The organism is Streptomyces phaeofaciens (assembly GCF_014648915.1).
Lineage (GTDB): Bacteria > Actinomycetota > Actinomycetes > Streptomycetales > Streptomycetaceae > Streptomyces > Streptomyces phaeofaciens.
This window is the reverse complement of sequence record NZ_BMSA01000031.1, coordinates 1-53718: the sequence shown is the minus strand read 5'-3', so window position 1 is coordinate 53718 and position 53718 is coordinate 1. Positions and strand designations below refer to the sequence as shown.

Below are 53718 nucleotides of genomic sequence, written 5' to 3'. Positions count from 1 at the left end.
GACTCCGAGGGCATCCGTGCGCCGGCCGCCGGCGAGACCCGGTCGCGCACCCCTTTCTTCTTGCACACCCCCGCCGCACCTGCCCCGGAGGAGAACGAGCATGAGCCGCAGCGACGTCCTGGTCGACGCCGACTGGCTTCAGGACCACCTGGACGACGACAACATCGCCATCGTCGAGGTGGACGAGGACACGTCCGCGTACGAGAAGAACCACATCAAGAACGCGATCCGGATCGACTGGACCAAGGACCTCCAGGACCCGGTCCGCCGTGACTTCGTCGACCAGGCGGGCTTCGAGAAGCTCCTGTCGTCGAAGGGCATCGGCAACGACACCCTGGTGATCCTCTACGGCGGCAACAACAACTGGTTCGCGTCCTACGCCTACTGGTACTTCAAGCTGTACGGCCACGAGAACGTCAAGCTTCTCGACGGCGGCCGTAAGAAGTGGGAGCTCGACGCCCGCGAGCTGGTCGACGGCACCGAGATCCCCGAGCGCGCCGCGACCGCCTACCAGGCCAAGGCGCAGAACACCGCGATCCGCGCCTTCCGCGACGACGTCGTGGCGGCCATCGGCTCGCAGAACCTGGTCGACGTGCGCTCGCCCGACGAGTTCAGCGGCAAGCTGCTCGCGCCGGCCCACCTTCCGCAGGAGCAGTCGCAGCGTCCGGGCCACGTCCCGTCCGCCCGCAACATCCCGTGGTCGAAGAACGCCAACGACGACGGCACCTTCAAGTCGGACGACCAGCTCAAGGAGCTGTACGCCGAGGAGCAGGTCGACCTGGCCAAGGACACCATCGCCTACTGCCGCATCGGCGAGCGCTCGGCCCTGACCTGGTTCGTGCTGCACGAGCTGCTCGGTGTCGAGAACGTCAAGAACTACGACGGCTCCTGGACCGAGTACGGCTCCCTCGTCGGCGTGCCGATCGAGCTCGGCGCCAACAAGTAACCCCAACCGACCCGACCTTCTGGTCAGACCCCCTCTGGAGAAAGACATGTGTGGAGCGAAGGCCGGCGGCCCGGACGCCTCGACGATCAAGCCCGGTGAGACCACGATCCAGGGTCAGGTGACCCGGGACGGCGAGCCGGTGGTGGGCTACGTCCGCCTCCTGGACTCGACCGGCGAGTTCACCGCGGAGGTTCCCACCTCCGCCACCGGACAGTTCCGCTTCTACGCGGCCGAGGGCACCTGGACCGTTCGCGCCCTCGTGCCCGGTGGCACGGCCGACCGCACGGTCGTCGCCCAGCACGGTGGTCTCGCCGAGGTCGCGATCGCGGTCTGAGTGGTTCGGGGCGGTCTGTGACGGACGCCTGACGGTCTGAGGGCCGTATCCCGAGGGTTCGGACACCCGGGGTACGGCCCTCGGTGTTTCCCTTTCCCGGGTGTCTCGCGTGTCCCGTGTTCCCACGCCGTCGCCGGACCCCGGCGGCGGACCTACGCTGGACGTATGTACGCGCGCCGGCGGCACCTCTACTTCGCCATGATGGGCAGCTGCATCGGCCTGTTCGTCCTGGCCTGGGGTGTCGTACGCCTCTGGTCGGTGCCGGTCGCCGTCGGGATGTGCGTGGTCGCGATGGTCATCCCGCCGGTCGCGGCGATGGTCGCCAACCGGCGGGGCCCGGAGGACCGCTGGTGGGACGACCCCTCGGGCGACCCCAAGTCCGACGAGTGGTGGGACGAGCTGGACGGGAAGAAGCGTCCTCAGTAGACGAGCGCCTGGGCGTCGTCCGCCATCGCCTCCTGCACGAACACCTGTGCCCCCGCGATCCGTACGCCCTCGATCACGTCCTTCTCCGTGATGTCCCGGCGGGCCGCGCACTGCGTGCACAGGGTGAGCCGGCCGCCCGCGAGCACCGAGTCGATCAGGTCCGGCAGCGGCGCCGCGTGCGGCAGCTCGAACTCGGCCGCCCGCCCCGGCAGCGCGAACCACGCCGACTCCCCGGTCAGCCACAGCGAGACCTCCACCCCGCTGGCCACGGCCACCGCCGCGACCGTGAACGCCTGCGAGCACCGCTCGGGGGCATCGGCCCCCGCGGTCACCTTGATCACGAGCTTCTTCGCCATGCCTGAATCGTAATCAACTCCCTTACAACTCCATGCGTAGACCATCGGTCTCCTGTGAAGCGCGATCCGGAAGGTGCGCTTCACGTTCTGAGGGGGATGGGGATGGAAGATCCCGTAAGAGGAGGGGAAGAGGCGGCGGCCGAGTCGCCTGGGTCGGCTGAGGCGGCCGGCGTGGCGGAGGTCGTCGAGGCCGCCGAGGTCGTCGATGCGGCCGATGCCGCCGAGGTGGTCGCGCCGCGTCCGCGTCGGCGTGGCCGTACGACGCTGATGATCGTCGGCGCCGCCGTGCTCGGTGTCGTCGCGGGCGTCTGCACCGGCTACCTGGTCCAGGCCGACCGCGAGCCCACCGCGCTGCCGCCGCTCTCCCAGCCCGTGGTCGAGCAGGCCACGGGTGAGGTCGAGCCGTTGTCGGCGGCGCAGGACCGCAAGGTCAAGATGAACGGTGACCTGCGCAAGCTGCTGGTGTCGCGGCCCAAGGGCGCGCGCGACACCGAGTACACGCTGGGCGCCGACGGCTGGATGGACCTGGCCGAGTACGCGGACCGGTACGAGAAGCCGGGCAACGCGTTCAACAACCTCACCGACGACGAGTTCCGGCGGGCGGCCGCGACCTCGTGGCGGGTGGGCGAGGCGTACAACGTCGAGATCTTCCTCGCTCAGTTCCGGCAGGAGAGCAAGGCCGCGGCGCTCGAGTGGGCCGAGAACGGCCACTACTGGGCCGAGGACGAGGACGACACCCGCAGCTGGCCGCTGCCCGGGACCGGAGAGGACAACGGGACGGTCTTCGTGCACGACACACCGGACCGGGAGCCCGGGTATCTCCCGCTCTACACGGCCGAGGCGCACGCCTGGCGGGGCGATGTGTACATGGAGATCGTGATCTACGACAGCAAGCCGATTCCCAAGGCGAAGATCATGGACCTGGCCGAGCGGCAGATGGGGAAGCTGTGAGCGAGAACCCCGAGATCATTGAGGGTGCCGTCCCCGAGACCGCCCCTGAGCCCGTCCCCGGGACCGCCCCCGAGCCCGTCGTTCCCGGGACCGCTCCCGAGACGGCCCCCGAGACCGCTCCCGAGGCCGCCGGTGAGGCCGTCGTCGGGAAGCCCGTCCGGAAGAAGGTCCGGCCCGGCCGGATCGCCGCCGTCGTCGGGGCGCTGGTGGCGGCCGGCGCGGTGGTCGGCGGCGTCGGCTTCACGGTCGTGACCGTGCAGGACGCCGACCGCGCTGCGGGCAAGCCGACCTGGAAGTTCCCGGCGGCGAAGAGCGACGACGACAAGGCCGACGACAAGGCCGACGACAAGGCCGGGGCGGACAAGAAGTCCGCCTCGGGGCTGAGCACGCTGTTCGTGCCGTTCGGCACGGACGGCTACGAGCGGGGACCCGACGTCGGCGAGTTCGGCGCGGATGCCGAGTTCAGCGGCGCGCAGGCCACGGCGCTGCGCAAGGAGTCGGTCAAGGACCTGCCCCGTTCCACGCGCCGGGAGCTGGAGAAGCTGATCGACAAGCAGCGGATCCAGGGCATGGCGATGCGCAGCTATTCCGTAGGCCGCATGGACTACAACACGACGGACGCGATCACGACCGCCGTCACGCTGACCCGGCTGGACAACCGCACCGCCGTGCGCGAGATGGCCACGTCCTTCAACGGGTTCCTCGCCGACACGGACTACTTCCGCAAGGGCCCGAAGATCAAGGGCCACCAGGACGCGCAGTGCTACCTGACGCCCAAGGGCAAGGCCAAGGACGACGAACTGGCCGCGGCGTTCTGCACCGCGTACGTCGGAGACGTCCTGGTCAGCGCCACGACCGACGGCCCCGATCCGCTCGACGCCAAGTTCGTCACCAAGTTCTTCACCGACCAACTCGACCGCATCGACAACCCGGGACAGGCCGTATGACCGACCAGCCGCAGACGATGCCTGCCCCCGAGCCGACTCCCGAGCCCACCGCGGAGCCCACTCCGGAGCCCACAGCGGCGCCCACCGCGGAGCCCACCGCGGAGTCCACAGTGGAGCCCACAGTGGAGCCCTCCCCGGAGCCGACCTCCGAGCCCACCCCGCCCAGGGACCGGCGGGTGCTGCGGGCCGTGGGGCGCTGGGTCGCCGTCGTCGGTGTGTTCGCGCTGCTCGGGGCCGGGACGGCATACGCGATCGTGGGGATGGAACGGACGGACGTACCGGGGCTGGCGACCGAGTCCGACGGGCGCTGGGCGTACCCGGAGATCACCCGGCCGCCGGTGCCCGCCCGGAGCCCCGGGCCGCTCGACCCGGCGAACTGGTCCGACAGCCACTACGCCGACCTGCGCGAACTGCTGCTCCCCGCCCCCGAGGGCGCGACGGACGACAAGGCGTTGCACGGCACGGACGGCTGGCTGGCCACCAAGGACTTCCTGGCGGTGTTCGGGTCGGCCGAGGACCGGGAGAAGGCCGGCCAGGTGCTCACCGACTACGGGCTGCGGCATGTGGCGGCCCGCGGCTGGACCACCGAGGACGGCACCCGCACCGGCATCTACCTGCTCCAGTTCGACACCGGCACGGTGGCCTCGGACGCCTTCCAGGAGTTCAGCGAGTACGACTCACCCGTGTTCAACGCCCGCGGCGCGGACGTGACGGTGTTCGACGACGGTTACCCGACGGCAGCCGACGTGTCGGGCGTCGAGCGCTACGCCTACGACGAGATCAAGCCGTACGGCGCCGAGCACCTGCGCCAGGCCTACCTGTGCGCCGGTGACGTCATGGCGGTGATCACGCAGTCCCGCAAGGGCACCGCGGCCGCCGTCCCGTTCCAGCAGACGGTCGTCCTCCAGAGCCAGCTGCTCGGCTGACCCCGAGGAGGTACCCAGGGAGGACGTACCCCAGGGAGGACGTACCTCATAAGGAGAGCCGGGCCCCGGCCGCGTAAGCTGGGGCCCGGCTCTGTTGTACGTACCCCGAAGCACGCTCATCCGAGGAGCACCCGTGGAGATCTTCTTCGAAGCCCTGCTGGCACTGGTCTGCGTGGGCGTCCTCGCCTTCGCCGGTCTGACCGTGAAGAAGCTGTACCAGGGCCAGCGCTGATCCCTACGTCCAGGAACTGCCACTCATGATCGAGATCCCGTCCGACCTCCACAAGGACCTCGTCCCCCTCGCCTTCCTGCTGGGCAGCTGGGCGGGCGCGGGCGTGCACGACTTCCCCGGTTCGGAGAAGTGCAACTTCGGCCAGGAGGTCACCTTCGCCCACGACGGCCGGGACTTCCTGGAGTACCGCTCCCACACCTGGGTGCTGGACGACGACGGCAACAAGGTGAAGCCCTTGGAGTCGGAGTCCGGCTTCTGGCGGATCGACGGCGCCCGCAAGGTCGAGGTCACGATGACCCGCGACGACGGCGTCATCGAGATCTGGTACGGCGAGCTCGCCGACCAGAAGCCGCAGATCGACCTGGTCACGGACGCCGTGGCCCGCACCGCCGCCTCCCGCCCCTACACCGGCGGGAAGCGGCTGTACGGCTACGTCAAGAGCGACCTCATGTGGGTCGGTGAGAAGCAGACCCCCGAGGTCGAGCTGCGCCCCTACATGTCGGCGCACCTGAAGAAGGTCGTCACCCCGGAGGACGTCCAGCGCTGGGCGAAGGCCCTGCCGGACGACATGCCGGACGACGGCATCGCCTTCTTCAAGTAGCCGCGCCCCCCTGGCCGTCGCCAAGTGGTTCTAGACTCGTCGGTGTGGTGAGCACCGACTGGAAGAGCGACCTCAGGCAGCGCGGCTACCGGCTGACGCCGCAGCGCCAGCTTGTCCTCGAAGCTGTGGACACCCTGGAGCACGCGACCCCCGACGACATCCTCGTGGAAGTGAGGAAAACGGCGTCGGGGGTCAACATTTCCACCGTGTACCGGACCCTGGAGCTCCTGGAGGAGCTGGACCTGGTCAGTCACGCGCATCTCGGGCACGGGGCGCCGACGTACCATCTCGCCGACCGGCACCACCACATCCACCTGGTCTGCCGTGACTGCGACAACGTCATCGAGGCCGATGTGGACGTGGCGGAGGCCTTCACCGCCAAGCTGCGGGACACCTTCGGCTTCGAGACGGACATGAAGCACTTCGCGATCTTCGGCCGGTGCAAGGACTGCTCCCGGAAGGCCCTGAAGGGTTCAACTACCGAGTCGTAGGCTTATGGCTATGAAGAGCCCTCTGCTGTCCCTGCCCGGCGCCGTCTCTGCCGAGGGTGTGGACGAAGGCGTCGCCGCCCACTACGGCGACCTGTTCCGCGAGCAGCGTGCCCTCGCCGACGGCACCGGTTTCGTCGACCTCTCGCACCGCGGGGTCATCACGGTCACCGGCGAGGACCGGCTGAGCTGGCTGCACCTGCTGCTCACCCAGCACGTCAGCGACCTGCCGACCGGCCAGGCCACCGAGGCGCTGGTGCTGTCCGCGAACGGCCACATCGAGCACGCGCTGTACCTCGTCGACGACGGCACGACGGTCTGGGCCCATGTCGAACCCGGCACCCAGGAGACGCTGCTGGCGTACCTGGAGTCGATGAAGTTCTTCTACCGGGTCGAGGTCGCCGACCGCACGGCCGACATCGCGGTCGTCCATCTGCCCGCCGGTTCGATCGCCGAGGTCCCGGAAGGCGTCGTCGTCCAGGAGACGGCGTACGGCCGTGAGCTGTTCCTGCCGCGCGCGGACCTGGAGTCGTACGCGGAGAAGGCGGGCCCGCCGGCCGGGATCCTCGCCCACGAGGCGCTGCGTGTCGAGCACCACCGGCCGCGCCTCGGCTTCGAGACCGACCATCGAACCATCCCGCACGAGCTGGGCTGGATCGGCACCGCCGTGCACCTCCAGAAGGGCTGCTACCGCGGTCAGGAGACCGTCGCCCGGGTGCAGAACCTCGGCAAGCCGCCGCGCCGCCTGGTCTTCCTGCACCTCGACGGCAGCGAGGTCCACCTCCCGGCACCCGGCACCGAGCTCCGCGTCGCCGACGAGGCTCCCGACGGCCGCAAGATCGGCTTCATCACCACGTCCGTCCGCCACCACGAACTCGGCCCCGTGGCCCTGGCCCTGGTGAAGCGGAACGTCCCGGTGGACGCGCCGCTGATGGCGGACACGACGGCGGCGGCCCAGGAAGTGGTCGTGGAACCCTGAGTCCGCAGAACCCCGGGCCCTACAGGTCGATGACCACGGTGAACGGGCCGTCGTTCGTCAGCGACACCCGCATCGCGGCGCCGAAGCGGCCCGTCGCCACCGTGGCGCCCAGCGCGCGCAACCGGGCGACGACCTCGTCGACGAGGGGTTCGGCGACCGGGCCGGGGGCGGCGGCGTTCCAGGTGGGCCGGCGGCCCTTGCGGGCGTCGCCGTAGAGCGTGAACTGGCTGATCACCAGCAGCGGGGCGTCGATGTCGCTGCACGACCGCTCGTCGTGCAGCATGCGGATCGACCACAGCTTGCGGGCCAGCTGTGCGGCCTTCTCCGCGGTGTCCTCGTGGGTCACCCCGACGAGGACGCACAGTCCCTCGCCGGTGATCTCCCCGACCGTCTCGCCGTCCACGACGACACTCGCGCCGTCCACCCTCTGCACCACCGCTCGCATGCGGACCATGATGCCGGGTGCGACGCACGGTCCCGCGGGGGGCCGGGAACAAGCTTCTTTTGATCCTTAACATCCCATCTAGGGCCGTTCGGGGGCACTCGGTCACATTGCGGCCACTTGGGGTGGCACGATGCTTCCACACGCCGGTCGAGGGGACGGTAGAGGCGTATGAGCACACCGAGTACCGGGCGGCTGGAGACACACCGGCCGCCCGCACAGCGCGACAGCCCGGCGCCGCCCGCGGAGCCGCCCGAGGACGACCTGGGCCTGCTGAGCCTGCCCGAACTGCGCACCGTGCGCCGGGACGCCCAGCGCGACGAGGCCGACCTCAGCTATGTCCGGCGGCTGCTCCAGGGCCGGATCGACATCCTGCGCGCCGAACTCTCCCGGCGGGGCCCGGCGACCGTGCCGCAGCCCACGGCCGAGGCGTCCGTGGTGGCACGCCTGTCGGAGATCCTCACCGACGGCCCGGCCCGCCAGCGCTCCTCGGCCCGCCATGTCACGCTCGGCACCCCGCACAACGAGGAGTACGGCCGGCTCGCCGCCGAGATGCTCGCCGAGGTCGAACTCTCCGACCTCGGCGCCCGCACCGACCGCGAACTCCACGACGCGATGGCCCGCCTGGTCCGCTACGAACAGCAGGCCTCCCGCCGCCGGCAGCGTCTTCAGCGCACCGCGGACGAGGCGGGCGGCGAGATCTCGCGCCGCTACCGGGAGGGCGAGGCCCAGGTGGACGACCTGCTGCTGTGACGCCGGGCGGGGCGCGCGGCGGCGGGGGCCCGGAAAGCCGGGGCCCGGAGACGGGGAGCCTGGAGAACGGGCGCCTGAGAAGGGGTGCCTGAGAACGGGCGCCTGGAAAAAGGGGCCGCGGTGAGAAGGTGCCGCTGCTTACCGTGGGGCCATGAGCCGTCGTCCCGCCGCCCTTGAGTGCCGTCAGATCGAAGACTCCGAGCTGTCCGACTGGATGCGTGCCCTGAAGACGGGGTTCCTGCGTCCGCCGGTCGTCACCGAGGAGCAGACAGCGGCCCGCCGCGCCGCCACTGCCGACTCCCGCACCTCGGGCGCCTTCGACGCCGGCCGATGCGTGGGCACCTTCCGCTCCTTCCCGCAGGAACTGACCGCGGTCGGCGGCGCACAGGTCCCCGCCGACGCCATCTCCAACGTCGCCGTCGTCGCCACCCACCGCCGCCGCGGCATCCTCAGCCGTCTGATGTCGGACGACCTGACCGCCGCGAAGGACCGCGGCGACGTCGTCGCCACCCTGATCGCCGCCGAGTACCGCATCTACGGCCGGTACGGCTTCGGCCCCGCCACCACGACGACCGAGTGGGCGATCGACATCCCCCGCGCCGGCCTCGACCCGCGCCGCCGGGTACCGGACCCGGACGACGGCGGCCGTATCGACCTGATCGACGGCGACGAGGTCCGCAAGCTCGGCCCCGCCCTCCACACCCGGCTGCGCGGCGCCCAGCCCGGCGCGGTCAGCCGCGACGCCACCTGGTGGGAGGCCAACACCGGTGTGCTGCGGCTGTACGGCGACGAATGGACCGAGCCGTTCTACGCCGTGTACCGCTCGGCGGACGGCGAGGTCGAGGGCCTGGTCTCGTACCGGTCGGACGACAAATGGACCGACGCCAAGCAGCCGCTGACCACCGCGTCCGTGGACTGGCTGATCTCGGTGACCCCGGCCGCCGAACGTGCCCTGTGGCACTACCTGTGCTCCATCGACTGGATCACCCGCGTGAAGTCCGGCGCGCGCTCCCCGGACGACCTGCTGCCGCGCCTGCTGCCGGACCCGCGCGCGGCGAGCATCACCACGCAGGCCGACTGGCTGTGGGTACGGCTCCTGGATGTCGTACGGGCTCTGGAGGCGCGGACGTACGACGCGTCGGGCGCGCTGGTGCTGGAGGTGGCCGACCGGGCCGGTCTGGCCGGCGGGCGGTATCTGCTGGACGCGGGGCCCGAGGGCGCGTCCTGCACGCCGACGAGCCGCGGCGCCGACCTCTCGCTGGACGTGGCGGACCTGGCGTCGCTCTGGCTGGGCGACGAGTCGGCGGTGCGGCTGGCGGCGCTGGGCCGGATCCGGGAAGAACGAGCGGGCGCCGCCCGGGGGGCCGACGCCCTGCTGCGTACATCCGTGCGCCCGTGGTGCCCGGACCTGTTCTGACCCTCCTCTCGGCCGACGACGGGTGCCGACTGGTTCCGTGTGCGGTTGTCGTGCATGCGTCTTCCGTTGTCCTCGGCCGTCCGTAGCGGGGTCGCCGAGGTGTCCGTACGCAGGTGTTCCGTATGAAGTTGGCGGTATGGAGTTGGAGGTATGAAGTTGTCGGTGTGAAGTTGTGGCTGTGCCGCGATGTGCAGTTGTGGCTGTACGTCCTTGCCGGCCGTTCGGGCTCCCGGCTCCCCTCCGGAAGGGAGCCCCACCGGCCAACCGTCTGAAGGTTTGACCATGTTGTTGAAGTTGGCTGCCAACTTCACTGTACTTATGTCCGCTTGGAAGCGTCCTATAACCATCTCTCTTTGAACTGCCCAAAGATGGCGGGAAGTTGTACTGTGCGGTCGTGGAGCCGGAACATGCCTCCGTCAATGGGCGGAGGAGGGCCGAGCGGTCACACCGAGAGGTGGCCGACGAGCTGCGCACCCGGATCAGGACCGGTGTGCTGCGGCCGGGCCAGCGCATGCCCACCCAGGCCAAGCTGGCGGACGAGTTCGGCGTGGAACGCGGTGCCGTACGCCAGGCGCTGCGCATTCTCCAGTCGGAGCACCTGCTCACCAACGTCTCCAAGGGGAGCCCGGCGACGGTGGCCGTGCGCCCCGGCGCCGCCGTTCCGTCCGCGTGGTCCGAGGCGGAGCCGCAACCCGCCATGGCGGGGCTCCCGCTGCGTATGACCGAGGCCTTCGCGGCCGACCATGTCGAGGTGGACGCCCTGTGCCTGACGGCGGTCTCGCTGACGGCGGCGATCGGTGAGCCGCTGCGCCAGATCCATGCGGGACGGCTGAAACCGGCCAAGATCGACGTCCGGGTCCTGCTGCCGTCCCGGAACATCGATCTGGCCTTCCCGGCCCCGGTGGACTCCTCCGCCACCGAGCGCCTGCAACGTCACTGGCTGGCCCACCGCAACGCCCAGGGCCAGGTGCTGCGGCACAACCTGCTGACCCTGCGCTCCACGCACGGCATCGAGGTCGACGTCACCTTCCGCGCGCTGCCGTTCACCCCGCCGGTCAAGCTGTACCTCCTCAACGGAACGGAGGCGCTGTTCGCGTACTACACGGTCCAGCGCCATCTTCAGACGGTCGGGCAGGAACACATGGACATGTACGACGCCGAGGGCTCGCGGTCGGTGCTGTTCGCCTTCGAACAGGGCGCCGGCCCGCGGGACACGGCGTTCGTGGCGCAGTCGCGTCTGTGGTTCGACGCGTTGTGGGAGACGATCAGTTCGGATCTTCAGCTCACGAGCTGAGCGCGGGACCGGAGGCCAGGAGGGCGAGAAGTACGGCACCGACGGAGCTGATGGCGGGGCTCTTGGCCTTGATGCCGACGCCGAGCAGAAGCAGGCCGACGGTGCCGGCGGTGCCGTACTTCCACTCGATGGTGCGCTCGACGCCGAAGACGAAGGCGGCGCAGAGGAGGGCGAGGACGGGCATGGTGGTTCCCCCCTTCGGAGGTCGGAGTGGGAGGCAAACCTTCCGCCAACTCACTCAAGTTGGCAACCAACTCTTACTATGTTGTCCCCGCTTGGTGACAACTGCTAAACAACTTTCAAACAACTGCCCATAGATGGGTGGAAGTTGTAGCGTTTGGTCGTGACCCAGGAGAACGTGGCAGTGAACGGCAGCAGAAGGCTCTCGCCCCAGGAGATCGCCGACGTCCTGCGGGAACGCATCCGCGCCGGCGAACTCAGGGCGGGAGACCGCCTGCCCACCCAGGCCGAGCTGGCCGACGAGTTCGGCGTGGAGCGCGGCGCCGTCCGCCAGGCCCTGCGGGCACTTCAGGATGACGGACTGCTCACCAACGTCAGCAAGGGCAGCCCGCCGAGGATCGCCGAACCGCCGGCCCCGGCCCACGACGAGCCCCAGCCCACCATGGTCGGCCTCTCGCCCCGCCTCACCGCGGCCTTCTCCGCCCGGCACGTCCGCATCGACGCGGCCTGCCTCACCGCCGAGAGCCTCATCCCGGCGCTCGGCGAACCGCTGCGGCTGATCCACGGCGGCGTGGTGCGCCCCGAGCGGATCGACGTCCGCATCCTGCTGCCGTCCCGGGACATCAACCTCGCCTTCCCGGTCCCGGTCGACGGCCGCGGCGACGACGACCCGGTGCACGCGCGCTGGCTGGCGATGCGGAACGCCCAGGGTCATGTTCTGCGTCACAACCTCCAGACGCTGCGCTCGCACGGGATCGACGTCGACATCACCTTCCGCGCGCTGCCGTTCACCCCGCCCGTGAAGCTGTACCTCCTCAACGGGACCGAGGCCCTGATGGCGTACTACATGGTCACGCGCCGCGAGGAGTCCACCGACACCGGAACGCTCGACATGTACGACGTCCTCGGTACCGAGTCCCTCCTCTTCTCCTTCGAGAAGTCGGCCGGTCAGCGGGACGCCGCGTTCGTGGAGGAATCCCAGAAGTGGTTCGACGCCCTCTGGGAAACCATCACGACGGACCTGACACTCTCCTAGTGACCTCTGATACGCAGCAGACTCAAAAGGCGACCTCCGACACCCGGACCGAGGCGGCGGACCTGCGGGAAGTGATCACGCGCGCGCGGGTCGTCCTCTGGGACTTCGACGGGCCGATCTGCCGGCTCTTCGCCGGCCACTCGGCGGAGAGGGTGGCCGAGGGCCTGGTCGAGTGGCTCGAAGGGCGGGGCCTGCACGGCCTGCTGACGGAGCCGGAACGGGATTCACTGGACCCGCATGTCGTCCTGCGCGCCGTCGACCGCAGGCACCCGGGCAGCGACCTCGTCGCGGAGCTGGAGGAACGTCTCACCCAGGAGGAACTGCGGGCCACCGAGTCGGCGCGGCCCACGGCCTGGGCCGATCCCCTGATCCGCACCTGGACCGCCGTGGGCGCGCGGCTGGCCGTCACCACGAACAACTCCCCGCGGGTCGTGAGCAAGTACCTGGAGGGCCGCGGGCTGACGGGCTGCTTCGCGCCCCATCTCTACGGCCGCACCCAGGACCTGCACCGCCTCAAGCCCGACCCGCACTGCCTGAAGCGGGCCCTGAACGCCATGGGGTCCGCCCCCGTGGCCGCGCTGATGATCGGCGACACCCCGTCCGACTTCCTGGCCGCCCGCGCCGCCGGCGTTCCCTTCCTCGGCTACGCGCGTAACGAGCGCAAGGAGAAGCTGTTGCGGGGCGTGGGTGCCACGACCGTGGTCAACTCACTGGAAGTCGTGCTGAACGTGATCAGGCGTCAGGCCTGAGTCATCAGGAGCATCAGCACGACGGCGGCCCCGACGGCCAGGCCGTTGTGCCGTGCCCTGATGCCCACCCCCAACCCGAACAGCAGGACGAGGCCCACCATGCCGAGCTTCGCCTGGGTGAGCAGTCCCGCGGCGATCTCCAGCAGTCCTTGTAGTACCGATAACAGAAGCATTCCCTTCACCCCCCGACCACTCTCAGTGAAGCGTGCAACTCCCGGTCCAATTGGACTGGTTGTCGTGAAGTGGATTTCCCCGGGTGAACAGATCCTTAAGCCGCAGGACGGTCGGCAACTCGGCTTGACTGAAACTGGTTTGTCATTGGACCGGGAGCGGTACGGTCGCTGTGTGGACGCACAGCGGAGTGGCGACAGTGGAGGCCGGGAGTTCCAGCGGGTCTCCGAGGAACTGCGCGCCCGGATCGCCGATGGGACGTATCCGCTGAACCTGTTGCTCCCGTCCCAGCGTGATCTCGCCGCGGAGTTCGACGTCTCCCGGGACACTGTCCAGAAGGTCCTGAAGGAGCTGGCCCAGCACGGGCTGATCGAGTCCCGGCAGGGGAGCGGGTCGCGGGTGTTGCGGGTGCCGCGAACCCAGCCCTCAGTGGTCGCGGACGGCCGCCTGCGGGGCGGGCGGACGCTCGGGTCGCTGCTGGGCGAGGCCTTCGAGCGGGCCGAAGTAACCCTGGACGTCTTCTCGTTGACGTCCGAGTCGCTGGCTGCCCACCTCATGGTGCAGGCGGAGCGGATCATCGGCGGTTTCATCGCTCCCGAGAGCATCGCCCTGCGTCTGATCCTGCCGAGCGTGGACCTGGTGCTGCCTTATCCGAGGTCCGAGGCGGATCCGGACGACCCGCGACTGAGGGATCGCTTCCGCCGGATCGCCGATCGGTCGACGGATACGGTGAGCGGTTTGTTCAGGGACCTGGAGGAGTACGTGCCCTCCGTCGGCATCGCCGTCCGCAGGGCTCCGCTCACTCCTACGTGCAAGCTCTACCTGCTCAACGGCGCGCACGCCCTGCTCGCGCCGTACGAGGTGATCGAACGGGACATCACGGTCGAGTCCGGGGAGTCGATCCGCGCCCTGGACGTCCTGGGATTCGGGGCTCCGCTCGCCCACCACGTCAGGAACGCCGACCCGGACTCACCTGACACACTCTTCGTCGACAGCTGGCAACGGTGGTTCGACTCGGTCTGGAATCGGCTTGCCCGGTGACGGACACGACCGTGCGCTAGCATGCCCCGCATCGCGCGAGCATTTGCCTCCGCCCGTACGTATGAGACGGCGAACAAACCCCGTCGAACGACCTGACGCAGAGTGACACACCACCCCTCGTGATCACTCCACCGGTCACTCTGGCCGTGCGGCGCACCACCCGGCACTCGACGATTGCCGTACCCATTCGACAGAGCGTCACCACCCGGAGCGGCCAGTGCTCGAGCCCCTTGTTCCCCGGCTTCTGCCCGGGGGCCGAGCCACCACGGACCGGTCCGAGGCCGCGGTCCTGCGGAGGTTCCTTGCCTACGCGCAGTCCTCGAAGGCATGCAGCGGCCACCACAACCACAACTACGTGGTCCCCCTGACGGAGGACGCGGCGCCGTTCGTCGGCCGCCCGGCCGGCACCGACGTGACGGTGCGGATTCCGCGCGCCGACGTGCTGCCGGTGGTAATCCGGACCTGGCGCGACGAGGCGGCGATTCTCGACGCCGTCCACAGCGTCCCTGTCCTGCCGCCCGTCCACGCGCCGGCGTGCCTGAAGCAGGGCAAGGGCTTCGCGATCCACAGCTATGTGGAGGGTGTTCCGCTCTCCACCGTCTGCGGAAACGGTAAGCCTGTCGACACGCTGCTCGTGCAGGCCCTCGCGGAGCTGCTGGCCCGGATGACCTGGGTGCGCCGGTCGGCGCTGCCGCCCCTGCCGGCCGGGTGGCCCGCCAACGACACCGACAGTCAGGGGTTTCTGCGGACGCTGGCTCGCTGTGCCGACGAGCAGATCCGCCGACCCAAGTGGAACGATTTCGGTGGGCTGTTCAAGGCCCTCGGTATTCCCGACCGAGCCCTCCTCGACTTCGCCGACCGGGTTCCCGCCATGGCGCGGCGGCCGTACAGCCTGCTCCACGCGGACCTGCACCGGGACAACCTGATCGTGTCGTTCGACGGCACACCGCCCCTGATCTGCGTCGACTGGGAGCTGGCCACCTACGGCGACCCCCTGCACGACCTCGCGACCCACCTGGTGCGGATGCGGTATCCCGAGTACCAGTGGGACGAGGTGATCGAGGCGTGGGCCGCGGCCATGCGGCGGATCCGTCCCGCGGCGGTCAACGGCCTGGGCAAGGACCTGCGGCACTATCTCGACTTCGAGCGGGCGCAGTCCGTGTACCCGGACGTCATGCGGGCCGCGCACTCGCTGGAGGGGGCGTTCAGCCCGAAGAACCTGGACGAGGCGACCGTGGAGGTGGAGCGGGCGTTGCTGGCGGCCGCGGAGCCGCTGCGCCTGCGGAACGTCCCGAAGGCCCCCGAAATCGAGGGCGCGCTCTTCCGGTGGCTGAAGTCACGCGGTGATCTCGGCGGGCGTCTTTCGTCCGTGGACGCGTTCGACTGGCGGCCCGACCCGCGCCTCGCCGAGCACCCGGACTTCCCGGACGCCGCCGTCCGCGCCGCGCTGCTGGCGGAGGGCGCGGCCCGCGCCGACCAGGTGTTCAAGGGGACCGCGCATCTGAACACGGTGGTCCGGGTGCCGGGCCACCCCGGACCCGTGGTGGTCCGGCGCAAGCTGCCGAACTTCTCCCGGCGCGAGCCCAGTTACCTGAGCGAACACGCGGTGCTGCGTGCGATTCAGGAGAGCGGGGTCGGGATCGAGGCACCTCGTGTTCTCGCGCTGGGCAGGGACGCGGCGAAGCATTCCTTCGCCGTTCACACATACGTCGGTCCGCGCGACGGCCAGCCGCCCCGCCACCCGGTCAACGGCCTGCGCCCGCACGAGGCGGACGGGCTCGTCGACCAGCTGTGCGCCCTGACGGACGTCGACTACCTGGGCATCGACCCGGCGGCGGGCGCGGGTCGGTTCTACGAATGGCTGACGAAGCAGCTCGTCCTGTTGGTGCGGGAGCTGCCGAAGGAGTCCCGGCAACTGGCCCGGTCGCTCGGCCTCCCCGACCACGCACGGCTCCGCCAGCTCCTCTCGCGCCACGAGGTCGGCCACCGGTCGCCCGTCCTCCTCCACGGCGACCTCAACCCCTGGAACCTGGTGTGCCGCGACGACCGGCTGGGCGTCACCATCATCGACTGGGAGATGGCCCTCGTCGGTGACCCGCTGTACGACCTGGTCCGGCACATGCACCTCACCCCGACCCGCCCGGAGATCAAGGAGCGCATGGTCCGGCGGTGGGAGCGGCAGCTGGGCGCCGTCCACACCAAGGACTGGCAGCGGGACTGGGGCGTCTACCGCCGTATCGAGATCGTCCGATCCGCCTATGTCGATCTCGACCGTCTGGTGACCCGGGCGAGCCTGGACGTCCCCAATGTCAGCCGCGCGGTGAACTCCTACGCCGACACCCTGGCGGCGGCGACGGCCGCCCTGGGCCTGCCCCTGCCGGCGACGGCCAATCCCTACCTCGCCCTGGCGCTGGCGTAGGGGTCACAGCTCCCCGGACACGTCGAGCACCACCTTCCCCACGGCTCCCCGCCCCTCCACGGCCCGGTGTGCCGCTTCCGTCTCGGTCAGCGGGAACACCGCCCCGATCACGGTCCGCAGCCGGCCTGCCGCGGCCTCGGCCAGGGCGTGGGCGGTGAGGCGGTGGACGTCCGTCCGGGGGAACTGGAGGTCGGCGATGCCGAAGACGGTGATGTCGCGGCGTTCGACCTCTTCGGGGTCGAGGGGTGCGAAGGCGCCGGAGGGTGCGCCGTGGGCGGAGAAGCGGCCCAGGTCCACGGTCAACGGCAGGGCGGCGGCCCCGAGTTCGCCGCCGACGCCGTCCAGGACGACCTCCGCGCCGCCGCCCAGCGCCTCCCGCGCCCGTTCCACCCAGCCCGGCGCGGACACGTCCACCGTGGCGTGGGCGCCCAGTTCCGTCACCAGGGCCAGCTTCTCCTCCCCCCGGGCCGCCGCGACCACCGTCGCGCCCCGGGCGCGGGCCAGCTGGACCAGCAGGGTGCCCATCCCGCCCGAGGCGCCCAGGACCAGGACGCGGTCGCCCGGGGAGACGGAGGTGCGTTCGAGGAGGCCCGACGCCGTCACCCCGTCGTGGACCAGGGCGGCGGCGGTCCGCAGGTCCAGCCCGTCGGGGACCGGGACCAGGGCGGTCACCGGCGCGGTCGCCCGCTCGGCGTAACTGCCGTCGACCCACGAGACCACCCGGCGCCCGGCCCAGCCGGCGTCCACGCCCGCCCCGACCGCGGCGACCGTGCCGGAGACGCCGCCGCCGGGGACGTACGGCGGTACGACGGGGAAGTGGTCGCGGAACAGGCCGGCGCGGACCTGGGTCTCCACGAAGATGGTGTCGGCGTGGGAGACCTCGATCAGGACCTCGCCCGGCCCCGGGACCGGGTCCGTGAGCTCCACCGTGGCCAGGACCTCCGGTCCGCCGAACGCCTTCACCTGTGCCGCTCGCATGGCATACCCCCTGTGGTGCGCGTCCTGAGTGGATGCGCGTGCAAGCAGTCTTCGGCCTCAAGCATGGTTGAGGTCAAGCGGCACCCGTAGGCTCGGCGGCATGAGTGAGACCGGGCTGCGCGAGCGCAAGAAGCAGCGGATGTACCAGGCCGTGTCGGACATCGCGATCGGGTTGTTCCTGGAGCGGGGCTTCGACGCGGTGTCCGTCGCCGAGGTGGCCGCCGCGGCCGAGATCTCCAAGCCCACCCTCTTCCGCTACTTCCCGGCGAAGGAGGACCTCGTGCTGCACCGGCTCGCGGACCACGAGCGGGAGTCGGCGGAGGTGGTCGTCGCGGCGCGCGCCTCGGGCACCGCGCCCCTGCCGGCCCTGCGCCGCCACTTCCTCGACGGACTGGCCGCCCACGACCCGGTCACCGGCCTCAACGACCACCCGCAGGTCCGTGCCTTCCACACCCTCCTCTACGGCACCCCGTCGCTGGCCGCCCGGCTCCACATCCATCTGGAGCGCTCCGAGACCGCCCTCGCCGAGGCGCTCGCGGACGATCTGCCCGACGCCCTCGACGCCCGGCTGGCCGCCGGTCAGATCGTCGCCGTCCGGCGGATCCTCGCCGAGGAGAACTGGCGGCGGATCGGGGCGGGGGAGCCGGTCGAGGACGTACGGGAGGCGGCGGTCGCGGCGGTGGAGCGGGCGTTCGCGGTGCTGGGGGCGGGGCTGCCGGGGCTGGCGTGAGCCGGGAGGCGGGTGGGGGCGGGCGGGGGTGTGCGCCTGCCCCAGGCTCAGGGGGCGACCGGGGTGTGAGCCCGCCCCGGGCCGACGGATCGAGTAGATGTAACCGGGTAAAAAATATGACTCGGTAACGATATTCGCTACCCTGGACCCATGACGACTGCCGACCCCGCCGACCCCGCCGCCCCGGAGGACCTCGCCGCCGTCCTGCACCAGGAACGCGCCCACCACGACAACTGCCGGACCGCCCTCGCCGCCATGATCGAGGGCGCCGACCTCCAGGTCGTCACCGGCGCGGACGTCTCCGCCTCCGGCGCCGACGCCGAGGTGCTCGGCTACGAGTTCCGCAGCCGGGCCAAGGCGCTGCACGAACTGCCCGAGGGCCCCCTGTTCTTCGGCCGCCTGGACTTCGTACGGGAAGGCCTCGCCCACCACATCGGCCGACTGCGCATCAGCGAGCACCCGGCCGCCCCGCCGCTCGTCGTCGACTGGCGCGCTCCCGTCTCCCGCGCCTTCTACCAGGCGAGCGCCCACGACCCGCAGGGCGTCGCCGTCCGCCGCCGCTTCGGCTGGGCCCCCGGCAGCCGGGGCGACTCCGCGGACCTCACCGGACTGGAGGACGAACACCTGGCACGCGGCGAGTCCACGGGCCCCGGCGGCATCCTCACGAGCGAGATCGAACGCCCCCGCGTCGGCCCCATGCGGGACATCGCGGCGACGATCCAGCCCGAGCAGGACGACCTCGTACGGGGCGACCTCTCCGTGTCCGTGTGCGTGCAGGGCGCCCCCGGCACCGGGAAGACCGCCGTGGGCCTGCACCGGGCCGCCTACCTCCTCTACACCCACCCGCGGCGCATCCGGCACAGCGGCATGCTGATCCTCGGCCCGAGCCGCACCTTCCTCGCGTACATCGCGGAGGTGCTGCCGGCCCTCGGCGAGACGGAGGTCCGCCAGTCGACCCTGCACGACGAGATCGCCCGCCATCCGGTGACCGGCACCGACCCCGACCGCACCGCCGCCGTCAAACACGACGTCCGGATGGCGGAGGTGCTGCGCCGGGCGCTGTACGGGAGGGTGGCGGCCGAGCGCGCCGAGGACCTCGTCCTGCCCGACGGCTCGTACCGCTGGCGGGTCTCCGGCGACGAACAGACCGCGATCGTGCGGGAGGTGCTCGCGGAGCGGCTGCCGTACGAGGTGGGGCGGGAGCGGGTCCGCGGGCGGATCGTCCGCCGGATCCAGGCGCGGGCGGAACGGCGGAGCGGGCCCCGGCCCGGTTCCTGGCTGCGCAGGATCGAACGGGCGCGGGCGGTGAGCGCGTGCGTGGACGCCGTCTGGCCGAAGGTGACCCCGCAGGAGGTGCTGGCCGGGCTGCTCGGCGACGGCCGGGCGCTGGCGCGGGCGGCGGACGGACTCCTCGACGCCGCCGAGCAGGAGGCGCTGCTCTGGGCCCGCCCGCCCCGTTCGCCCAGGTCGGCCCGCTGGTCGGCGGCCGACGCGGTCCTCCTCGACGAGATCGCCGGGCTCCTCGCACACCCCCAGGGGTACGGCCATGTCGTCGTCGACGAGGCCCAGGACCTCTCCCCGATGGAGTGCCGGGCCGTCGCCCGCCGGGTGCGCTTCGGCTCGCTCACGGTCCTCGGCGACCTGGCCCAGGGCACCACCGCCTGGGCTGCGCGCTCCTGGCGGGCCCAGATGGCCCACCTGGGCAAGCCCGACGCGGCGATCGTCCCGCTGACCACGGGCTACCGGGTCCCGGGCGCGATCCTGGCCCTCGCCAACCGTCTCCTGGACCGCCTCGGCACCGACGTGCCCCGCGCCCGTTCCCTGCGCCGCGACGGCGCCCTCACGCTCCGCCCCGCCGGCGGCGACCTCCCGGCCGCGGTCGTCAGCGCCGTACGCGAGGCCCTCACCCACGAGGGCTCGGTCGCCGTGGTGACCGCCGCCTGCCACACGACCCCGGTCCATGAGGCCCTCACCGGCGCCGGCCTCGCCCCGTCCCCCCGGGTCACGGTCGTCCCCGCCACCGCCGTCAAGGGCCTGGAGTACGACCATGTGATCGCGGTGGAACCGGCCGCCGTCACCGAGTCGGACCCCCGGGGCCTCCACCACCTGTACGTCGTCCTGACCCGCGCGGTCTCCCGCCTGGACGTGGTGCACGGACGGGAACTGCCGTGGTGACGGCGGCCGCACCGGCGCGGGCACGGGCGCGGGCACAGGGGGATCATGTACGGCGATGCTGATCTTCCTCGACGTCGACGGAACCCTGATCCCCTTCGGCGGCACGGACCCCCACCCGGTGTACGGAACGTCGCCGCACCCTCTGCTCCCCCGTCTCGACCCCGCCCTCGGACCCCGGCTGCGCGCCCTGGGCTGCGAGCTGGTGTGGGCCACCACCTGGCTGGACGACGCGAACGACCTCCTGTCCCCCTGGCTCGGCCTGCCTGCGCTGCCGGTGGTGGCGTGGCCGGAGGAGGACGACCCGGACGTTCCCGGCCTGCACTGGAAGACCCGGCCGCTGATCGACTGGGCCGCGGGGAGGCCGTTCGTCTGGGTCGACGACGAGACCACCGCCGCCGACCGCGCCTGGACGGCGGCGCACCATCCGGGGCCCGCCCTGCTCCACCGGGTCGACCACCGGCTCGGGCTCACGGACCGGGACTTCGGGGAGGTGGGGGAGTGGATCAGCCGGCACCGAGGGTCAGGACCTCGGTGACGCGCATGAAGCCGTCCGAGCCGTGGCCGCGGGCGATCACCCGGCGGGTCTGGTCCTCGATGGCACGCATGACGGTCGCGTCGATGCCGTGGGCCTCCGCGGTGTGGGCGATGTGGGTGTGGGAGGAGAGAGCGGAGGTGATCGGGTTGAGCTCGCCGGAGAAGGAGCCGCTGTCGACGTCCTCGGCGAACTCCGCGAAGAGCGGCGGCAGGATCGCGCCGATGCCCTGGGCGAAGGGAGCCAGCTCACGGGCGGAGATGCCCTCGGCCCGGGCGATCGCGACGGCGTGCGCGTAGCCCGCCATCGCCGTCCAGAAGACGTCCAGAAGGGCGATGTCGTAGGCCGCGGCCCGGCCGGCGTCCTCGCCGAGGTGCGTGTGGGTGCCACCGAGCGCGTCCAGTACGGGCCGGTGCTCGCGGTACAGGTCCTCGGGGCCGCTGTAGAGGAACACCGCGTCGGGGGTGCCGATGGTGGTCGTCGGGGTCATGATCGCGCCGTCCACGTAAGGAATCCCGTGCCGCTGCGCCCAGTCGGCGGTGTCCCGCGCGCGGGCCGGGGTGTCGGCGGAGAGGTTCACGACGGTACGGCCCTTCAGCGCGGCGGCGACCCGCTCCTCCCGGAGGACCGCGTCGGCGGCGTCGTAGTCCCGCACACACACCACGACAAGACCGCTCGCCTCGACGGCGTCCCGCGCCGTGCCCGCCACCACGGCGCCCCGCCGGGCCGGTTCGCCCTCCCGGCCCGGAGTCCGGTTCCAGACGGTGGTCCGCACACCGGCGTCCAGGAACGCCCCCGCGAGCGCCCGCCCCATGGGCCCCAGCCCGAGAACGGTGACGGCGGACGGCACGGCCGAAGGCGCCGCCGACGGCACGGCCGACGGCACGGTGAGCGGGCCGGAATTCGATGTGGACATGACTCAACTCCCTTAGAGTGATGCTGAATTGCTGACAAAAGGGGTACGAGTGACCAGGAAGCGCGCCAAGGATCCGAACGTCTGCGGAGTGACCGCCGCCATCGCCGTGATCGACGGCAAGTGGAAGACCAGCCTGCTGTGGCTGCTGGAGTCCGGCCCGCACCGGCCCGCCGCGCTGCGCCGCCTGCTGCCGGGGCTCAGTGAGAAGGTGCTGACCCAGGCGCTGCGCGAGATGGAGGAGGACGGTCTGGTGCACCGCGAGGTGCACGACGTGCTCCCGCCGAAGACCGTCTACTCCCTGACCCCGTTCGGCCTCGAACTCGCCGAGGCCCTGGCCCCCCTCTCCGACTGGGGCCACCGTCGCCTGGACCGCATGACCGCCTCCTGATCACCTGCGCCCAGCCTCTCCGGGGCGCGGCACGCTGCCAAGTACGCACAAAAAAGTGGGTGTTCCAGGGGGTCTGACGCCCGGTCCGCGCCCGGTCCGCACCCCCTGTGGGCGCCCGGTCCGCACCCTGTTTGCGCCCGGTTCCATTCGGACGCCCGTGGCGTGACACACTTTTGCAAGCAGGTGCTTGCAAAAGTTAGCAACGGTGGGGCAAGGTGGAGGCATGGCATCGCTCAACGTCGGCAATCTCGGTGACTACCTGCGCGAGCAGCGGCGCAACGCCAAGCTCTCGCTGCGGCAGCTCGCCGATGCCGCCGGGGTGTCCAATCCGTATCTGAGCCAGATCGAGCGCGGGCTGCGCAAGCCGAGCGCGGAGGTGCTCCAGCAGGTCGCCAAGGCCCTGCGCATCTCCGCCGAGACGCTGTACGTGCGGGCCGGCATCCTCGACGCGGAGCGGGACCGGGACGAGGTGGAGACCCGCGCGGTCATCCTCGCCGATCCCACCCTGACCGAGGGGCAGAAGCAGGCGCTCCTGCAGATCTACGAGTCCTTCCGCAAGGAGAACGGATTCGAGACCGTGCGGGAGAGCCGCACGGGCGAGGAACGGGCGGACGACGAAGGGGCGGACGCTCCGGACGCGGAGAGCGACGCCGGTCCGCAGCAGACGGCCAGTTGACCGGACCAGGGGACCGGCCGTCCCGCCGCGGACCTGTACGACCCTCGGCCGAACACGACGTACGCGACACGAACCACGAACCACGTAACCGACGCACACGACCAGCGCGCATCCGATCGCGCATCCGGGAGGACCTTCACCATGGCCATCACCGACGACCTGCGCAAGACCTTCAGCGACCCGACCCCGCTCTACTTCGCCGCCGGTACCGCCGACCTCGCCCTCCAGCAGGCGAAGAAGGTGCCGGGCCTGGTCGAGCAGCTGCGCACCGAGGCCCCGGCCCGGATCGACGCGGTGCGCAACACCGACCCCAAGGCCGTCCAGGAGAAGGCCGCCGCCCGCGCCAAGGAGGCCGGTGCCAAGGCCAAGGAGGCGCAGGAGACCCTCCAGGCCAAGGTCAACGGCTTCATCACCACGCTCGACGGCGACATCAAGAAGCTCGGCACCACGCTCGACGCCGACCTGAAGAAGCTCGGCGAGTCCGCCCAGGACCTCGCGCTGCGCGGGGTCGGCGTCGCCGCCGAGTACGCCGTCAAGGCCCGTGAGACCTACGAGAAGGTCGCCGAGCACGGCGAGCAGACCGTGCGGACCTGGCGCGGCGAGGCCGCCGACGGCATCGAGGAGATCGCCGTCGCGGTCGAGCCGAAGGCCGAGCCCGCCCAGACGCCGGTGGCCGCACCGCCCGCCGAGGCCAAGGCCGAGCCCACCCCGGCGACCGTGAAGAAGCCTGCCGCTCCCGCCAAGAAGGCCCCCGCCGCCCGCAAGGCCACCGTGAAGAAGACGACGCCGCCGGCCAAGTGAGACCGACGGCCGACATCGCAGCGGCGGACTGGGACATACGGTCACGGGCCGGGCACTCATCCGGTGCCCGGCCCGTTGTACGGGTAGGAAAAGCGCGGTTGCGGGTACGGTGACCGCGTAAGGGACGAGCCTGGTCGTACCAAATCTGGTGGTGGACGTAGTGCTGATGCAGGGGTTCGACAGTTTCCTGAGTCTGCTGAGCCTGGCGCTGATCGTGTTCAGCGGCTTCGCGCTGGTCGACGCCGCCCTGCGCCGTGAGGACGGCTACCGCGCGGCGGACAAGCAGACCAAGCCGTTCTGGCTGATCGTCCTCGGACTCGCCTTCGTGGTGAACCTGATCTTCAACATCTTCTCGTTCCTGCCGATCATCGGCCTGGTCGCGACCATCGTGTACATGGTCGACGTCCGCCCCGCCCTGCGCTCCCTCCCCGGCGGAGGCCGAGGCCGCCGAGGCGGCTCCAGCAGCGACGGCCCGTACGGCCCGTACAACGGCGGACGGTAGGACCGACGACCGGCGCGGCCGGCCACGGTCGGCCCGCGCGCTCCGCTCCGACTACGCCACCCGGTCCAGCAGGACCACGGCCACGTCGTCCGTCAGCTCGCCGCCGTTGAGTTCCCGCACCTCGTTCACCGCGGCGCGCAGCAGCTCCTCGCCGCGCAGCCCTTCGGACAGCTGGCGGCGGATCATCTCGACCATCCCGTCCTGCCCCAGCCGCTCCCGGCCCTCGCCGACGCGGCCCTCGATCAGCCCGTCGGTGTAGAGCATCAGACTCCACTCGGCGCCCAGCTCCACCTGCATCCGCGGCCAGCGGGCACCGGGCAGCAGACCCAGCGCGGGCCCGTTGTTGTCGTACGGCAGCAGCCGTGCCGGGCGGTCCGGGCGGGCGATCAGCGGTGCCGGGTGGCCGGCCAGGCACAGGCCCGCGCGGCGGCCGTCCGGCGCGATGTCGACGGTGCACAGCGTCGCGAAGATCTCGTCGTCGTCGCGCTCGTGCTCCAGCACCTGCTGGAGGGTGCCGAGCAGCTCGTCGCCGCACAGCCCCGCCAGGGTCAGCGCCCGCCAGGCGATGCGCAGCTCCACGCCGAGCGCCGCCTCGTCCGGGCCGTGGCCGCACACGTCACCGATCATGGCGTGCACGGTGCCGTCGGGTGTGCGGACCGTGTCGTAGAAGTCGCCGCCGAGCAGCGCGCGCGAGCGGCCGGGACGGTAACGGGCGGCGAAGCGCAGCGGGGAGCCCTCCAGGAGGGGGGTGGGCAGCAGACCGCGCTCCAGGCGGGCGTTCTCCTGTGCGCGCAGCTTGCCCTCGGCGAGCCGTCGCTCGGCCGTGTCGGAACGTTTCCGCTCAACGGCGTAGCGGATCGCGCGGCTCAGCAGCCGGCCGTCCAGCTCGTCCCGGAAGAGATAGTCCTGGGCGCCGACGCGCACCGCCTCCGTGCCCCGCTCGGCGTCGCCGGACGCGGTGAGCGCGAGCACGGCGTGCCGGGGCGCCAGCTCCAGGACGTGCCGGAGCACGGCGAGTTCGTCGTCGCCGGACGCCCGGCCGGGCGCGGGCAGCGCCAGGTCGAGCAGGATGCAGTGCACGTCGTCGGTGAGCAGCCGTCCGGCCTCGGTGAGGTTGCGGGCGGTGCGGACGCGGATCGGCTTGCCGTCCGAGTCCAGCAGGTCGGGGACGATCGGCGCCGCGGCGGGGTCGTCCTCGATGAGCAGCAGGGTGAGCGTGGTGGTGTGCGCGCCGGTGTGGGCGCCGGTGTTCTCGGCCGTCGCGTCGTTGCGGACGGTCTCTTCCTTGCGGGCGGCGTCCCGGTGGAGCGGGGCTTCTGCCCTGGAGGGGCCGCCGACTGTGGGCGCGGCCGGCGCCTGACCACACTCCACGGCCGGGATCGCTCTCTGCCGCGGTACGGGTACGGGCATCGTCTTGGGTTCCTTCCCTCCCCCCGAGGGCATGGCGGGGGCGAGGGACCTCGACCCACCGACGGGGACCATAGCGGCAGAAGGCGCCGCAGCGGAATGGTGTGCGACACCCAGCTTGATCTCAGACCGCTGTCATATGCCGCTTTCCGTATCGCAGTTGGGCAGGGTGGGGCGGTGGAGGGGATGACGAACGTCACGTCGGTACGGAGTTTGGGGGTCCGCTCCAGGTGCCGTGGGTCACGTGGTGGGGGTCACGCGCCCGGCTTCGGGTGGGCCGGGCAAGCGAGTTCACCCGTTTTGGCTGATTTGCCCTACGCGTCCGGCCGGACCACCGCGAGGATCGGCATGGTGCCCGCCCCTGCCAGCGTGATGGTGCGGCCCGGGCGCGGGGCGTGCACGATCGCGCCGTCGCCCACGTACAGCGCGACGTGGCTCGCGTCGTCGAAGTAGATGATGAGGTCGCCGGGACGCATGTCCTCGACCGCGACGTGCCGGAGCTGCTTCCACTGCTCCTGCGAGGTGCGCGGGATGGCCGTGCCGGCGCTCCTCCACGCCTCGGAGGTCAGCCCGGAACAGTCGTACGTGTTCGGGCCCTCGGCGCCCCACTCGTACGGCTTGCCGATCTGCGCGGTGGCGTACTCGATGGCCTTCTTGCCCTGCGCGGACGCCTTGCTGTCGATCTCGTCGAGTATGCCGGTGTCCAGCCAGGCGCTCTGGGCCTTCTGGGCGGCCTGTTCCTGGAGTTCGGCGAGGCGCTCCTTCTCCTCTTTCTCCAGCTGGGACTCGAGCTTCTCGGCCGCCTTGATCTGCTTCTCGACCCGCTTCTGGGCGGTCTCCTTGGTCTTGCGGTTGGTCTCCAGCTTCTGCCACTGGGCCGAGGCGTCGTCGGAGTACTGCTCCAAGTCCTCCTGGGTCCGGGTCAGTTCGCCGATCAGGCCCTTGGTGGCGCGCTGGCCCTGGATCACCCGGCCGGCACCGTCGAGGAAGTCGCTCGGGTCGTCGCTCAGCATCAGCTGGGCCTCGTCGGGCAGGCCGCCGGTGCGGTACTGGGAGCGGGCCGCCGCGCCCGCGCGGTCCTTCAGCCCGTCCAGCTTCTTCTGACCCGCGACGATCTTCTTGGCCAGCTCGACGATCTCCGCGGACTGCTTCTTCGCCGCCTCCTCCGCCGCGTTGTACGCGTCGGTGGCGACCGCGGCGTCGTGGTAGAGCGCGTCGAGCTTCTCGCGGACGGCCTCCAGGTCCGTGCTCGGCGCGGGCGTGAGGTCCGGGCTGGTGGTCGGTGCCGACGAGGGGTCGGGGCTCGCGAACGCCATGCCGGGTGCCCCCAGCACGGTCACCGCGCAGACGACGGCCACCGCCACCGCGTACAGGCTGCGCTTGCCCGGTCGCATATCCCGTCCCCCCAACTGATTTCCCGTCAGTAACTTACGGTGCCCGGGGGATCGTGCCATGTCACGGCCGAAAACGACAGAGGTCGAAGCCCGACACGGACAGTCCTTCCCCACTTGCTCCCTCCGGAATGATGATCGCCCCGCCAATGTGACGAACGCCGCACCGAGATCGTTCCTGGGGAACACGGAAAGGTGAACGGAAAGCTGGAGGGAAGGATGAACGGGCGGCGCAACGGCGGGCGTCGTGCGGGGCGTGCGGGCCGTGCCGTCAGCCGCGAGGCGCCAACGCCTCCCACCGCACGGTCACTTCACCCTGGCGCCAGCGGGCCGGCCCGTCCGTCACCGGCCAGTCGGCCGTCAGGTCCCGTACCGCCCGTATCCACCGCTGCCGGGCACCGTACGAGGCGTAGGGCGCGGCGGCGGCCCAGGCGCGGTCGAAGTCGCGCAGGAAGGCGTGCACCGGCTCGCCCGGGACATTGCGGTGGATCAGTGCCTTCGGCAGCCGTTCCGCGAGGTCGGACGGCCGGTCCAGGGAGCCCAGCCGGGTGGCGAGGGTGACCGTGCGCGGCCCCTCGGGCCCGAGCGCGACCCATACGTGCCGCCGCCCGATCTCGTCACAGGTCCCCTCGACGAGCAGCCCGCCGCGCGACACCCCGGTGGCCGGCGCGAGCCGCGCGCACAGTCGCTCCCAGACCTCACCGACCTGGCTCTCGTCGTACTGGCGCAGCACGTTCGCCGCGCGGACGAGACACGGCCGCTGCGGCACCGGGATCTCGAAGCCGCCGTGCCGGAAGACCAGCCCCTCGCGCTCGTACGGCCGGGCGGCCGTGACCCGGGCCGGTTCGATCTCGACTCCGACCACGCGCGCGCGGGGCGCCACGGTCCGCAGCCGGGACAGCAGCTCGACGGCCGTCCAGGGCGCCGCCCCGTACCCGAGGTCGACCGCCACCGGGTCGCCGGCGCGGCGCAGCTCGGCGCCGTGCACCGCGGCGATCCAGCGGTCCATGCGGCGCAGCCGGTTGGGGTTGGTGGTCCCGCGCGTGACGGTGCCCACGACGGGGGTCCGCCCGCTCGGGCGAAGCCGAGAGGAGGGGAGGGCCGCGCGGGAGGTCATGGCTACGAGGGTATGCGGTGCCCCGCACCGGCCGCGCCGCCCGACGCATCCCGCCCTCGAACGGTTGAGCGACCCCCGGTAACGCTCAGGCAAAAACCCCTGCCGTCGTGACCCTCCCGGAATGGGAACGGCTCCCGGAGGCGTTGCCGCCCAGTGGAGGGAGCCCCACCCCCTCCGTCCGGCATGCCCGCAGCAAGGAGGAAGGCCACGTGAGCCAGTACGTCAGCAGGCTCGGGCGTCGCTCTACGGCGGTTCCCTCGCGGCTCAGGCTTCACCGCCGCCCCCGCCGAGTCGCGATGCTCTCCGTGCACACCTCACCGCTCCACCAGCCCGGCACCGGCGACGCCGGCGGCATGAACGTCTACATCGTGGAGCTCGCACAGCGTCTCGCCGCGATCAACATCGAGGTCGAGATCTTCACGCGGGCGACCACGGCCACCCTCCGGCCGACGGTCCAGATGGCGCCCGGCGTCCTGGTGCGGCACATCGACGCGGGCCCCTACGAGGGCCTCGCCAAGGAGGAGCTGCCCGCCCAGCTGTGCGCCTTCACGCACGGTGTGATGCAGGCCTGGGCCGGCCACCGCCCCGGCTACTACGACCTGGTCCACTCCCACTACTGGCTCTCCGGCCACGTCGGCTGGCTCGCCGCCCAGCGCTGGGGCGCCCCCCTGGTGCACGCCATGCACACCATGGCCAAGGTCAAGAACGCCAACCTGGCCGACGGCGACACCCCCGAACCCGCCGCCCGCGTCATCGGCGAGACCCAGATCGTGGCCGCCGCCGACCGCCTCATCGCCAACACGGCGGAGGAGGCCGACGAACTCGTACGGCACTACAGCGCGGACCCCGGCAAGGTCGCCGTCGTCCACCCGGGCGTCAACCTGGACCGTTTCTCCCCGGCCGACGGCCGCGCCGCCGCCCGCGCCCGCCTCGACCTCCCGCAGGACGCCCTCGTCCCCCTCTTCGCGGGCCGGATCCAGCCCCTGAAGGCCCCGGACGTCCTGCTCCGCGCGATCGCGGTGCTGCTGGACGAGCGCCCCGACCTGCGGTCGAGGATCGTCGTACCGATCGTCGGCGGCCCGAGCGGCAGCGGCCTCGCCAAGCCGGAGGGCCTTCAGAAGCTGGCCGCGCGGCTCGGCATCGCGGACGTCGTACGGTTCCGCCCGCCGGTCGGCCAGGACCAGCTGGCGGACTGGTTCCGGGCCGCGTCGGTCCTGGTCGTCCCCTCCTACAGCGAGTCCTTCGGCCTGGTCGCCATAGAGGCGCAGGCGGCGGGCACCCCGGTCCTCGCGGCCTCCGTCGGCGGCCTCCCGGTCGCGGTGCGGGACGGCGAGACCGGCTACCTGGTGCAGGGCCACGACCCGGCGGCGTACGCGCGCGTGCTCGAACGGTTCGCCGACGGCCCCGAGCTGCCCGCCCGGATGGGCGCGGCCGCCGCCCGGCACGCACAGTCGTTCGGCTGGGACACCGCGGCCGCCGCGACGGCGGACGTGTACACGGCCGCGACCCAGGCCCACCGCCGTCGCGTACGCTCCCAGCATGGGTGACACGGACAGGTCGACCGCGCAGGTAGTCGAGGGTTTCCTGAAGGACGCGGAGCTGGAGTGGGAAAGCCCCGAGCCCGGCACCTACGTCGTCCAGCTCCCCGGCACCCGCAAACTGAGGACGACGGTCTCCCTGATCATCGGCCGCCACTCGCTGTCGCTGAACGCGTTCGTCATCCGCCACCCCGACGAGAACGAGTCCGGCGTCCACCGCTGGCTCCTGGAGCGCAACCTCAAGCTGTACGGCGTGAGTTACGCCGTCGACCAGCTCGGCGACATCTACGTCACCGCCCGCCTCCCGCTCGCCGCCGTCACCGCCGAGGAGACCGACCGTATCTTCGGCCAGGTGCTGGAGGCCGCCGACGGCGCCTTCAACACCCTGCTGGAACTCGGTTTCGCCACCGCGATCCGCCGGGAGTACGCCTGGCGGGTCTCCCGCGGCGAACCCACGCACAACCTGGACGCCTTCGCCCACCTGACCCGTCGCTCCGCCGACTGATCCTCCCGCTCCGCCGACCGGGCCTCCCCGCCCGCCGATCGAGCCCCGCCGACCTGCTGTTAGCCTGCCGCGACCTTGATCGTCCCCCTGGGAAGGACGTGCATGCGCACAGGCAGAACCGGCACCGCGGCCGCACTCGCGGGAGCGCTCGCCCTCGTGGCGTTCGCCTCGCCGGCCGCGGAGGCGGCGGACACCGGCATCACGGTGTCCCACCTCGTCGTGAACAACGGCAGGCCCGTCATCGTGGGCACCACCGCGGAGGTGACCCCCGACTTCACCTTCCACAAGTACTGGTCCTCGAACACCGCGCTCGGCGACGTGGAGACGACCCCCTTCCTCTACCACGACACCACGGCCGCCAAGGGCGCCGAGGACGGCGGTATCTGGACGAGCAGCGTCACCTGCTACGAGGACGGCACCCACGCCGCGGACTGCGACGGCGAGCTGTACATCGAGCCGCGCTACCGGCTGGACTCCAACAACGACGCCACGACCTGGAAGATCGCCGTCTCCGCGCGCATCTGGGGTTCCAACGGCCAGCCGAAGAGCAGCGAATACCTGACCGGGTTCGGCACCGTGCAGGTCAAGCGCGCGGCGCGGGTCACCGCCAACGCCACCCCCGAGCCCGTCGCCAAGGGCAAGAAGATGACCGTCACCGGCAAGGTGACCCGCGCGGACTGGGTGAAGCACGCCTACGTCGGCTTCGGCGGCAAGTCGGCCAAGCTCCAGTTCCGCAAGGCGGGCAGCAGCACGTACACCACGGTCAAGATCGTGAAGGCCGACTCGGCGGGCAACCTGAGGACCACGGTCACCGCCTCCGCCGACGGCACCTGGCGCTGGACCTTCGGCGAGACGTCCACGACCGGTGGCGCGACCTCCACGGGCGACTACGTCGACGTCAAGTAGCAGGCCCCGCGGGGCGGGATCCGGCGCGGTACCGCCCCGGTGTCACCCCCACCAGCCGGCGGAAATGCCGGGTGAGATGGGCCTGGTCGTAGAAGCCGGCCGCCACGGCGACCTCGCCCGGCGGCCGGCCGTCCAGCAGCAGCCGCCGCGCACGGTCGACCCGGCGGGCGGTGAGGTACTGGTGCGGCGCGATGCCGTACGCGCCGCTGAACGCCCGTACGAGATGGGCGGGATGCGCCTGGACGATCCGTGCCGCCTCATCCAGGCCGATGCCCTGGACGACGGACGCGTCGAGGAGTTCCCGCAGCCGGCGCGCGAGGGCGGGGTCGGGGCGCGGGGAGCGCTCCGGGTGTCCCAGGTGATCGCGCAGCCGCTCCCCGATCAGCGTCAGCCGGCTGTCCGCCTCCAGTTCGTCGCCGGCCCCGGCGAGCGCGGAGTGCAGCTGCCCCACCCGCCGCCGCAGCACCGGGTCCCGCAGGTCGGGCGCGTCGACGGCGGGCCCGATGAGGTCCTCGCCGAGGACCCCGGCGTCCAGGTACAGCACCCGCTTGCGAAAGCCCCGCGGGTCGACCGGCGACCCGTTGTGCGGCACGTGCGGCGGCAGCAGCGTCACCGTGTCGTGCGGGGTGCCGTGCTCGTGCCGGTCGAGGTCGTACCGTACGGCGCCGTCGTCCACGATGAGCAGCGTCCAGGCGTCGTGGACGTGCATCGGGTACGCGTACCCGGTGAAGTGGGCGTGGAAGACCTCGACGACGCCCGGGACGCGGGGGCGCCAGGCGGAGACTTCCTGCCGGGCGTGCGGGGCGTGCCGGGCGGGCGAGGCGGCGGGCCGGGGACGCCGGGGCTGCCGGGGGGCCATGCAAAGAACGTACAAGACCGGGTCGTGCGCGGGACGGCAGTCTCACCTCATGAGCACTGACGCACCCCTGCGCTTCGACACGAAGATAGCCGTCCTGCTGCGTGAGGACCTGGAGTCCTGGCAGCGCCTGAACGTCACCGCGTTCCTGGTCAGCGGGCTGGGGACGGCCGCCCCCGAGGTGATCGGAGAGCCGTACGAGGACGCCGACGAGGTGGCCTCGCTGCCGATGTTCCGCCAGCCGGTGCTGGTCTTCGAGGGCACGAAGGAGACGCTGGCCGCCGCCCACGCGCGCGTGCTGGCCCGGTCCCTCCCGCGCGCGGTGTTCACGAGTGACCTCTTCGCCACCGGCAACGACGGCGACAACCGGGCGGCGGTGCGGGCCGTGCGGACGGCGGATCTGGACCTGGTGGGGCTGGCCGTGTACGGCCCGCGGAACGCGGTGGACAAGGTGCTGAAGGGGGCACGGATGCACCCCTAGGGCGGCCGAGGGCGCTCCGAGCCCGCTCAGGCGGCGCCGACCTCGGCCTTCGCCCCCGCCCCCGTGGCGGGTGCGCCCTCGTCCGTCGGCTCCTCGTCCGGCAGGCGTCGCATCACCACGGCGTACCCGGCGCCCGCGGCCGTGCCCACCACCGCGCACATCCCCCACAGCCACTCCGCCCCGAACCGGTCGATGACGACACCGGACATCAGCGGGGCGACGAGCGAGGCCACCGCCCAGGACAGGGTGTACATGCCTTGGTAGCGGCCGCGGCCGTGGGTGGGGGAGAGGCGGACGACGAGCCCGGTCTGGGTCGGCGCGTTGACGATCTCGGCGAGGGTCCACACGCAGACGGTGAGGGCGAAGACGCCGACCGACCCGGCGAAGGCCGTCAGTCCGAAGCCGTACCCGGCGAGGACGGAGGAGATCACGAGGAGCCGTCGCGGGTCCCGGTGTTCGATGAACCGGGTGACCGGGATCTGGAGCGCGACGATCAGCACGCCGTTGACGGCGATCGCCATGCCGTAGTCGGCCGGGGTGAACCCGGCCGCTCCCATGGCCACCGGCAGCCCGACCGAGCCCTGCTGGAAGACGAACGCGACGAGGAAGGACAGCCCGACGACACTCATGAACCGGGTGTCGCGCAGTACGGTCCCGAGCCCGACGGAGTCCTCCCGGCCGGCTCGTTCCTTCTGCTCGGGCCGTGACTCGGGCAGCTTGAGGAAGACGACGACCGCACAGACGAGGGTCATCCCGGCCTCGATCAGGAACCCGGCGCGGTAGCTGACCTCCGCGATGAAGCCGGCGCCCGTCGAGGAGACGGCGAACCCGAGGTTGATGGCCCAGTAGTTGAGGGAGAAGGCCCGCACCCGGTCCTCGGGCCGCACGATGTCCGCCATCATCGCCTGCACGGCCGGCCGGGAGGCGTTGGAGGCCATGCCGACGAGGAAGGCGACGCCGGCGATGGCCACCGGATCGGTGATGAACCCGAGCAGTGCGACCGAGAGCGCGGTCCCGGTCTGCGCGACGAGCAGCGTGGGCCGCCGTCCGATCCGGTCCGCCATCACCCCGCCGCCGAGCGAGGAGACGACCCCGCCCAGCCCGTGCAGGGCGGCGACCAGTCCGGCGTAGGAGGCGGAGTAGCCGCGGTCGAGCGTCAGGTACAGGGCCATGAAGGTCGCGACGAAGGCGCCGAGCCGGTTGACCAGCGTGCTCGTCCACAGCCACCAGAACTCGCGGGGCAGCCCGGAGAGGGTCTCGCGGGTGGCACGTCGTAGAGAGGCGACGGACATGGCGGAGTTCCCCCGGGTGTAAGTGGCGAAGACAGCAACGGCAACTTACGTAGTGAGGTCCCGGGGAGACCACTCAATTAACAGATCCCGTCAACTGTCGGCCGCACCGTCCGGGGGGTGGGCGGGGGACGCAAGCCATCAGGACGGTGGATTACGCTCAGACGCATGGCCGACGCACCGTACAAGCTGATCCTCCTCCGCCACGGCGAGAGCGAGTGGAACGCGAAGAACCTGTTCACCGGCTGGGTGGACGTCAACCTCAACGAGAAGGGCGAGAAGGAGGCAGTCCGCGGTGGCGAGCTCCTGAAGGACGCCGATCTCCTCCCCGACGTGGTCCACACGTCCCTCCAGAAGCGCGCGATCCGCACCGCGCAGCTGGCCCTCGAGGCCGCGGACCGCCACTGGATCCCGGTCCACCGCTCGTGGCGCCTGAACGAGCGCCACTACGGCGCCCTCCAGGGCAAGGACAAGGCGCAGACCCTCGCGGAGTTCGGCGAGGAGCAGTTCATGCTGTGGCGCCGCTCCTACGACACCCCGCCGCCGCCGCTCGAGGACGGCACGGAGTTCTCCCAGTCGGCCGACCCGCGCTACGCGACGATCCCGCCGGAGCTGCGCCCGCGCACGGAGTGCCTGAAGGACGTCGTCGTCCGCATGCTCCCCTACTGGTACGACGGCATCGTCCCCGACCTCCTCACCGGCCGCACGGTCCTGGTCGCCGCCCACGGCAACTCGCTCCGCGCCCTGGTCAAGCACCTCGACGGCGTCTCCGACGAGGACATCGCGGGCCTGAACATCCCGACCGGCATCCCCCTCTCCTACGAGCTGGACGCCGACTTCAAGCCCCTCAACCCCGGCGGCACCTACCTCGACCCGGACGCGGCAGCGGCGGCGATCGAGGCGGTCAAGAACCAGGGCAAGAAGAAGTAGGTTTTGTGATCATGCCTCCCACCTGCGCATATGGCGCGGGTGGGAGGCATTTTCATGCGCTGGAACCTCCCTGGAACCTCAGCTCTCGGGGCCTTGAGGCCGAAGTGCCCTGCCGAGAGCTTTCCTGGCCCTGTCGCGACTGCTTGGCATGAGGTGCGCGCACACCTTCAGCGTCAGGCCCGGGTCGGAGTGCCCGAGGTACTCCGCGGGGGCCTTGATGCTCTCCCCGGCGTCCAAGAGGAGCACCACGCGCACGGCGTGCTCCTTTTGCTTGTGCGCGCGGTCGGCGTGCCGGTCACCATCCCACCCGATTTGCGGCGGTTGATGCCGTCGGTTGCGTCAACAGCGCCGGTTGACCCCCGCAACTACCTCTGACCTGCACTTATGTGCAGTGCCTCGTAAACGTGTAGGTCAGAGCCTTGCGATCGTCGTGCAGGCTGCTCGATTTGTGGGCACGGTGGGGTCAGGAAGGCTTGACCGCCGAGACCGGGGTGACGGTCACCTTGTTGTCGCACTCGGCCCACCACCCGTCGTTCAGGGCGACCTGGTGCTTCCCGGAGTGCGGCAGCCCGATGACCATCGTCGGATACACCGCCGGGGTCTTGCCCGACACGCAGTAGCCGTCGCCCTCCCCCTGGACCTGGACGAAGGTCAGCTTCACCCACGCCTTGCCGTGCGGCCGGACCGTCACGGTGGCCGCCCTGCCGGTGGGGGTGACCTTGAGCGGGGTGTTGTGGGCGGGGGAGCCGTTGCCGGCGCCCGCGACCGTCGGATGGCCCTTCAGGACGCACGTCTTCCGGGAGACGTTGGTGAACTGCACGACCGCCGCCCCGGTCCCGGTCCCGACGGGCGGGTGGGCGGCCTGCCGGGCGCTGACCTGGAGGGCGGAGGCCGGGCAGGCGGGCGGCGGGGTGGAGGTGGTGGTGCTCGCCGCCATGGCGGTGCCGGGCAGGATGCCGGTCACCGCCGCCGCGACGGCCGTGACCGCCGTCGTCGCCAGAGCCGCCCTGCGAATGCCGTTGTTGTGACGCATGCTGTCGTCCCCCTGAGTCGTCTCGTCCGCGGGTTTCGGTCGTCGGTTGTTGCCCCGCGGTACGCGTGGTCGTGGTGCGTGAGTGCAGATACGGCGGGAGAGCGGCAGGGTTCGGTGCGGCGACTACTTGTGACGGAACGGTGACGACAGGCTGCACGCGTGCAGATGGCCGTCAGGGCAGACAGAAGCACCTCCAGCGTGCCACGGGTTTTCCACGCACCCGGCGCGCACCGAAGGCGCGCTGAATCGCTGACCTGCGGGTTTCCAAGTTTCCCTGAGGAGCACCACGACCTTCGCCCCGACTGCGGTCGCCGCGCGAGCGTAGCGAGCTGCCAAGAGACGCGCGGCCGTAGGCCGTTCGTTCTTGCTCTTTCTCCGCCGGACGCGCCGGCACCGCTGATGCCCTTGTCGCTTGTCCTGTCGCTTGTCGTGACAAGACGGGACCGCACTGCGGGGTAGCCCGAAACAGGCTCTGACCTGCGATCCGACAAGCGACAAGACAGGCGACAAGACAAGCGACAAGCGGACCAGGCCCGTGGGTTAGCCCGGACAGGGCGGCGGAAGGATGCTGACATGCCTAAGCCGAAGAGCTTCACCGCATGGTTGAAGACCCACGCCGATCAGCGCACTGCCATCGGGGATCTCGCGCGGGACGTCTCTACTGACCCCGACTGGCCCTCACGCAAGGGGAGGCAGGGCCAGCTTGACTACCTCGAAGAGCGCGGCGCCATCGACGCGGCTATCGAGACGCTCGAACGTGCCTGGACTCAGTACGAGGCATACCGGGCCGCTCAGACAGATACTTGAGCGGTCGGGAAGGCGGGTGGCCTCATCCGCCTTAGATCATGAGCGCGCCAGGACCCGGAACCTGTCTGGAACCTCCGAGGTCAACAAGCAACGACAGACAACGACCACCAACAACCGACCGGCACAGGTCAGTTGCGGTGCACGCCCCGCTGATCAGGGCCAAAATACGGGCGGTCGAAACCCAGGGCAAGAAGAAGTAGTCTTCGCGATCACGCCCCCGACCTGCGCATACGGCGCGGATCGGGGGCGTTTTCACGGCCTGGGCCCTCTACGGGCGTCAGCCGCACGCGTCGCGGACGCCCGTCGAAGGGAGTGGCACGAAGCAGCTGCCGCAGACCTGTGGGGGTTTCTCGACGCGCCGGCGGCGACGATCGAGGGTGGCCTGACATCTGGGCGCGAGGGCAGGTACACCGCCAGGGCGGTCGAGCCCGGGGTGGCCGCTACGATCGGCCCATGACCTCGTCCCGGGCGGATGCCGCGTAGATCCCCGCGCGCGCTGCGGGCCACCGTGCCCGGCAGGCGGAGCGACGGTGCGGTGAGCACGCTGCTCGTCGGCGCGTGTCCCGGGCCGCCGGTGTGTGCCGGTGTGCACACGTATCTCTTCGTCGACGGCCTCGATGTGGTGGCGCGCAGCGACGGCAGGATGGCCGGGCTCGGTCCGGGGCGGCTGCTCGGGCCGGGCGGACCGCTCTACCCGACGGACAGGCCGCGCACGGTGGAGGTGGCGGCCCAGGAACGGCCCGATCCGGGGCCGGACAGGCTGACCGTACGGATCGGGCTGCGGGGCGGGACCGTCATCTGGTCGGGCCTGATGTACCCGGGCCCCGACGGCGGGCCCGTCGAGGAGGTTCGCTTCCGACTGGAGCAGTACCTGGGCGAGATCGAGCGGGCCTGCGCGGCGGCGCGGGTCCACCCCTGATCGCCGGCGAGCCGGCCGTGGCAGGGGCCCCGGTGCCTGTCGGCGCCGGGGCCCCTCACGTCGTACGTCGTCCTCGGCCGGTTCGGCGTCGGGACGACCTCTTCACTCGCGTCGGTGCCGGGGCGGCAGCATCCTCAGCCGCACTGGCAGGGATTCCCCGACTGGCACCCGCACCCGCACCCCGAGCCGCAGCCGCACGCGCCTATCAGGGTCAGGTTCCTGATCTCGGCGGGCTGCTCGGTCGGGCGTTCCTGGGTGGGGTCGGGCGTGGGAACACTGGGGGACTCGGCCATGGGTTCCTCCCGGAGGCGTAGGGCCTGTGCCCATTGCATGCCCGCTGTGTCGGGCGCATCAACGGCGCACAGTGGCTCACGCGCGCCCCGGGCGGAATCCGGCGCGCGGCCGGGTCCCTCGGGGAGGGTCCCTCAGGCCCCGTCCCCTCCCGGGGCGGGTGCCGGCTGGATGTCGGGCTGGATGTCCGGCTGGAGCTCGTCCGCGTGTTCGCCCGTGACCAGGAACACCACGCGCTTGGCGACCGCCACCGCGTGGTCGGCGAACCGCTCGTAGTAGCGGCCCAGCAGGGTGACGTCGACCGCCGTCTCGATGCCGTGCTTCCAGCGGTCGTCCAGCAGGTGCTGGAAGAGGGCGCGGTGGAGGAGGTCCATCGCGTCGTCGTCCGACTCCAGCTGGAGGGCGAGGTCGACGTCCTTGGTGATGACGACCTCCGCCGCCTTCGCCATCAGGCGCTGCGCGAGCTGGCCCATCTCCAGGATCGTGGCGTGCAGGTCCTGCGGCACCGCGCGGTTCGGGAAGCGCAGCCGCGCCAGCTTCGCCACGTGCTGGGCGAGGTCGCCGGAGCGCTCCAGGTCGGCGGACATCCGCAGCGACGTGACGACGATCCGCAGGTCCGTCGCCACCGGCTGCTGCCGCGCCAGCAGCGCTATCGCCTTCGCCTCGAGGTCGTGCTGGAGCTCGTCGACCTTCTGGTCGGCCTCGATGACGCTTTCGGCCAGCTTCAGATCGGAGTCGAGGATGGCGGTCGTGGCGCGCCCGATCGCCGACCCGACCAGCCGGGCCATCTCGACCAGGCTGTCGCCGATCGAGTCAAGTTCCTCGTGGTACGCGTCCCGCATCAGGCTTCCCTCTCGTACGTGATTCTCGGGGTTCCGGGGGGCCAGAACCGGCCATTCGCCCCGGTCGGACCCGATGCCGACCAGCCGCTGAACCGGTGCTGCGAACCCCACCGTGCCACGGTCCGCCCTGTACGCGTCGGTTTCCGTCACCTCAAATGAACCACCACTGGCTCCAAGGTGAACTCTGGGCGACGAGTGTTCGAGGTCGCACCTCGATGGCTGTGGTCAGGCTGGATCCCGTGCCTAACCTGGACGCATGGACGTGAACGCGGCGGTCGCCGCAGCGGCAGCGATCGCCGGGGTGCTCACCGGTGTCATCGCCATGCTGGCGTTCCGCTGGAGCGAGCGCGACCAGGCTCGGCCCACTCGTACCTCCCTGCACACGGACCCGGTGCTTCCGCCGGGCGTGGACACCGTTCTGTCGGTGCTGCGGTCCTCGGCGGTCGTCCTCGACGAGGCCGACGCCGTGGTCAAGGCCAGCTCGGCGGCGTACGCCCTCGGCCTGGTCAGGGGCGGCAAGCTCGCTGTGGAGCCGATGCTCCAGATGGCTCGCGACACCCGTCGCGACGGCGAGATACGCCAGGTCGAGCTGGATCTCGCCCGGCGGGGCACGGGGCGCGGCGAGGCCCTCGCGGTGTCCGCCAGAGTGGCCCCGCTGGGCTCCCGGCTGGTGCTGCTCCTTGTGGAGGACCTCACCGAGGCCCGCCGGATCGAGGCCGTACGACGTGACTTCGTCGCGAACGTGAGCCATGAGCTGAAGACGCCGGTCGGGGCGCTCTCGCTGCTCTCGGAAGCCGTCATGGACGCCTCCGACGACCCGGAGGCGGTGCAGCGCTTCGCCGGGCGGATGCAGATCGAGGCCACCCGGCTCACCAACCTGGTGCAGGAGCTGATCGACCTCTCCCGGGTCCAGAACGACGACCCGCTGGAGGACGCCGAGCCGGTCGGCGTCGACGAACTCGTCGCCGAGGCCGTCGACCGCTGCCGGCACCAGGCCGGCACCAAGCAGATCACCATGGCCACCAGCGTCGCGGCGTCCGAAGGACCCGAGCAGGCCGGTGGCGGGCGACGGACGGACGGCACCGCCGACCTGAGTGTCTGGGGCCACCGCGGTCAGCTGGCCGCGGCCCTGGGCAACCTGGTGGAGAACGCCGTCAACTACTCACCCGCCCGTACCCGGGTCGGGATAGCCGCCCGCCGGGTGACCGCACCCGGCGGGGACCTGATCGAGATCGCCGTCACCGACCAGGGCATCGGGATCTCCGACAAGGACAAGGAGCGCATCTTCGAGCGCTTCTACCGCGTCGACCCGGCCCGTTCCCGTGCCACCGGCGGTACGGGGCTCGGCCTGGCGATCGTCAAGCACGTGGCCGCCTCGCACGGCGGGGAGGTCACGGTGTGGAGTGCCGAGGGACAGGGCTCCACTTTTACGCTGCGGCTGCCGGAGGCGGGCGCGGCCCGCGACCGCGACCGGGCACAACAGCACCCCGACCTCGACGATGACGAAGAGGACGGGCCGTCCGCCCAGACACCCCCCGAGTCAACCGCGTACCAGACGCTTTCCGCCCCGGAGGTCCTTCCGTGACCCGTGTGCTCGTCGTCGAGGACGAGGAGTCCTTCTCCGACGCCCTGTCGTACATGCTCCGCAAGGAGGGCTTCGAGGTCGCCGTGGCGGCCACCGGGCCCGACGGCCTGGACGAGTTCGAGCGCAACGGCGCCGACCTCGTCCTGCTCGACCTGATGCTGCCGGGGCTGCCCGGCACGGAGGTCTGCCGCCAGCTGCGCGGCCGCTCCAACGTTCCCGTGATCATGGTGACCGCCAAGGACAGCGAGATCGACAAGGTCGTGGGTCTCGAAATAGGAGCCGACGACTACGTCACCAAGCCGTTCTCCTCGCGCGAGCTGGTCGCCCGGATCCGGGCCGTCCTGCGCCGGCGCGGCGAGCCGGAGGAGGTGACCCCGGCGGCCCTGGAGGCCGGCCCGGTGCGCATGGACGTCGACCGGCACGTGGTGACGGTCTCCGGCTCCAAGGTCGACCTCCCCCTGAAGGAGTTCGACCTCCTGGAGATGCTGCTGCGCAACGCCGGCCGTGTGCTGACCCGGATGCAGCTCATCGACCGGGTCTGGGGTGCCGACTACGTCGGCGACACCAAGACCCTCGACGTCCACGTGAAGCGCCTGCGCGCCAAGATCGAGCCGGACCCGGGCGCGCCGCGGTACCTGGTGACGGTGCGGGGCCTCGGATACAAGTTCGAGCCCTGATCGGTGGCGGGCGGTGCGGCGGGCGCGTGACCCGAAGAGGTGACGCGAGTCCGCCGGGCCGGTCCCGCCTGACGCCGGATCGGGCCGTTGCGCCGAGAGGGCGGCACCCCCACCGGGGGGTGCCGCCCTCTCGGCGTGTGCGGTGCGGGGTCACTGGCCCGCGGGCGACTCCGTGGACGTGTTCGCCGTGCCGGTGGCCGTGCCTGTGGCCGTGGCCGTGGCGGTGTCCGTCGGGGTCGCCGCGCCGGACTCGCCCGCCTGCGGGGTCCCGGAGGCCCCGGCGGTCGCGCTCTGGGACGGCGTGATCTCCGGGGCGCTCGGGATGTCGCTCGGGCCCCAGTCGGAGAAGTAGCTCTTGGCGGGGACGACGAAGGCCTGAAGGGCCACCGCGCCGGTCTCGCTCAGGGTGAAGGTGGTCTTCTGGACGTTGCCGTCGAGGGGGTCCTCCTCGGAGCCGCCCTCCAGGACGGCGGAGGCGTTGCCCTCGCCGCCGATGACGACGGAGCCGCCGGCCGGGACGGTCAGCTTGTTCTCGCCCTCGGCGGGCGAGATCTTCGCGGTGCCGAGGCCCTCGACCTCGATCGAGTCCACCGTCTGGTCGTTGTCGCCGCTGTTGAAGACGGTCGCGGAGACGGCGATGGGGCCGCTGCTCTCGGGCGCGGGCTGGGTGATGACCACCGCGTTCTGGATCTTGATGACCCCGACGCTGGTGGCGGCGTTGTCCGGCTTGATCTCCAAGGTCTGGCTGTTGTTGCCGGCGCCGCAGGCGGCGAGCGTGGCGATCGAGAACGCGAGGGCGGATGCGGCGAGGGCGCCGCGTCGAAGGCTGCTGCTCACGGCGGCGGCATCTCCTTGAACGCACAGGGGCAGCTCACCTGGTGATAAAGCCGCCCTAAGGGTCTGTCAGCGGCCTTAGGTTACCGAGCCGTTCCCACGCGGCCGCACCCGACCCGCCTCTAGAGCGTTCCGCGCCCTCGGGCGTGCCGTCCTCTCCCTCCTTCCGGACTCGTCATGGCACCAACAAGCGACCCGTCGGTCACCCGCGATTCACCACCGCTCTTCCCGCCCGTCTTCCCCGCCCTGTCTTCCCCGTCTCTCAGGTCTCCTCCGCCGTCTCCTCTGCCGTCTCGTCTTCCCCTGTTCCTTGCTCGTCGGTCATTCGGATAACCGCCGCCGACGTCCGCCGGAGGATTTTCCGTGAAGGAATGCGCGGCCGTACCGGGAATTGATCACGAGGTCGGACGAACGGCCGAAGATCAATTCCGGAAACGATCGGTATCCGGCCAGGGGTACCGAACGGAGTAGCGGAAGTCGCACACATGGAAGCGGACATATGCGGATGTTCGGCCGTTCGGATCCGGCTCCGGATGCGTGTAACGTACGCGTTTCACCCCCCTCGGAGAGGCGCTCCGACCTGCGAATACCTGCTTCCGTGAGCCGTCCGAAGCACGTTCCTGTTGCAGTTGTCAAGCCCCGAGATATGCCCTGACCTGCGAAAACGCCATTCAGGAACCGCAGTTTCCGTGTTACCCTGGATAGCCACGGAAGGGGTACCTGTCACATGACGTTCAAGGTTGGCGACACCGTGGTCTATCCCCATCACGGGGCCGCGCTGATCGAGGCCATCGAAACTCGCCAGATCAAAGGCGTGGACAAGACCTACTTGGTGCTGAAGGTCGCCCAGGGTGACCTGACGGTACGTGTGCCAGCGGACAATGCGGAGTTCGTCGGCGTGCGTGATGTGGTCGGTCAGGACGGGCTGGACCGGGTCTTCGAGGTGCTGCGTGCGCCGTACGCCGAGGAGCCCACGAACTGGTCGCGTCGCTACAAGGCAAATCTGGAGAAGCTCGCCTCCGGCGATGTCATCAAGGTCGCGGAAGTCGTGCGTGACCTGTGGCGTCGTGAGCGCGAGCGCGGACTCTCCGCCGGTGAGAAGCGCATGCTCGCCAAGGCTCGCCAGATCCTGGTGAGCGAGCTCGCTCTCGCGGAGAACACCAACGAGGACAAGGCCGAGGCCCTGCTCGACGAGGTGCTCGCGTCCTGACGCCGGCACACGCCGACTTCAGCACTGAAGAACACTGAAATGCCGCGGTGCCCGATGACGTATTCCCGTCGCCGGGCGCTGCGGCATGTTCGCGTTCTCCTGCCGCACACCCGTCGGACACCCTCGGACGTCCATTCTGGACATCTATCTGGACATCCATTCTCGGACATCCGTCATCGGACGATCTCGGGGAAACCCCCGATACTTGGCGTGCCGGGCCCGGGCAGCTGGCTCGACCGGCACGTCACGGAAGGGTCCGGTCAAGGCGTCGCGCCCGGCACGCTGTGTCCGTACCCAACATGGCCGAGCACACAAACCTGACAGGAACCGATGTCTGACGATTCGCTTCCCTCGCCCGCGCCCGCCCGTACGGCCGCGGTGATTCCGGCCGCCGGCCGGGGTGTACGCCTCGGCCCGGGCGCCCCCAAGGCGCTCCGCGCGCTGAACGGCACGCCCATGCTGATCCACGCGGTCCGCGCCCTCGCCGCCTCCCGCGCCGTCTCCCTGGTGGTCGTCGTGGCCCCGCCGGACGGCGCCGCCGAGGTCAAGTCGCTGCTCGATGCGCACGCGCTGCCCGACCGCACCGACTTCCTCGTGGTGCCCGGCGGCGACACCCGCCAGGAGTCCGTGAAGCTGGGCCTGGACGCCCTGCCGCCGGACCACGACATCGTCCTCGTCCACGACGCCGCCCGGCCGCTGGTGCCCGTGGACACCGTGGACGCCGTCATCGAGGCCGTCCGCGACGGCGCCCCCGCCGTCGTCCCGGCGCTGCCGCTCGCCGACACCGTCAAGGAGGTCGAACCGGCCGCGACGCCCGGCGACCCCGAGCCGGTCGTTGCCACCCCGGTGCGCGCCCGGCTGCGCGCCGTACAGACCCCGCAGGGCTTCGACCGCGCCACGCTCGTGCGTGCCCACGAGACGGTCACCGAGGACGTCACCGACGACGCGAGCATGGTCGAGCAGCTCGGCCTGACCGTCGTCGTCGTTCCCGGCCACGAGGAGGCCTTCAAGGTCACCCGGCCCCTGGACCTCGTCCTCGCGGAGGCGGTCCTGGCGCGCAGGAGGCTCAACGATGGCTTCTGAGACGCCCCCGGTCCTGCCCCGGGTCGGCATCGGCACCGACATCCACGCCTTCGAGGAGGGCCGCGAGCTGTGGTGCGCGGGCCTGAAATGGGAGGGCGAGGGTCCGGGCCTGGCCGGCCACAGCGACGCGGACGTCGTCGCGCACGCCGCGTGCAACGCGCTGTTCTCCGCCGCCGGACTGGGTGACCTGGGCCGCCACTTCGGCACCGGGCGCCCCGAGTGGTCCGGCGCCTCCGGGATCACCCTGCTCACCGAGGCCGCCCGGATCGTCCGAGCGGCGGGTTTCGTCATCGGGAACGTCGCCGTGCAGGTCGTGGGCCCGCGGCCGAAGATCGGCAAGCGGCGCGAGGAAGCGGAGAAGATCCTCTCCGAGGCCGCGGGCGCACCCGTGTCGGTGTCGGGGGCGACGACGGACGGGCTGGGATTCCCGGGGCGCGACGAGGGACTGATGGCCGTGGCGACCGCGCTGGTGGCCCGAACGACCTGAGGCGCCCGCCCCGGGAGCGCGCGGGACGGAGAGGGGCGCGAGGAACGCCGAGGGGCGCGCGGGACGGTGAGCCCGACGCCCACCGGCCCGCCGGCCGGAACGAGCGAGTCACCTCACGTTGTAATTCAGCCCCTCGCGCCCACTACCCTGGAGTGGTGACCATTCGCCTGTACGACACCAGCGCCCGGCAGATCCGTGACTTCACCCCGCTCCAGCAGGGTTGTGTCTCGATCTACCTGTGTGGTGCCACCGTGCAGGCGGCCCCGCACATCGGGCACATCCGCTCCGGCCTGAACTTCGACATCATGCGCCGCTGGTTCGACCACCGCGGCTACGACGTCACGTTCATCCGCAACGTCACCGACATCGACGACAAGATCATCGCCAAGTCGCACGACCAGGGCCGCCCCTGGTGGTCCATCGGCTACGAGAACGAGCGGGCGTTCAACGACGGCTACCAGGCCCTCGGTTGCCTCCCGCCCACCTACGAGCCGCGCGCCACCGGGCACGTCCCCGAGATGATCGAGATGATGCGCGGCCTGATCGAGCGCGGTCACGCCTACGAGGCCGACGGCAACGTCTACTTCGACGTGCGCTCCTTCCCGGGCTACCTGGAGCTGTCCAACCAGGACCTCGACGACCTGCGCCAGCCGTCGGGCGACGGCGAGACCGGCAAGCGCGACCAGCGTGACTTCGCGCTGTGGAAGTCCGTCAAGCCGGGCGAGCCGAGCTGGGAGACCCCCTGGGGCCGCGGCCGTCCCGGCTGGCACCTGGAGTGCTCGGCGATGGCGCACAAGTACCTGGGCCCCGCCTTCGACATCCACGGCGGCGGCCTCGACCTGATCTTCCCGCACCACGAGAACGAGATCGCCCAGGCCAAGGCCTACGGCGACGAGTTCGCCCGGTACTGGGTGCACAACGCCTGGGTCACCATGGCCGGCGAGAAGATGTCGAAGTCGCTCGGCAACAGCGTCCTCGTCTCCGAGATGGTCAAGCAGTGGCGGCCGATCGTGCTGCGCTACTACCTCGGCACCCCGCACTACCGCTCGATGATCGAGTACAGCGAGGAGTCGCTGCGCGAGGCCGAGTCGGCGTTCGCACGGATCGAGGGCTTCGTGCAGCGCGTGATCGAGCTGGCCGGGGGTGTTGTCGAGCCCGCCGCCGAGGTGCCGCCGGCCTTCGCCGAGGCGATGGACGACGACCTGGGCGTCCCGCAGGCGCTCGCCGTCGTGCACACCACCGTCCGGCAGGGCAACTCCGCCCTCGCCGCCGACGACAAGGAAGCCGCGGTGGCCCGCCTCGCCGAGGTGCGCGCCATGCTCGCGGTCCTCGGACTCGACCCCCTCGACCCGCACTGGGCCGGGGAGAGCGACCGGGGCGAGGATCTGCACGGCGTGGTCGACAGCCTCGTACGCCTGGTCCTGGACCAGCGGGAGGCGGCCCGGGGCCGGAAGGACTGGGCGACCGCGGACGCCATCCGCGACCAGCTCAACCAGTCCGGGCTGACCATCGAGGACGGCCCGCAGGGGCCGCGCTGGTCGCTCGGGTCCCGATAGTCCCGTTCTTGATCGATTGTGCCGCCCGGCTGTCCGGGCGGCACACTGCATATACGTACGCACGCACGCTTCACACAGACAGGTAGGTCATGGCAGCCAACAACCGCCGCATGTCCGGCAAGAAGGGCGCGCAGGTCGGCAGTGGCGGCCAGCGGCGCCGAGGCCTGGAGGGCAAGGGTCCGACCCCGCCCGCCGAGATGCGCAAGGGGCACAAGAAGAACCGCATCGCCGGCGCCAAGGCCAAGCAGATCCAGCGCCGTCCGGTGAGCCGCGGCCGGGGCGGCAAGGGCACGTCCGAGCTGGTCGTCGGCCGTAACCCGGTCGTCGAGGCGCTGCGCGAAGGCGTGCCCGCCTCGACGCTCTACGTCCAGCAGTTCATCGACAACGACGAGCGGGTGCGCGAGGCGCTCCAGCTCGCGGCCGAGCGCGGCGGCATCAACCTCATGGAGGCCCCGCGTCCCGAGCTGGACCGGATGACCAACGGCCTCAACCACCAGGGGCTCGTGCTCCAGGTCCCGCCGTACGAGTACGCCCACCCCGAGGAGCTCGCCGACGCGGCCTACGACCAGGGCCAGGACCCGCTGATCGTCGCCCTCGACGGGGTGACCGACCCGCGCAACCTGGGTGCCGTGGTCCGGTCCGTCTCGGCGTTCGGCGGTCACGGTGTCCTCGTCCCCGAGCGGCGCGCGGCCGGCATGACCGCCGGTGCCTGGAAGACCTCGGCCGGTGCGGCGGCCCGTACGCCCGTCGCCCGGGCCACGAACCTCACCCGCGCCCTGGAGGCGTACAAGAAGTCCGGGATCGCGATCGTCGGTCTGGCCGCCGACGGCGAGGCCGAGATCGGTGAGCTGGCGGCCCTGGACGGCCCCGTCGTCATCGTCGTCGGCAGCGAGGGCAAGGGTCTGTCCCGGCTCGTCGGCGAGACCTGCGACTTCCGGGTGCGGATCCCGATGCCGGGCGGCACGGAATCGCTCAACGCCGGTGTGGCGGCGGGCATCGTGCTGTACGAGGCGGCTCGGCGCAGGGCCTGACCCGACCGCCCGGCGCGGGGCTCGAAAGTGGTCCGGCGGGGGTGAACGAGCATCCGCGAGTTCACCCCGACGGGTCAATTCGGGCGGGTGGCGCAACCTTGACGCGGTCCGGACAGATCCGGCGGGTCAAAGCAGTGTCCTAAACACACGTCACTCGGTTAGATGAGTGTGGACACCAGAACACCCCGCACACCCACGGGGGACCGCTCGTCGGGATTCGACGACGCTCCCGCGCTGAGCATGGTGAAGGTGCCGAGCGATCCGGCGCAGATCATCGTCACTCACGCGAGCTTCCGCGTGCAGCTGGGCGCGTCGACGCGGCGTAACCAATCCCCGCGGATCGCCCGGCACACGAGCGCCATCGAGGACACCACGCGCATGCCCGTCGTCGGGGCGGCGGCAAGAGCGGGCGCCACCGCCGGTGCCCGCCGCCGGCCCGTCGTCTGGAGCGGCCAGACCGCCCCGGACGACACCGGCGCCCACCGACTGCTCCAGGCCGTGCGGGCAGGCAGCGTCGGCCACGGCGAACCGCCGACGGCCGACGCCGGAGCCACCCAGGTCATCCCCCGCGTCGACGTCGGACACTACGACGGCGACCTCTCCGCGCAGACCCTCGAGACCCCGATCGTCGGAGCCCAGCGCGCACCCGCGGCCGGCGAACACCGGCTGCTGCCGCAGATGCGCACGGTCGGCAGCGCCTACGACGAACCGGCCTACGACGACGCCCAGTTCGAGGACTTCGGGGAGCCGGTCGCCACCGAGCCCGCCCCGCGCGGCAGGCGGCACGCCGACGACGACGCCCGGCACGCCTACTTCCCCGGCCGCCGGATGAACCTCGGCGTGGTCCTGCTCCCGCTGCGCGTCCTCCTCGGCTTCATCTCCGTCTACGCCGGCATGGGCAAGCTGTGCGACCCCGTCTACTTCGACGGCGGCAAGCGCGGCTCCATGGTGAAGTGGCTCGACACCCTGCACCCCTGGGAAGTCGCCGAGCCGCTGCGGCAGTTCGCCCTGCACCACCCGGTCGGCTCCGGGCTCGTCATCGCCTTCCTCCAGGTCGTCGTCGGCGTCCTGACGGTCCTGGGCTGCTGGCAGCGGGTCGCGGCGAGCATGGGCGCGCTGCTCTCCGCCGCGTTCATCGTGACCGTCAGCTGGAAGACCGTCCCCGTCTACGAGACCCCCGACATCATCTACCTCGCCGCCTGGTCGCCGCTGATCATCGCCGGCGCGCCCGTCTACTCCATCGACGGCCGGCTCGCGGCGGGCGCCTGGCGACGCCTCGGCCCCCGCTCCGACCTGTGGGAGCTGCGCCAGTACGTGCTGCGCCGCGGCGCGCTCGTCACCGCGATCGTCGTCGGTCTGACACTGCTGACCGGCTCCCTGCTCGGCGGCGCCGTGCGGGACGCCGACCGGGTGGTCGTGCCCGGTCCGGGCGAGGCCCCGCGCAACGAGCTCCCCGGCACGCCGCTGCCGGAGAAGTCCGGCACCCGTAAGGCGAGCGGCAGCCCCGCCGCGTCCACCTCGCCGACCCAGGGCGCGACCTCGGCCGCGCCGACGGCCGGCACCGACAGCGCGCCCGCCGCCACCGACAGCGGGAGCGCCTCCACCGGCGCGCCCAGCCAGACCCAGGGCACGGCGGGCCAGGCCCCGCCCCAGCAGTCCTCCCCGGTGGAGCAGGCCCCGAGCACCAGCTCGGGTCCGGCGGCCGGCGGTTCGGCCGGCGCGGGGGGCGCGACGAACGGTTCGGACGGCGGGTCGTCCTCGTCGTCCGGCCAGCCGGGCCTGGTGGGCGGTCTGCTCGGGTAGCGACCCGGCCCGTACGTCGTACGCCTGACGACGAGGGGGTGCCGCGCGCCGGAAAGCGCGCGGCACCCCCTCGTGCCGTGCCGTGCCGTGCCGTGCCGTGCCGTGCCGGGCTCAGCGGCCCAGGGCGGCCAGTTCCTTCGCTGCCTCGGTGAGGTCCTTCGCCGTGTCGATGGCGCGCCAGTAGGCACCCTGCGGGATGGGGAACCCGGCGAGCCGCCGCTCGCGGGCCAGGTGCGGGAACGTGGTCCGCTCGTGGTCCCCGCGCTCGGGGAGCAGCCCGGCGAACTCGGGCGAGAAGACGTAGACGCCCGCGTTGATCTCGTACGTCGTCGGCGGGGCCTCGATGAAGTCCGTGATGTGGCCGAAGCCGTCCGTCTGCACGGCGCCCCAGGGGATACGGGGCCGGGCGAGGGCGAGGGTGGCCACGGCGTCGCGCTCGGTGTGGAAGTCGGCCATCTCGCGCAGCGAGAAGCGGGTCCAGATGTCGCCGTTGGTGGCGTACCAGGGGCGGTCCGGGTGGGGCAGGTGGGCGGCCGCGTACCTCAGGCCGCCGCCGCGGCCGAGGGGCTCGGTCTCCACGACCGTGGTGACCTTCACGGACAGGTCGGCGGAGTTCAGCCAGTCCTGGAGGACCTCGGCGAGGTGGCCGCAGGAGACGACGACGTCCGTGACGCCCTCCTCGGCGAGCCAGCCGAGCTGGTGCCCGATGATCGGCATGCCCGTGCCGGGGATCTCCACCATCGGCTTGGGCCGGTCATCGGTGTACGGCCGCAACCGCGACCCCTGGCCCCCGGCGAGGACGACGGCTTGCGTGGGACGGGAGGCGGCGTGCGGGTGAGTCATGGCGGCACTGTACGCGCCGCGGGTTTGGGGGCGGGGGGTCGGTCCGGGTCTGGGGTGGGTGTGGGCGAGGGGTGGGTGGCCGGTGGTGCTCCCGGTGGCCGGCTGAGGCTGCTGCGGGCTTGGGGGTGCCGCTGTGCCCGTCGTCCCGTATGCCCGGGTGCTCGGGGCGTGCCGGTCGGCTCAGGGGCGCCGTGCCGCCCGGCCGGGTGGCACGGCGCCGCGGGGATCGGGGGCTGTGGCCCCGGGCCGGTCGGACCGTCGGCTCAGCTGTGGGCCATCAGGACGCCGGAGGCGAAGGCCGTGTCGCAGACCGGGCGGGAGTAGGACTGGGCGCGCGAGGGGCCGTAGGCGCGGACCGCCGCCCGGCCCAGGGCGCGGGCGATGGAGGCGCAGTGCTTCGCCAGCGACGGCTTGCCGTTCACCGCGGCCTGGAGGTGGGTCAGGGCGACGCCCGGATCCTTCTCCTGGAGCTCGGTGAGCAGCTGGTCGCGCAGGACGTCCTGCGGGGCCTTGGCGGCTTCGTGGGCGGTGCGGTGCGCGGTGGAGACGTCGGAGGCGGTGAGCACCGAGTCCGAGGGGTCCCCCGACCAGTTGACCCGGGTGACCGCGAGGGTCCCCGAGAGCACCATGACGACGGGCAGGACGAGGGCGAGCGAGCGGCCGATCTGGCGGGCTGGGCCGCCCCGGCCGCGTCGCATGCGCTGGGTGGTGGAGTGGTTCGCGGAGTGCTTCACGCGTGTGAGGGTAGCGCCCGGTAATCAATCGGCGACGTTTGGTCACCCGGACGGGGGATGAACTGGTGGGCCTTTTTGGGTAAGGCGTTGACGGGCATTGGCCCGAACGGGTGGAAACGTGGTTTATGCCGGGGTGTCCGAGAGCAGCGAGAAGGGCCCCGCAGCAACCTGCGGGGCCCTTCTCGTCAACCGTCGGATCCGACCGGTCAGTCGGACAGGCGCGCGCCCGTCGACGTGGAGAACACGTGGGTCTCGCCGCCGCGCGGGACGACGTGCAGCGTGCTGCCCTTCTCCGGGACGTCACGGCCGCCGACGCGGACCACGAGGTCCTTCGTCTCGCTGCCGACCTGGGCGGTGCCGTAGACGAACGCGTCCGAGCCGAGCTCCTCGACCACGTTCACGGTGACCGCGAGGCCCGTGTCGGAGTCGGTGGTCACGTCGAAGTGTTCGGGGCGGACGCCCACGGTGACCGTCTTGTCGGTGGCGGCGGAGAGCGCGTCACGCTCCACCGGCACGACCGAGTTGCCGAACTTCACGCCGCCGTCGGCGATCGGCACCTCGACGAGGTTCATCGCCGGGGAGCCGATGAAGCCGGCCACGAAGAGGTTGGCGGGCTTGTCGTACATGTTGCGCGGGGTGTCGACCTGCTGGAGCAGACCGTCCTTGAGGACCGCCACCCGGTCGCCCATGGTCAGGGCCTCGACCTGGTCGTGGGTGACGTAGACCGTGGTGATGCCGAGACGGCGCTGGAGGGACGCGATCTGCGTACGGGTCGACACGCGGAGCTTGGCGTCGAGGTTCGACAGCGGCTCGTCCATGAGGAAGACCTGCGGCTCACGCACGATGGCGCGGCCCATCGCGACACGCTGGCGCTGGCCACCGGAGAGGGCCTTCGGCTTGCGGTCCAGGTACTCGGTGAGGTCGAGGATCTTCGCGGCCTCCTCGACCTTCTGCCGGATCTCCGCCTTGTTGACGCCGGCGATCTTGAGCGCGAAGCCCATGTTGTCGGCGACCGACATGTGCGGGTAGAGCGCGTAGTTCTGGAACACCATGGCGATGTCCCGGTCCTTCGGCGGCAGGTGGGTGACGTCGCGGTCGCCGATGCGGATCGCACCGCCGTTGACGTCCTCGAGCCCCGCGAGCATCCGGAGCGAGGTGGACTTGCCGCAGCCGGACGGGCCGACCAGGACGAGGAACTCGCCGTCCGCGATGTCGATCTCAAGGGCGTCGACGGCGGGCTTCGTGGAACCCGGGTAGATCCGGGTCGCCTTGTCGAACGTGACAGTGGCCATGGTGATGGGCCCCCTTCTACCGGCAGGAACGTGCCGGACGATCCGTTGTAGGAAGGTGGTTGGTGTAGTCCACACGAGTGAACTGGCCGAGACGCTACCTGCCGTCCGCCCGATCTGTCAGTACCCGGCGGCATGTGAACTTCGCGGAAATTTTCGACAGGCCGCCTCGGCGACCTGGGTACACTGCACGGGCGCGTACGTGACACGCACGCGCACGCCCCCTTAGCTCAGCTGGTAGAGCACCGCTCTTGTAAAGCGAAGGTCGTCGGTTCGAGTCCGACAGGGGGCTCTGAGATTGACCTGCGAGAACGCCCCCGCGATCTTGGGCCGTGGGGGCGTTGACGGCAGTCCTTGACGGCAGTCCCGCTCAGCGGCGTCGCTTGAGCAGGCGATCCATGTGGCCCATGGCCTCCCGCCGGTGGTCGTCGCTCACGTGCGTGTAGACGTTCATGGTCACCGCGATCTGCGAGTGGCCCAGGATCTCCATCACAGTGCGGGGCGCGACGCCGGCCGCGAAGAGCAGGGACGCGCACCCGTGGCGGGTGTCGTGCAGCCGGACCTGTGGCAGCTTGGCCGCTTCCGAGATCCGCAGGAACGACCGGTAGAGGTTGCGGGGCTCGATCGGCCGGCCGCTGCGGGTCGTGAACACGTGATCGCTCTCGTGCCAGTCCGCGCCGACCGCTGCCCGTTGCTCCGCCTGGCGCATGCGCTGCCACCGGAGCGGCGCCACGCACATCAGCGGGACGGGGATCACCCGCGACCGCCGGTTCTTGGTCGTGTCGAGGTACAGCTCCCTCCCACCGCGGTTGAGCGTGGTCCGGACCGTGAGGGCGCGCCGGTCGAGGTCGACGTCCCGCCACTGCAACCCGAGAATCTCTCCGCGCCGCAGACCGAGGGCGACGGCGAGGACGAACGCGGTGTAGAGCGGATCGGTCCGGGCGGCCTCGAGGAACGTCAGGGTCTCGTCCAGCGACCAGGGGCGCAGTTCCCGCGGCTCGACTCGGGGCGCGGGCACCAGCTGGACGACGTTGCGGCTGATCAGTTCCTCACGGCACGCGGCGGCGATGGCCGTACGGAGCACGCGGTGCGCTTCCTTGGCGGTCGCGGCCGACGACTGTGCGGTGACCTTGGAGATCATCTGTCGCACGTTCGCCGTGGTGAGCGACTCCAGCCGACGACTGCCCAGCAGGGGCACGAGGTAGAGCCGGACGTGCATTTCGTACTTCACGTACGTCGTCCGCTTCCGGTGGGGTCGGATGTACTCCTCCAGCCAGTACGGCAGCCACTCCGAAAGCTTCGCCGACCGGGAGGGCGTCGGGATGCCCTGACGGTCGCGGCGCACGAGTTCCTGCCGCTTCTCGTCGCACTCCTCCCAGGTGGCGCCGTAGACCGTCTTGCGCTTGCGGGTGCCGTCAGGCTGCGGGACGTAGGCGCGCCCTTCGAAACGTCCGTCCTTGCGCTGCCAAATGCTGCCGGCGCCGTTCGGGTTCCTCTTGCGGGGGGCCATCAGGCTGCGTTCTCCTCAAGTCGGTTCTGCATGTACTCGTTGACGGCCTCCGCCGGGATGCGGCGGGCACGGCCGGATGTGTAGCTCGGGAGTTCCTTGGAGCGGATCAGGTCGTAGACCTTGCTGCGGCTGAGGCGCAGGGCGGTCATGACTTCGGGGACCTTGAGCGCTTGGGCGGGTGGGGGCACGGCGCTGCTCACGCGAGATCTCCTCGGGTGCGGGGTGGTCTGTGCTGTCCGAAGCTTGGATTTCTGCGTCATCGCGTCACCTGCGTCAATCAGGCTTCTGACCTGCGGGTTTCGGTGACGCAGCGGTGCGGGCCCTGCGTCACCGATGACACGGGCGCTCGTCACGGGGTGACGCTGATGACGCGGGATG

The 53718-nt window shown here is 71.2% G+C and carries 58 protein-coding genes, 1 tRNA gene and 1 pseudogene; 39 read left to right on the top strand and 21 right to left on the bottom strand.

Going from position 1 to position 53718, the window contains the following annotated elements; genetic code table 11:
- Nucleotides 1–100: 100 nt before the first annotated feature.
- The 3 genes from IE275_RS37360 (at nt 101) to IE275_RS37350 (ending at nt 1706) form a co-directional block, all read left to right on the top strand.
- Nucleotides 101–946 (top strand): sulfurtransferase, encoded by an 846-nt coding sequence (locus IE275_RS37360; RefSeq protein ID WP_189717111.1) that lies wholly within the window; start codon nt 101–103, stop codon nt 944–946.
- A gap of 46 nt (nt 947–992) precedes the next feature.
- On the top strand, nt 993–1280 hold the full coding sequence (locus IE275_RS37355) for a DUF1416 domain-containing protein (RefSeq protein WP_030318169.1): 288 nt from the start codon (nt 993–995) through the stop codon (nt 1278–1280).
- A gap of 165 nt (nt 1281–1445) precedes the next feature.
- The gene (locus IE275_RS37350; RefSeq protein ID WP_189717110.1) at nt 1446–1706 is read left to right on the top strand and encodes a DUF3099 domain-containing protein; all 261 of its coding nucleotides are present in this window, start codon (nt 1446–1448) and stop codon (nt 1704–1706) included.
- On the opposite strand, the gene IE275_RS37345 is transcribed toward IE275_RS37350, so the two are convergent.
- A complete protein-coding gene (locus IE275_RS37345; RefSeq protein ID WP_152169868.1) occupies nt 1700–2062 on the bottom strand; it encodes a DsrE family protein in 363 nt (120 codons plus the stop codon). The two genes, IE275_RS37350 and IE275_RS37345, sit on opposite strands and share 7 nt — an antisense overlap.
- 171 nt (nt 2063–2233) lie before the next feature.
- Here IE275_RS37345 and IE275_RS37340 point away from each other — a divergent pair, with 171 nt between their 5' ends.
- Nucleotides 2234–3013 carry a hypothetical protein gene (locus tag IE275_RS37340; RefSeq protein ID WP_229871012.1) on the top strand — a complete coding sequence of 260 codons (780 nt, stop codon included), beginning with the start codon at nt 2234–2236 and terminating at the stop codon, nt 3011–3013.
- Here the strand turns inward: IE275_RS37340 and IE275_RS47310 are convergent.
- Complete coding sequence (locus tag IE275_RS47310; protein ID WP_373299368.1) at nt 2976–3257, bottom strand: glycine zipper family protein; 282 nt, start codon at nt 3255–3257, stop codon at nt 2976–2978. The two genes, IE275_RS37340 and IE275_RS47310, sit on opposite strands and share 38 nt — an antisense overlap.
- Here IE275_RS47310 and IE275_RS37335 point away from each other — a divergent pair.
- From IE275_RS37335 to ygfZ, 5 genes are all read left to right on the top strand, one after another.
- Nucleotides 3220–3960: a hypothetical protein gene (locus IE275_RS37335; protein ID WP_373299367.1), complete on the top strand. Its 741-nt coding sequence runs from the start codon at nt 3220–3222 to the stop codon at nt 3958–3960. The genes IE275_RS47310 and IE275_RS37335 overlap by 38 nt on opposite strands.
- Nucleotides 3957–4886: a hypothetical protein gene (locus IE275_RS37330; protein WP_189717109.1), complete on the top strand. Its 930-nt coding sequence runs from the start codon at nt 3957–3959 to the stop codon at nt 4884–4886. The genes IE275_RS37335 and IE275_RS37330 overlap by 4 nt, the downstream gene beginning before the upstream one ends.
- A gap of 257 nt (nt 4887–5143) precedes the next feature.
- The gene (locus IE275_RS37325; RefSeq protein ID WP_189717108.1) at nt 5144–5719 is read left to right on the top strand and encodes a heme-binding beta-barrel domain-containing protein; all 576 of its coding nucleotides are present in this window, start codon (nt 5144–5146) and stop codon (nt 5717–5719) included.
- Between the two features lie 44 nt (nt 5720–5763).
- Nucleotides 5764–6210: a Fur family transcriptional regulator gene (locus IE275_RS37320; protein WP_189717107.1), complete on the top strand. Its 447-nt coding sequence runs from the start codon at nt 5764–5766 to the stop codon at nt 6208–6210.
- 10 nt (nt 6211–6220) lie between these two features.
- A complete protein-coding gene (gene ygfZ / locus IE275_RS37315; protein ID WP_189717106.1) occupies nt 6221–7186 on the top strand; it encodes a CAF17-like 4Fe-4S cluster assembly/insertion protein YgfZ in 966 nt (321 codons plus the stop codon).
- A 19-nt stretch (nt 7187–7205) separates the two neighbouring features.
- Here the strand turns inward: ygfZ and dtd are convergent, their stop codons facing one another.
- The gene (gene dtd / locus IE275_RS37310; protein WP_189717105.1) at nt 7206–7631 is read right to left on the bottom strand and encodes a D-aminoacyl-tRNA deacylase; all 426 of its coding nucleotides are present in this window, start codon (nt 7629–7631) and stop codon (nt 7206–7208) included.
- Between the two features lie 168 nt (nt 7632–7799).
- On the opposite strand from dtd, the gene IE275_RS37305 reads away from it, so the two are divergent.
- The 3 genes from IE275_RS37305 to IE275_RS37295 all read left to right on the top strand — a co-directional run bounded on the left by IE275_RS37305 (nt 7800) and on the right by IE275_RS37295 (nt 11092).
- Nucleotides 7800–8381 (top strand): RsiG family protein, encoded by a 582-nt coding sequence (locus IE275_RS37305; protein ID WP_189717104.1) that lies wholly within the window; start codon nt 7800–7802, stop codon nt 8379–8381.
- Between the two features lie 151 nt (nt 8382–8532).
- The gene (locus tag IE275_RS37300) at nt 8533–9798 is read left to right on the top strand and encodes a GNAT family N-acetyltransferase (RefSeq protein WP_189717103.1); all 1266 of its coding nucleotides are present in this window, start codon (nt 8533–8535) and stop codon (nt 9796–9798) included.
- A 454-nt stretch (nt 9799–10252) separates the two neighbouring features.
- On the top strand, nt 10253–11092 hold the full coding sequence (locus IE275_RS37295; RefSeq protein WP_229871009.1) for a winged helix-turn-helix domain-containing protein: 840 nt from the start codon (nt 10253–10255) through the stop codon (nt 11090–11092).
- Here IE275_RS37295 and IE275_RS37290 read toward each other — a convergent pair.
- Nucleotides 11082–11276, bottom strand: coding sequence for a hypothetical protein (locus tag IE275_RS37290; RefSeq protein WP_189717101.1), 195 nt, complete (start codon nt 11274–11276; stop codon nt 11082–11084). The genes IE275_RS37295 and IE275_RS37290 overlap by 11 nt on opposite strands.
- Before the next feature lie 153 nt (nt 11277–11429).
- Between IE275_RS37290 and IE275_RS37285 the strand changes: the two genes are divergently transcribed.
- Both IE275_RS37285 and IE275_RS37280 read left to right on the top strand, forming a co-directional pair.
- Nucleotides 11430–12308: a FadR/GntR family transcriptional regulator gene (locus tag IE275_RS37285; protein ID WP_189717100.1), complete on the top strand. Its 879-nt coding sequence runs from the start codon at nt 11430–11432 to the stop codon at nt 12306–12308.
- Nucleotides 12308–13057 (top strand): HAD family hydrolase, encoded by a 750-nt coding sequence (locus IE275_RS37280; protein ID WP_229871007.1) that lies wholly within the window; start codon nt 12308–12310, stop codon nt 13055–13057. Before IE275_RS37285 ends, IE275_RS37280 begins: the two co-directional genes overlap by 1 nt.
- Here the strand turns inward: IE275_RS37280 and IE275_RS37275 are convergent.
- On the bottom strand, nt 13048–13230 hold the full coding sequence (locus tag IE275_RS37275) for a hypothetical protein (protein ID WP_189717098.1): 183 nt from the start codon (nt 13228–13230) through the stop codon (nt 13048–13050). The two genes, IE275_RS37280 and IE275_RS37275, sit on opposite strands and share 10 nt — an antisense overlap.
- Nucleotides 13231–13402: 172 nt before the next feature.
- On the opposite strand from IE275_RS37275, the gene IE275_RS37270 reads away from it, so the two are divergent.
- Both IE275_RS37270 and IE275_RS37265 read left to right on the top strand, forming a co-directional pair.
- Complete coding sequence (locus tag IE275_RS37270) at nt 13403–14269, top strand: winged helix-turn-helix domain-containing protein (RefSeq protein ID WP_189717097.1); 867 nt, start codon at nt 13403–13405, stop codon at nt 14267–14269.
- A gap of 217 nt (nt 14270–14486) precedes the next feature.
- On the top strand, nt 14487–16688 hold the full coding sequence (locus IE275_RS37265) for an aminoglycoside phosphotransferase family protein (protein WP_373299366.1): 2202 nt from the start codon (nt 14487–14489) through the stop codon (nt 16686–16688).
- A gap of 3 nt (nt 16689–16691) precedes the next feature.
- Here the strand turns inward: IE275_RS37265 and IE275_RS37260 are convergent, their stop codons facing one another.
- Nucleotides 16692–17666, bottom strand: a complete 975-nt coding sequence (locus tag IE275_RS37260) for a zinc-binding dehydrogenase (protein ID WP_189717095.1) — start codon at nt 17664–17666, stop codon at nt 16692–16694.
- A gap of 100 nt (nt 17667–17766) precedes the next feature.
- Between IE275_RS37260 and IE275_RS37255 the strand changes: the two genes are divergently transcribed.
- From IE275_RS37255 to IE275_RS37245, 3 genes are all read left to right on the top strand, one after another.
- On the top strand, nt 17767–18396 hold the full coding sequence (locus IE275_RS37255; RefSeq protein WP_189717094.1) for a TetR/AcrR family transcriptional regulator: 630 nt from the start codon (nt 17767–17769) through the stop codon (nt 18394–18396).
- 150 nt (nt 18397–18546) lie between these two features.
- Entirely contained in the window at nt 18547–20571 is a 2025-nt protein-coding gene (locus tag IE275_RS37250; RefSeq protein WP_189717093.1) for a HelD family protein, read from the top strand.
- A 55-nt stretch (nt 20572–20626) separates the two neighbouring features.
- The gene (locus IE275_RS37245) at nt 20627–21106 is read left to right on the top strand and encodes an HAD domain-containing protein (RefSeq protein WP_189717092.1); all 480 of its coding nucleotides are present in this window, start codon (nt 20627–20629) and stop codon (nt 21104–21106) included.
- On the opposite strand, the gene IE275_RS37240 is transcribed toward IE275_RS37245, so the two are convergent.
- Nucleotides 21075–22019, bottom strand: a complete 945-nt coding sequence (locus IE275_RS37240) for an NAD(P)-dependent oxidoreductase (protein ID WP_189717091.1) — start codon at nt 22017–22019, stop codon at nt 21075–21077. The two genes, IE275_RS37245 and IE275_RS37240, sit on opposite strands and share 32 nt — an antisense overlap.
- Nucleotides 22020–22068: 49 nt before the next feature.
- Here IE275_RS37240 and IE275_RS37235 point away from each other — a divergent pair, with 49 nt between their 5' ends.
- The 4 genes from IE275_RS37235 to IE275_RS37220 all read left to right on the top strand — a co-directional run bounded on the left by IE275_RS37235 (nt 22069) and on the right by IE275_RS37220 (nt 24386).
- On the top strand, nt 22069–22407 hold the full coding sequence (locus IE275_RS37235) for a winged helix-turn-helix transcriptional regulator (RefSeq protein WP_189717090.1): 339 nt from the start codon (nt 22069–22071) through the stop codon (nt 22405–22407).
- A 223-nt stretch (nt 22408–22630) separates the two neighbouring features.
- Nucleotides 22631–23083, top strand: a complete 453-nt coding sequence (locus IE275_RS37230; protein WP_189717089.1) for a helix-turn-helix domain-containing protein — start codon at nt 22631–22633, stop codon at nt 23081–23083.
- A 141-nt stretch (nt 23084–23224) separates the two neighbouring features.
- Nucleotides 23225–23884 (top strand): hypothetical protein, encoded by a 660-nt coding sequence (locus tag IE275_RS37225; RefSeq protein ID WP_189717088.1) that lies wholly within the window; start codon nt 23225–23227, stop codon nt 23882–23884.
- A gap of 166 nt (nt 23885–24050) precedes the next feature.
- Nucleotides 24051–24386: a DUF2516 family protein gene (locus IE275_RS37220; protein ID WP_189717162.1), complete on the top strand. Its 336-nt coding sequence runs from the start codon at nt 24051–24053 to the stop codon at nt 24384–24386.
- Between the two features lie 51 nt (nt 24387–24437).
- Here the strand turns inward: IE275_RS37220 and IE275_RS37215 are convergent, their stop codons facing one another.
- The 3 genes from IE275_RS37215 to IE275_RS37205 form a co-directional block, all read right to left on the bottom strand.
- On the bottom strand, nt 24438–25796 hold the full coding sequence (locus tag IE275_RS37215; protein ID WP_189717087.1) for a PP2C family protein-serine/threonine phosphatase: 1359 nt from the start codon (nt 25794–25796) through the stop codon (nt 24438–24440).
- 311 nt (nt 25797–26107) lie between these two features.
- On the bottom strand, nt 26108–27187 hold the full coding sequence (locus IE275_RS37210; RefSeq protein ID WP_189717086.1) for a C40 family peptidase: 1080 nt from the start codon (nt 27185–27187) through the stop codon (nt 26108–26110).
- Nucleotides 27188–27455: 268 nt separating this feature from the next.
- Complete coding sequence (locus IE275_RS37205; protein WP_189717085.1) at nt 27456–28301, bottom strand: class I SAM-dependent methyltransferase; 846 nt, start codon at nt 28299–28301, stop codon at nt 27456–27458.
- Nucleotides 28302–28510: 209 nt separating this feature from the next.
- Between IE275_RS37205 and mshA the strand changes: the two genes are divergently transcribed.
- The 3 genes from mshA (at nt 28511) to IE275_RS37190 (ending at nt 31250) form a co-directional block, all read left to right on the top strand.
- Nucleotides 28511–29848, top strand: a complete 1338-nt coding sequence (gene mshA / locus IE275_RS37200; RefSeq protein WP_189717084.1) for a D-inositol-3-phosphate glycosyltransferase — start codon at nt 28511–28513, stop codon at nt 29846–29848.
- Nucleotides 29841–30344 (top strand): type III secretion system chaperone family protein, encoded by a 504-nt coding sequence (locus IE275_RS37195; RefSeq protein ID WP_189717083.1) that lies wholly within the window; start codon nt 29841–29843, stop codon nt 30342–30344. The genes mshA and IE275_RS37195 overlap by 8 nt, the downstream gene beginning before the upstream one ends.
- Nucleotides 30345–30446: 102 nt before the next feature.
- On the top strand, nt 30447–31250 hold the full coding sequence (locus tag IE275_RS37190) for a hypothetical protein (RefSeq protein ID WP_189717082.1): 804 nt from the start codon (nt 30447–30449) through the stop codon (nt 31248–31250).
- Here IE275_RS37190 and IE275_RS37185 read toward each other — a convergent pair.
- Entirely contained in the window at nt 31243–32109 is an 867-nt protein-coding gene (locus IE275_RS37185) for a helix-turn-helix transcriptional regulator (RefSeq protein WP_189717081.1), read from the bottom strand. The genes IE275_RS37190 and IE275_RS37185 overlap by 8 nt on opposite strands.
- Nucleotides 32110–32158: 49 nt before the next feature.
- Between IE275_RS37185 and IE275_RS37180 the strand changes: the two genes are divergently transcribed.
- Nucleotides 32159–32587, top strand: a complete 429-nt coding sequence (locus IE275_RS37180) for a DUF2000 domain-containing protein (RefSeq protein ID WP_373299365.1) — start codon at nt 32159–32161, stop codon at nt 32585–32587.
- A 26-nt stretch (nt 32588–32613) separates the two neighbouring features.
- Here IE275_RS37180 and IE275_RS37175 read toward each other — a convergent pair whose 3' ends face one another.
- Nucleotides 32614–33879 (bottom strand): MDR family MFS transporter, encoded by a 1266-nt coding sequence (locus IE275_RS37175; RefSeq protein ID WP_189717079.1) that lies wholly within the window; start codon nt 33877–33879, stop codon nt 32614–32616.
- A gap of 165 nt (nt 33880–34044) precedes the next feature.
- Here IE275_RS37175 and IE275_RS37170 point away from each other — a divergent pair, with 165 nt between their 5' ends.
- Entirely contained in the window at nt 34045–34806 is a 762-nt protein-coding gene (locus IE275_RS37170; protein WP_189717078.1) for a phosphoglyceromutase, read from the top strand.
- A gap of 78 nt (nt 34807–34884) precedes the next feature.
- Here IE275_RS37170 and IE275_RS46295 read toward each other — a convergent pair.
- Nucleotides 34885–35049 (bottom strand): annotated as a pseudogene (locus IE275_RS46295) (site-specific integrase); the annotation flags it as partial.
- A gap of 220 nt (nt 35050–35269) precedes the next feature.
- Nucleotides 35270–35839, bottom strand: coding sequence for a DUF4232 domain-containing protein (locus IE275_RS37165; protein ID WP_189717077.1), 570 nt, complete (start codon nt 35837–35839; stop codon nt 35270–35272).
- 573 nt (nt 35840–36412) lie between these two features.
- On the opposite strand from IE275_RS37165, the gene IE275_RS37160 reads away from it, so the two are divergent.
- Nucleotides 36413–36646, top strand: coding sequence for a YozE family protein (locus IE275_RS37160; RefSeq protein WP_189717076.1), 234 nt, complete (start codon nt 36413–36415; stop codon nt 36644–36646).
- Nucleotides 36647–37181: 535 nt separating this feature from the next.
- The gene (locus IE275_RS37155) at nt 37182–37565 is read left to right on the top strand and encodes a hypothetical protein (protein ID WP_229871006.1); all 384 of its coding nucleotides are present in this window, start codon (nt 37182–37184) and stop codon (nt 37563–37565) included.
- Between the two features lie 425 nt (nt 37566–37990).
- On the opposite strand, the gene phoU is transcribed toward IE275_RS37155, so the two are convergent.
- The gene (phoU, locus tag IE275_RS37150) at nt 37991–38698 is read right to left on the bottom strand and encodes a phosphate signaling complex protein PhoU (protein ID WP_189717075.1); all 708 of its coding nucleotides are present in this window, start codon (nt 38696–38698) and stop codon (nt 37991–37993) included.
- Between the two features lie 256 nt (nt 38699–38954).
- Between phoU and phoR the strand changes: the two genes are divergently transcribed.
- Together phoR and phoP are read left to right on the top strand one after the other, a co-directional pair.
- A complete protein-coding gene (gene phoR, locus IE275_RS37145; RefSeq protein ID WP_189717074.1) occupies nt 38955–40283 on the top strand; it encodes a two-component system sensor histidine kinase PhoR in 1329 nt (442 codons plus the stop codon).
- 5 nt (nt 40284–40288) lie between these two features.
- Nucleotides 40289–40960 carry a two-component system response regulator PhoP gene (gene phoP, locus IE275_RS37140; RefSeq protein WP_018568744.1) on the top strand — a complete coding sequence of 224 codons (672 nt, stop codon included), beginning with the start codon at nt 40289–40291 and terminating at the stop codon, nt 40958–40960.
- A gap of 150 nt (nt 40961–41110) precedes the next feature.
- Here phoP and IE275_RS37135 read toward each other — a convergent pair whose 3' ends face one another.
- Complete coding sequence (locus tag IE275_RS37135) at nt 41111–41797, bottom strand: DUF461 domain-containing protein (protein ID WP_189717073.1); 687 nt, start codon at nt 41795–41797, stop codon at nt 41111–41113.
- Nucleotides 41798–42521: 724 nt separating this feature from the next.
- Here IE275_RS37135 and IE275_RS37130 point away from each other — a divergent pair.
- From IE275_RS37130 to IE275_RS37105, 6 genes are all read left to right on the top strand, one after another.
- On the top strand, nt 42522–43004 hold the full coding sequence (locus tag IE275_RS37130; RefSeq protein WP_003953493.1) for a CarD family transcriptional regulator: 483 nt from the start codon (nt 42522–42524) through the stop codon (nt 43002–43004).
- Nucleotides 43005–43334: 330 nt separating this feature from the next.
- Nucleotides 43335–44087 carry a 2-C-methyl-D-erythritol 4-phosphate cytidylyltransferase gene (ispD, locus tag IE275_RS37125; RefSeq protein ID WP_189717072.1) on the top strand — a complete coding sequence of 251 codons (753 nt, stop codon included), beginning with the start codon at nt 43335–43337 and terminating at the stop codon, nt 44085–44087.
- On the top strand, nt 44077–44574 hold the full coding sequence (gene ispF / locus IE275_RS37120) for a 2-C-methyl-D-erythritol 2,4-cyclodiphosphate synthase (RefSeq protein WP_189717071.1): 498 nt from the start codon (nt 44077–44079) through the stop codon (nt 44572–44574). Before ispD ends, ispF begins: the two co-directional genes overlap by 11 nt.
- Before the next feature lie 155 nt (nt 44575–44729).
- Nucleotides 44730–46130, top strand: a complete 1401-nt coding sequence (gene cysS / locus IE275_RS37115; RefSeq protein ID WP_189717070.1) for a cysteine--tRNA ligase — start codon at nt 44730–44732, stop codon at nt 46128–46130.
- Between the two features lie 89 nt (nt 46131–46219).
- Nucleotides 46220–47161: a 23S rRNA (guanosine(2251)-2'-O)-methyltransferase RlmB gene (rlmB, locus tag IE275_RS37110; protein ID WP_189717069.1), complete on the top strand. Its 942-nt coding sequence runs from the start codon at nt 46220–46222 to the stop codon at nt 47159–47161.
- A 162-nt stretch (nt 47162–47323) separates the two neighbouring features.
- Nucleotides 47324–48964 (top strand): DoxX family membrane protein, encoded by a 1641-nt coding sequence (locus IE275_RS37105; protein WP_189717068.1) that lies wholly within the window; start codon nt 47324–47326, stop codon nt 48962–48964.
- A 111-nt stretch (nt 48965–49075) separates the two neighbouring features.
- Here IE275_RS37105 and IE275_RS37100 read toward each other — a convergent pair whose 3' ends face one another.
- The 3 genes from IE275_RS37100 to IE275_RS37090 all read right to left on the bottom strand — a co-directional run bounded on the left by IE275_RS37100 (nt 49076) and on the right by IE275_RS37090 (nt 51833).
- Entirely contained in the window at nt 49076–49807 is a 732-nt protein-coding gene (locus IE275_RS37100) for a nucleotidyltransferase family protein (RefSeq protein WP_189717067.1), read from the bottom strand.
- 263 nt (nt 49808–50070) lie between these two features.
- On the bottom strand, nt 50071–50505 hold the full coding sequence (locus IE275_RS37095) for a hypothetical protein (protein WP_189717160.1): 435 nt from the start codon (nt 50503–50505) through the stop codon (nt 50071–50073).
- Nucleotides 50506–50747: 242 nt separating this feature from the next.
- A complete protein-coding gene (locus tag IE275_RS37090) occupies nt 50748–51833 on the bottom strand; it encodes an ABC transporter ATP-binding protein (protein WP_189717066.1) in 1086 nt (361 codons plus the stop codon).
- A 216-nt stretch (nt 51834–52049) separates the two neighbouring features.
- Between IE275_RS37090 and IE275_RS37085 the strand changes: the two genes are divergently transcribed.
- Nucleotides 52050–52122 (top strand) — tRNA-Thr (locus tag IE275_RS37085).
- A 78-nt stretch (nt 52123–52200) separates the two neighbouring features.
- Here IE275_RS37085 and IE275_RS37080 read toward each other — a convergent pair.
- Both IE275_RS37080 and IE275_RS37075 read right to left on the bottom strand, forming a co-directional pair.
- A complete protein-coding gene (locus tag IE275_RS37080; RefSeq protein ID WP_189717065.1) occupies nt 52201–53340 on the bottom strand; it encodes a site-specific integrase in 1140 nt (379 codons plus the stop codon).
- Nucleotides 53340–53540 carry a helix-turn-helix domain-containing protein gene (locus IE275_RS37075; RefSeq protein ID WP_189717064.1) on the bottom strand — a complete coding sequence of 67 codons (201 nt, stop codon included), beginning with the start codon at nt 53538–53540 and terminating at the stop codon, nt 53340–53342. Before IE275_RS37075 ends, IE275_RS37080 begins: the two co-directional genes overlap by 1 nt.
- Nucleotides 53541–53718: the final 178 nt, after the last annotated feature.

Excerpts from the sequence above, each read along its gene's own strand:
- IE275_RS37095 (WP_189717160.1), bottom strand. The coding sequence starts at position 50,505 with ATGCGACGCGGCCGGGGCGGCCCAGCCCGCCAGATCGGCCGCTCGCTC.
- IE275_RS37100 (WP_189717067.1), bottom strand. The coding sequence starts at position 49,807 with ATGACTCACCCGCACGCCGCCTCCCGTCCCACGCAAGCCGTCGTCCTC.
- IE275_RS37080 (WP_189717065.1), bottom strand. The coding sequence starts at position 53,340 with ATGGCCCCCCGCAAGAGGAACCCGAACGGCGCCGGCAGCATTTGGCAG.
- IE275_RS37360 (WP_189717111.1), top strand. The coding sequence starts at position 101 with ATGAGCCGCAGCGACGTCCTGGTCGACGCCGACTGGCTTCAGGACCAC.
- IE275_RS37330 (WP_189717109.1), top strand. The coding sequence starts at position 3,957 with ATGACCGACCAGCCGCAGACGATGCCTGCCCCCGAGCCGACTCCCGAG.
- IE275_RS37250 (WP_189717093.1), top strand. The coding sequence starts at position 18,547 with ATGACGACTGCCGACCCCGCCGACCCCGCCGCCCCGGAGGACCTCGCC.
- ispD (WP_189717072.1), top strand. The coding sequence starts at position 43,335 with ATGTCTGACGATTCGCTTCCCTCGCCCGCGCCCGCCCGTACGGCCGCG.
- IE275_RS37230 (WP_189717089.1), top strand. The coding sequence starts at position 22,631 with ATGGCATCGCTCAACGTCGGCAATCTCGGTGACTACCTGCGCGAGCAG.
- IE275_RS37160 (WP_189717076.1), top strand. The coding sequence starts at position 36,413 with ATGCCTAAGCCGAAGAGCTTCACCGCATGGTTGAAGACCCACGCCGAT.
- IE275_RS37325 (WP_189717108.1), top strand. The coding sequence starts at position 5,144 with ATGATCGAGATCCCGTCCGACCTCCACAAGGACCTCGTCCCCCTCGCC.
- IE275_RS37260 (WP_189717095.1), bottom strand. The coding sequence starts at position 17,666 with ATGCGAGCGGCACAGGTGAAGGCGTTCGGCGGACCGGAGGTCCTGGCC.
- IE275_RS37165 (WP_189717077.1), bottom strand. The coding sequence starts at position 35,839 with ATGCGTCACAACAACGGCATTCGCAGGGCGGCTCTGGCGACGACGGCG.
- IE275_RS37240 (WP_189717091.1), bottom strand. The coding sequence starts at position 22,019 with ATGTCCACATCGAATTCCGGCCCGCTCACCGTGCCGTCGGCCGTGCCG.
- IE275_RS37225 (WP_189717088.1), top strand. The coding sequence starts at position 23,225 with ATGGCCATCACCGACGACCTGCGCAAGACCTTCAGCGACCCGACCCCG.
- IE275_RS37245 (WP_189717092.1), top strand. The coding sequence starts at position 20,627 with ATGCTGATCTTCCTCGACGTCGACGGAACCCTGATCCCCTTCGGCGGC.
- IE275_RS37180 (WP_373299365.1), top strand. The coding sequence starts at position 32,159 with ATGAGCACTGACGCACCCCTGCGCTTCGACACGAAGATAGCCGTCCTG.
- IE275_RS37090 (WP_189717066.1), bottom strand. The coding sequence starts at position 51,833 with ATGGCCACTGTCACGTTCGACAAGGCGACCCGGATCTACCCGGGTTCC.
- IE275_RS37305 (WP_189717104.1), top strand. The coding sequence starts at position 7,800 with ATGAGCACACCGAGTACCGGGCGGCTGGAGACACACCGGCCGCCCGCA.
- ygfZ (WP_189717106.1), top strand. The coding sequence starts at position 6,221 with ATGAAGAGCCCTCTGCTGTCCCTGCCCGGCGCCGTCTCTGCCGAGGGT.
- IE275_RS37105 (WP_189717068.1), top strand. The coding sequence starts at position 47,324 with ATGAGTGTGGACACCAGAACACCCCGCACACCCACGGGGGACCGCTCG.
- IE275_RS37355 (WP_030318169.1), top strand. The coding sequence starts at position 993 with ATGTGTGGAGCGAAGGCCGGCGGCCCGGACGCCTCGACGATCAAGCCC.
- IE275_RS37255 (WP_189717094.1), top strand. The coding sequence starts at position 17,767 with ATGAGTGAGACCGGGCTGCGCGAGCGCAAGAAGCAGCGGATGTACCAG.
- IE275_RS37190 (WP_189717082.1), top strand. The coding sequence starts at position 30,447 with ATGCGCACAGGCAGAACCGGCACCGCGGCCGCACTCGCGGGAGCGCTC.
- IE275_RS37195 (WP_189717083.1), top strand. The coding sequence starts at position 29,841 with ATGGGTGACACGGACAGGTCGACCGCGCAGGTAGTCGAGGGTTTCCTG.
- IE275_RS37210 (WP_189717086.1), bottom strand. The coding sequence starts at position 27,187 with ATGCGACCGGGCAAGCGCAGCCTGTACGCGGTGGCGGTGGCCGTCGTC.
- phoU (WP_189717075.1), bottom strand. The coding sequence starts at position 38,698 with ATGCGGGACGCGTACCACGAGGAACTTGACTCGATCGGCGACAGCCTG.
- phoR (WP_189717074.1), top strand. The coding sequence starts at position 38,955 with ATGGACGTGAACGCGGCGGTCGCCGCAGCGGCAGCGATCGCCGGGGTG.
- IE275_RS37290 (WP_189717101.1), bottom strand. The coding sequence starts at position 11,276 with ATGCCCGTCCTCGCCCTCCTCTGCGCCGCCTTCGTCTTCGGCGTCGAG.
- IE275_RS37185 (WP_189717081.1), bottom strand. The coding sequence starts at position 32,109 with ATGGCCCCCCGGCAGCCCCGGCGTCCCCGGCCCGCCGCCTCGCCCGCC.
- IE275_RS37170 (WP_189717078.1), top strand. The coding sequence starts at position 34,045 with ATGGCCGACGCACCGTACAAGCTGATCCTCCTCCGCCACGGCGAGAGC.
- IE275_RS37205 (WP_189717085.1), bottom strand. The coding sequence starts at position 28,301 with ATGACCTCCCGCGCGGCCCTCCCCTCCTCTCGGCTTCGCCCGAGCGGG.
- IE275_RS37220 (WP_189717162.1), top strand. The coding sequence starts at position 24,051 with ATGCAGGGGTTCGACAGTTTCCTGAGTCTGCTGAGCCTGGCGCTGATC.
- dtd (WP_189717105.1), bottom strand. The coding sequence starts at position 7,631 with ATGCGAGCGGTGGTGCAGAGGGTGGACGGCGCGAGTGTCGTCGTGGAC.
- IE275_RS37275 (WP_189717098.1), bottom strand. The coding sequence starts at position 13,230 with ATGCTTCTGTTATCGGTACTACAAGGACTGCTGGAGATCGCCGCGGGA.
- IE275_RS37300 (WP_189717103.1), top strand. The coding sequence starts at position 8,533 with ATGAGCCGTCGTCCCGCCGCCCTTGAGTGCCGTCAGATCGAAGACTCC.
- IE275_RS37345 (WP_152169868.1), bottom strand. The coding sequence starts at position 2,062 with ATGGCGAAGAAGCTCGTGATCAAGGTGACCGCGGGGGCCGATGCCCCC.
- IE275_RS37175 (WP_189717079.1), bottom strand. The coding sequence starts at position 33,879 with ATGTCCGTCGCCTCTCTACGACGTGCCACCCGCGAGACCCTCTCCGGG.
- ispF (WP_189717071.1), top strand. The coding sequence starts at position 44,077 with ATGGCTTCTGAGACGCCCCCGGTCCTGCCCCGGGTCGGCATCGGCACC.
- rlmB (WP_189717069.1), top strand. The coding sequence starts at position 46,220 with ATGGCAGCCAACAACCGCCGCATGTCCGGCAAGAAGGGCGCGCAGGTC.
- IE275_RS37215 (WP_189717087.1), bottom strand. The coding sequence starts at position 25,796 with ATGCCCGTACCCGTACCGCGGCAGAGAGCGATCCCGGCCGTGGAGTGT.
- IE275_RS37130 (WP_003953493.1), top strand. The coding sequence starts at position 42,522 with ATGACGTTCAAGGTTGGCGACACCGTGGTCTATCCCCATCACGGGGCC.
- IE275_RS37350 (WP_189717110.1), top strand. The coding sequence starts at position 1,446 with ATGTACGCGCGCCGGCGGCACCTCTACTTCGCCATGATGGGCAGCTGC.